A 57,671-nucleotide genomic window follows, 5' to 3' on the forward strand; every position below is an offset into this window, starting at 1 on the left:
AACCGCTGCATCGGTTACTGGTTTATCCTGCCCCATCACCACAACAGGAAGCATGATCATCACATAAAAAATTATTACCCTTTTCATGATGCCACAGTATTTTTAAATTTTACTGACTGGACCATTTCAAATACCTCCGCCTGAATCTTCAGCATGTTTTCTTTCAGAATCGCATCCTTATTGCCATTGAAGTTGTAAAAAATGGGCGTAGGCTGATATTGTGATTTTTCTCTGTTGATTGCATCTACATCCATTTCTATTCGACAATTGAAGGAAGAGTGATTCACCGAAAGCTGCTCCTGATCCTTTTTCTCATAAGCCAGCTTAGCCACTATTTCTCCGGTTTTCAGGTCCGCAATCTTGGAGGCCGGAATAGTATTTTCCATGAACTCATTTTGTGAATAAGTAGCCTTATGGCGGTCGATACTCACTCCATTCCTGACTTGCTCGTCTTGCCAAAAAGCTTCTCCAGCCACTCCAAAGTCTGTTTGTTTTGATGAGGCTGAAATAATATTGGCCGGAACACTCTGAATACTAGCAGCGGTCTGTTTCCCGAACATCTTTCCAACTGAGAAGATCCTGAAAGGCCAATAGGACCGCTACCATATTTTCCCGGGCGGTGGCAATCAAAGTGTCTAATTGGTAAATGAAAAAAGTAGCCAGCTCATCCACTACCAAGGAAACTGGAAGATTTCCTTTTTTCATTCAATGCCCTGGTCAATCGGTTTCATGATCACTGAATAGCAGGCGAGTTCACATTCATCAGTCCGGATGATTAGCCAAGACCAATATGGTGGATCATTCGGGTCTGAAATCTTTAGATTAATATCATCCCCGAAAAAACCACAAGGTTTCTTTTACTCGCCAGTCTGGAGAGGTTAATCTTAAGCGTACCACCTGACCGTCTAACTGCTGATAAGTCTTATTCCTATGCGCGTCATAAATGGGCTAATCAGACTATGAATTTCATATTCAGTGCTCAGGGCATTGAAAATTTGCTCATAACTCAAAGTAAAAAAGAGTAAGACGTGTGCCATAGTGGAGTACTTTCCTCCCTCATACCTGCTAAAAAAGTAGATCACAGCCCCTAACAGGTTAATCGCTGATTGATTAAAAAACTGCGATGCTCCTCTTGCTGAGACTCTGATTTTGCAAGGCGCTCACTATCGCATCAGCCGCCTCCTGAGCAGCTGGCAATGAATAGATATACTTTGGTGATAAAGGGTTTACCCTTCGGCTCTTCTCCACATCCTTGAAGTGATCACATGGAACTTATGATTTTTTAGTATCCCTCGTTTTTTATTAAGCAGATAATGATAATAAGTCACCTCTGCTAAACGGGAAATTTAAAATCATACACCAACATGGAAAATCCTTTGGCTAACAACGTTTTGATGTAATTCAGGATGATGGAAAAAGTTCTTTCCGGAACCGGGGTTTCCGATCAAAAAGACGGTTCGGAAAACATCAGTAATATTCATCCAACCCATTCTTCTTTTCCCTTGTGGAAATAAGACATCCGGTAACTCACAGATCTATTATTGTCCAAAAGATTTTCATTTTGCGGGAAAGTTTCATTCTCTTCATTGAACTGATCCGTGGCCAGCTTATTCTTAATTCGCTTGGAAAGGTTATCCAGTGAGGTATGCACAACAAGGCACCAATGATACTTTGAACCAAATACACTAGCCAATCATAACGTATTGGATACATAAAAAGCACTAAAGCGCCAAAAAAGACGACCAGTCCCAAAAAGAAGGGAATTCGGATTTGGGTATTGGGATTGATCGTCAGATTCTTTCTCGCTTTGGTTCCTATACTCACTATTCCGATCACGAAGAAAGTCAGGAACTTCGAATAAATCGCATTCTCATAAATCCCGAACCTGCTAATACGCATCAGTAGGTTTCCCGACCATTCCGGAATATATTCCACAGGCAAGAAAAAGACCAGCCATTCCAAAAGAATGGTCACATAGATTACTCCCTGTAACATGGAGTAGAGCTTTTGAAGTTCTTTACTTTCTTCCATTTGAGTAATAATTATGATGATTACATTCCTCTTCCCAGGATTTGGGAAATATCAGTCTTGGCTGTACTCGAAGAACCTGAGCATTTTGATAATCGACCGTTCCAGATCCTTGTAGGCACTTTCTACCTTGGTGCTTTGTTGGTTCTTTTGAAATCTTTCAATGCTTGAATCAATGTATAATATCCCTGCTTCAAACCTACTAACAACCTCTTTTTCTAGAAGGTAGGGGTGCGCTGATCGCTTTGATACTCCTTTGGTATTGCTGGATTTTTTCCTTTGCCTCGACAGGATTTGAAAGTCAAATTTGCTCACATACCTTTTGAAAGAATCATCGACTACTGAAAAATTCACCTTACCAAAGGCAGTGTCTACATTTGAAAAATTCACTTCATAACCATCCTTAAGTTCCTGGTCCAATTTCTCACAATAGCTCGCTTTTCACCCGTGGAATACCCGCTCAAAATAGTTTTCATTTCTAAATCTTTGTGCAGCCTTTGAATCGCATGCAGATCTAATCTTTCTTGCAAGCGAATCATTTCCCTATTTATTGCTTCTGCCGAAATTGAATTTGATCACATTAACCCCCTTTTGATGAAGCTGATGGTCTTTAACGGCCTGAATAAAATCATAAGGTCTTTCCGCCTTAGAAGTAATCCCCCAGACTTCCATTGAATTACCCGCATTGAAGTAGTTCCGTCCTACATCAATAAGACCGAGGCTGAATTTTCAAGCACCTTTTGAGAAATACTTTCTCTTTCAATCCGTTCTATTTCAGTAAAATCCCCTATCTCCTTAATACTTTTGGGGTTAAATCTTTTTTCTTGAGTAGAAATCCTGAAATCGGAATTATCCAAAAATATTGCACATACCAAAAATTTGGACTATCCTTTGATCTTTCGAGTGTTTCACTCTCTTTTGACAAATTAAAACTACGCATATAATCCTCCAATTTTGTAATAAATTCGAATTTATCATGCACATATAAATCCCTGATTTCCAACCGCCCTTTACTTTCCTGTATCATCACATCAAATTTATCAAAAGAGGTATCAATCCCTTTCAAAATCACTTTATGCCCTGATTTAAGAGCCTCTTGCTGATCGTCTGTTAATTGAACTTTTCCGGTCTTTTGCTGATCTTCCACGGTATCTCTTATCCCTAAATCCTTAAAAAGTCCTTCTATAGCATGATTAATGCGATGGTCTATGATCATATTATCAGCATCGTTAATCACTGATAAGTATTGAAAATCAATTGGTCTGAAACTAGGATACCCTTTTCTGATCCCCTCCCGTCCATGAAATAATCTTCCGGACTTTGAATATACACTCTCCCAAACTCTGTAAGCCTGGACGCAAACTTATTCGGCTCCAAAGGATTAATCTCGCTGAGAATAGTACCTGTTATTTTGGAGATCGAAGAATGTTGTAACTTCACATCCAGTTTTCCCAGGCTGGAATCAACACCTTTGACCCAAACACCCGAACCTGATAATAAAGCTTTTTTCTGAACTTCTGATAAAGCGACATTACCCACCTTTGTAACCCCTTTACACGATCATTTGAACCCTTGAAATTAAATACCGGATCTATTCCGAGTTCATTACGAAGCTTTGGTACTACCGGAAATTCCGGATTGAAATAACTCCTGATGGTATCCTCAATCCTTGCAAATATGTTTTTTCGTTCTTCCATTTGATTAGTTTAAAAAGAGTTAAACATGGTTCCTTTCAGGTAGCTAATTCAATGGTACTTTCAGCCCACCAATCCCCCAACCCTCCAGGTATCATCATCCCAAAAGACCACCTCATTTTTTTGTCGAAGAAAGAGCACAATGCCCTGTTTGGTAGTATAGGAGAATTCAAAGCCTGCCGTAGCACCGGCAATAAATTGGTGAGTATTAGTCCCTAGGCTTGCCCCGGTTCTGAAGCTCAGCATCATATTCCGACTTCGGAATAACACAGGCTTATAGATTATTCCTCCTTTAAAGCTATTGACAATCTCTCTTCTCTCCCTACAGTGGGTTCTCCTTCTTCTGTAGTCGGAGGAATAGTGAAAGTGGTCATCCGGTCACGGTGGGCATAGTCAAAGTTCACCTCCCACATGCGGTAATACTTCTGCCCAAACTCCAGGACATTTCTCCGATCAACATTTCTGGTGATAAAGTCCTCCGGCCATTGAGAAATATTATATCCCTGCTGTGCAAAGCAGGGAAAAGACGCGAGCGTCAGCAATATGATGATCCAGCTTCTCATAGTGTGTCTGCATTAAGTACATCTGAATAGTCTACCCGTAGATTTACCGTCCTGCCGGAAATCTGATTCTCTGAAACCTCGATAGAGAACACCTTTTGATTCGGGAAAGTGAACTTCTCGAACACAAATACATTTCGATACTTCTTTTTGAAGCTCTTGGTATTAAAGAGGGCGAACTCCGGGTGCAGCTCAACCTGTTGAAAGTTAGTTGCCTTCTGTATCTTTTTATCTTCGATCTTAAATCGGATCTGATCAATATCGTATTTGATATTGGTCTTGTTGAATAAGGAGACGTCTACGAAGAAGTAGTTCCCGACCGTATAAATGTTATTTAAACGGGCTTCGAATTTATAATCCTGTGCTTTTACAATGTGGTACTTCGGCTTAGTATTCATCACCTTCATACCAATTTGTTCCAGTTCAGGACGAGCAATCTCAACATTAGGGACAATCAGGTCAATTCCTTCATTACGACCGATTAATAGGTTTTTGGTAGCCAATTTGGGTTGAGTAGGAAAAAGAAGGAACTGCGCCATATAGCTCTCACATATAACAGTGACCACTCCCAACTGATCGTTATTTTCTAAATCTTCAGGCAGTGGTTTCAGCTTCAATACATTTGCTGTTGCCATTTCTCCAGCCAAACGGTCGGTGGAAAAATCAACGGTCTGAATGTTTTCCGAAAAGACCAGGTGAGTGGTCACCTCCGGATTAATGTGCACCATGATCAGTTCACTTCCCTGAAGGTCCTTTTCAGGAATCTCCTGCGCCACGGCTATTGTCGACAGAAGATGGATTAATAATATTAGTAATCTTTTCATCTTATTGCTGTTTAGGATCGATGAGGTATACAATAGTGTTGTACTTCAGGCTGGCCTTATTCTTTTTGACCGCCTTTTGAAAGGCTCTGCTGGTAGTTGAGACCGCACTTTGCCCGATTTTATAGAAGAACTGACCGGAGCTTTCCGGGTCACCTGACATGGTCATTCCCTGTGTTGATTGACTTGCCAACTCTTTGGTAAAATCTCTGAATTGTGATTCCGGCACAAAAAGCCCTTCCATCCCATCATTGTCGTACAGGTTCAGTTTTACCGGGATGGGTTTGCCTTCATGCAGCAGGGAAGAGACCTCTATCTTCACTCGTTGAGAGGAAAAACCTTTGACGGTTCCAAAAAGGTATTGGCCTTTTCTGATCAGTGTTTCCCCAGCGTAAACATCCTCTAAAAGGCGAATTCTGACACGGCTATTGGAGGTCACTTTTAGTCCCTCATCCAGTATCGCGCTGATCATATTGTGCTCATTATTGCTGTTGAGCGTATTGAAATGGCCGCTTACCGTACTTTTACTTTTACTAATCGGTACTATGGCCGCTTCTTTAGCTTTCTCCTCTTCAGCCAAGTGCTTTTGAAACTCCTCCTGCTTTCGCTGATCCGGAGTTTTCATCATCGAATCAATTACCGCCAAACGCTTCTTAAACTCCTCAACCTCATCTTCCTGCCTTGGTGCGGGTGACGCCTTTGGTTGTGGTTTAGTTTTTTTAATGAGGGGCGGATTATTGTTTTCCGGTAGCAGGTATTCCTTTCCATTTTGCTGCACAAAAAGATCTATGCCACGCTTTGGTTGTTTGGATTGTAAGGCTTTTTCTACCTTTTCTTGCATGGTTGGTTGATCATCGAGGCTAAACATCAGGCTGTCTAACTCCTGTGAAGTTAGCTCTTGTTTCAGCTTTTCCTTCCCTTTCCGATTCACATCCAGCCCCCTGATTGCAGTGTGGTCCCTTTCTTTTGGAAGCGGGACTTAAGCGCCTCCATCTTGGTTTCAATCTGCTTTTTGTTGAGATGGGGCTCGGGAATTGTAAAGTCTATCCCCTCAATTACCCTTACTTCTTCTTCCGGCTCTTTCGCCCATGAGACGGTATCTTTCACCAGATAAAAAAAGAAGAATGTGAAAGGATAAAGCAGAGCAGGTATCACATATTTGGGATGTCTCCAGTTAATCTGTCTCATTTTGAATCTCCTTTTCAATTTGTTTCAGTAATAAGGAATCCTCGGTGGTCAGGCTATCTTTTTCCAGTAGTCTGGTTAACTGTGATTCCAGTTTATGCCAGCGGTCGATCTCAGCGAAATCCTGTTGAGTCTGCATCACTTTTTCCTCCAAAGGAGCGAAGTCCGCCCGCACCTTAGGTCGTGTTCGATAATAAATTTCATTCGCAATAAAACTCAATACAAACAGCCCTGCGATTATCAATAGCGTGGCCACTTTATGCTTTTCGGTGTTTCGCTGAAGCCTGTCAAGAAATTCATTAGGCTTCTTATCCTTAGAATATTCGTTTGTTTTCATTGCGCACGGTTTTGTTGAGTAAAGTTTGATACTTGGTGATCATCACCCCGTGCGGATTATTATCCGTCCGGGACCATCTTCAAGCAGACCAGTGGTTACGATTTGCCGGATAATCACACTTGTTTTCCGCTCTATCCGCTGCGTGCCGTAATAGATAAATTCATGGGAAGACGGATTAATCGTGATGGAGTCCGTTTCGATTGTACAGGTGGAAGAAGTGTTAATTACCTGGCCGTATAAGCCCTTTTCCTTAACATTAGTGTATTCAGCGTACACACTCTCGTCGCCCAGATACATTGCCTTTGCAATGTTTCTTTCAATCGTCTTATCATCCGGAGGAAGTGTCCAAAAAAGCAAATGGAACAGGTTTACGTGCGACTGGTACTCAACCACCCGGTTAGCTTCAACTCCTACCTGTTTGGCCAATATGGGAGTGGCTTCGTCCAGAACATAAATGTTCTTTCGTGTCTTGTCCAGCTGGATATTGGTAAACATCAGAATAAGGATCACAATCAAAATGCAGGAGACAAAGCTCCCACCACTTACCCATATGGCCAGTCTAATCTTATTTTCTATCTTTTGTAAAAACATAACTTTTAGTTTTCTGGTGAAGAAGTCAACTTATTCAATGCTGCTCCGGCTTTAACTGCTCCGGAAGAGCCCGCAGTTAATGCCAAATGCCCAGCTCTAATTACATTCCCTAATGCATTACCCAATCCGGAGGTACTGACAATCCAAGTGGAAACAGTCGGAACAGTAAACATCAATAAGGCACCGATGATAAACGACATTGCCGGCAGTGACATTGAAAAATTCATTTGATGCACATAAGAGATATAATGCTCTTCATTGTCTAAGATTTGTTGCAGAGCCGAGATATTAGATCGGTTCGCATAATCCATCATAAACATTGACATCAATGCAATGGTATAAGCCACAAAAGAGTACAAACTCACTGAAATGTATCGGGCTATCCACTGGATATAACTATCCGAAAAGCCCGGTAATATGGACATCGCAAAAGCATAAGGCCCTAACAAACCTAACATCACCAGGAACACCTGTTGAATGATCAGAATCAAATAAAAAGCAATCTGATAAAACGAATGCGCTAAATCAGTCCCTGCATCCCTGGCTGTTTGTTTAAGCAATGAGACAATTAAAATTCCCGCCCCTGAAATCATCTCACCAATACGGCTCAGGTCCACTCCCAATTTCTCAAAAAAGCCCTTCTCCTCCTTTTCTGAGCCCCCGTTTACTTCAAGAGTCCCGTCAGAAGTTTCATCGATAATTCCACACTCAAATCCCGGACTAATTTATGGTCAGCCTTAATGGTTTCAATTTTCCTTTCAAATTGAACTTCACCCAAACGACTCAAGCCATTCAAAGGGCCATCCAAAATGATCAAAAAACTTCCCCAGTTTATAATCACCAAACCAATCGCAAAAGGGCGAAGCAGCGGCATAATCTCCCAGTCACGGTCACCCACAATCATTCCATAGCTTTTAACGGCCATAAAAAGCATCGTGAACACTCCGGCCAGATAACGACCATAACGGGCATGTTCCATTAATTCGGTATAACCGAAAATATTCCTGATTTCCCTTATGAATTTCAGGAATTCCAAATCAAATAATTCTGAAAAGCTGAACATATTATTACTGTTTTGATATGACCTGTTTGGCAAAATCCATCGGGCTTAAGCCAGAGGCTTTAAAATCTCTAACCAACGATTTTACGGCATCCTCAAAGCTGCCATGCATCTTCATGTAGAGCTTGATGGCTTCTTTTTCTACCCGCTCGGTTGAGAAAGTAAAATATTCCTCCGCACTTACTTCCACCCCGTAAACCTCTCCTGAAGAGCCTCTTTTAATGTACACTTCCTTGAAAGGCCCCCGGTCTTTGGTGTTATCCAAATTATTGATGGTGAATATCTTATTCTGCTCGGTTTCATTTAGTCCAAGTACATTGGCTATTTCTTCATAGCTATCTTTGAACTTGGACTGATCAAGCAGGCAAAAGATATCTGAATTCCCAATCACACTCTTTTTCAGGGTTGGAGAAGATATAATATCTTCTAATTCCTGCGTCACCAATACCGCCTCTCCGTACATCTTCCGGCAGGTTTTGTACAGATATTGAATATAACCCACCATCATCGGGCTGGCTATAGCCTTCCAGGCTTCTTCAATGATCAGGGCTTTGGGACCCTTCTTCTTTCTCATTTTTTGGAGAGAGATATCCATAATGATTAAGGTAAGGATAGGAAAAAGCACCGGATGATCTTTGACATTATCGATCTCAAAAACAATGAACTGCTCATCAAAAAGAGAAGAATCCATCGTGTTGTTTAGGAGGAAATCATATTGCCCTCCTTTATAGAAGGTTTTGAGGATATATAGATATTCATGCAAATCAAAATCGACCTGATTCTCTTCTTTGATCTGCTTAATTCGATCGCGGGAAAACTCATAAAAAGTGTTGAAGCACAGCTGATCAATGGTCTTTTCTTCAAAGTATGCCGTAAAATAGTCCCTTAGGGTTTCGGTTAAAATGGAATCCTCCAATTTCTTTAATGTTCCATCCGCCCCTTTCCAGAGAATACCGACCAAACTCACTAAACTCTGAAGCTTTTCTTCTTCTTTTAGATCCTCAGGAGTGATCAAAAAAGGGTTAACCGTGATCGGATTGTCTTCAGAATAAGTAATATAACGGCCTTTATAATAATCGCACAGGCCACTGTAACTGTGCCCCACATCAATCAACATGATATCCATCCCGTATTTATAGAACTGCCGTAGAAGGGCGTTCATAAAAAAGGATTTTCCTGATCCTGATGGTCCCAAAACAAACTTATTCCGGTTCGTGGTACGGCCAGAGGAACGCGGGTATTCATTGGTATCACAAACTACAGGTACTCCCTGACGGTCGGCAAAATAAATTTTGAAGTCAGTTGGGTCGTCCTGTGGCAATCTTTCCTTTGCCATTAAGCAGACCGCAGCATTGGCCGTAGTCAGAAAGCGGTCGTAATGCTTCAGGCTTCCGGCATTGCCGGAGATGTTCGCTTTAAATAGCTCAAACTGGTTATAAGCCGTTTCCGAAGCCTTAACCCCGATGTCTTTTAATTTACTGTCAATATGATTCAAAACGCCCTCCAGTTTAGCCTTGTGCGTTTTCACCAGAATTGAAAAATGGCTGTTAACCAGCGTTAAATTAGAGTTTTCCAACTCCTTTTGAAGCGCCTCAATATCCTGAACAGCATAATCATTAGCAGGGTCAGGAATGCCAATATGCTTTCTCTTCTTTGCCTCTAGCTTGGCTTTCGTCTTACTCCTGTTGACTACCTCAATAATTTGATTGTAGATAATAAGTTCATAATCAGGTACGGAATACAACAAGGACATCAAGTCTACCGGAAAGTCCCTTTCGTTGATGTTTTGGATTCTACAGGCCGAAAGCTGCGCGGGAAGATCAACATTGTCCGTATCGATCAGGCTTCTAACAGCAACTCTTCTGTCTTTGGCCAAGCCTATCCATTTCTCGGTAGCATGAAAATTTTCGATGCTTAAAACGGCTCTGTCAAAAGAAAAAGAAACTTCTCGTAAAACGGTTTGTCTAATCGAATCAGAGAGATAAAGATCTGGTTTAAATCCCGACGCCTTCAACTCCGAATAAACCTTTTGGATCGTCGCTTTGAAATCCTCAAAATTCTTCGGATCGAAACTATACAGTGCACTACGATTTACCTGGTGAGTAATCGTGAGTATAGTCTTGATTTCTGTATACCAGCGGCCTTCGAAATGATTGTGATAGCATTCCGAAAGGAAATCACTCTGAGGCTCCGCCTTATATTGCTTACGAATGAGGATATCCTGCTTTTGGAGAATATCCCCTTCCTTCAGGTTACCAATGATTTTGAGCATGGCAGAATGAAACAGCTCATAGGATTCCGCTGAGGCACAATATTGTTCCACCGTATTGGTGATTTCAAACATCGCTGAAAAATCGCCCTCATCTTGGTAAAAGATCGAATAGCCTTCAAATTGATCCATCCCGATGATGGGCAATTCAAAAGCCTGTTTCTTTAGTTTTGTCATAAGATTTAAGTCTTAAGCTCCGCGGGAGCATGATATGATAGTTCTTATCCTCAGGCTTGGTATGCAGTCCTTTTCGCTGCTTATAAGCAGTATACCCTATCCCTCCGCCCGTCAAAACAATGACCGTAAAGATTCCCGCCATCATACTAAAAGCCCCAACGGCCATTCCAATTACAAAGCCGCCTATTAGTGAGCCTCCAAACCAATAAATGTAGCGTCCCTTAGCAAACTTGAAAACAAGGGGCCGTTGCAGCCCCCTGAAAACCGGATGTCGCTTAAACATCGATTTATATGGAGAAAAAAGCCTTAATCACAGTCCCCACCAAGACCAGGAATAAACAAGAGCCAACCCAACCGGTGACAGCCTTGTTTACATCCTGATCTCCATTGTTCCACTTGTTGTACACCCGGATTCCTCCGATGAATCCTACCACCCCACCAATGGCAAGAATCAGATTTCCAAGTGGTTCAATGTAGGTCAGCAACTCCGTGGTAGCAGCATCGATACCTACAGAGCCCTGAGCAAAAGCAGAGACATTTGCCAACATCGTCAGCATTAAAACGATAAAAGCGGTACCACATTTACGCACTTTGTTTCCAATAGCCCCGAAAATTTGGGCAAAAGATTTCATGACAGTTTTCATAAGAAAATTGTTTTGTTGTGAATAATATGAATGAAAATGTATTCCTCTGAGTGAGGTAGATTAATTTACTTGCCCTAATCCTCGCTAACTTGCCACTTCGAAGACATTCTTTTTATTAAGCTCCTTCATGAACTCATCAGACCGGGCATAATATTCCTCCAGTTCAATGCCTTCATCGTGGATTTTTTTAAAGATCACCTCTTGATCCTCTTCATGCTTTGCTTGGGTTTCCTTCGGTTTAAAGTCTTCCATCTTCACCTGTTCAGGCGGAGCGCTATCCTCAGCGACCAACGCCCCCATGTCAAAGGTTAATCCAGAGGCATCACTATCTAAACTTTGTCGGCGATTTTTCAAGTATTCCATGAATATCACCACCCCAAAATAAATCCCAAAAATTCCGTTCACCAATAAAAAGAAATTACTCCAACTCATAATCGTTATCGTTTAATTGTTAGTGAGTTATTTGTTTTGATTAATCCAAAGTTGAGAAGAATTTTTGAGAACAGGCTGGAACTTTATACCTATTTTTTTGGGACTTTATACCTATTTTTTTACGCAACTTTTTGGCAAAATACGCATAAAATCAGCCTAAAATTAACGTATAAGCACATATTGATATGTTTTTATTTCTATGCGTAAGTTTTTACTAATTTTTTATTGAAGACTAACTTGACTTTTTCATTTGAAAAATTGGGGTTTCCTTTTGCGTTAATTGGTAGGCTTAGGTATTGAAAACATGCAAATCGTGTATCCTCTACGTTTATTGAACTTATTGTGCTAAAATATAAGCTCCTAAATAAGTAGTGAAGAGGACTGAAGGGGGAGAAAAATCAATTTTGGAAAGGAACACAAAACTCATGATCAAAATAAATATTTAATCTTTGGTAAAATTGCACATTTACAATGTAAACCAACCTCCATACAAGCCATTCAAAGGGCTATAAAATCGCCCTAGAAGTACCTAAAGCACTGATTTACATCTAATAACGGTATGAGTAAATTGTCATAATAATTATATTATTCGTATATTAAAGTAAGGAAAGAAACCGGTTCCCCATTCTGATCAAATTGATTTTCAGTCTTTAAAAATCAGCAAATATGAAACCTTACGAAAAGATTACAGATCAAATCATTGATTTGTTGGAGCAGGGCGTATGTCCTTGGAAACACTTCCTAAACTCTCCTTACGTTTTGCAAGCCCCTCAGAATTTCACCTCCAAGAAGGCTTATCAGGGATTCAATAATATGTGGCTTGGATTCTTCCAGAGCTTCAAAGGGTATGAGTCTAACGAATGGGTGACTTTTAAACAGGCTAAAGCGTTTAACGGATCGATCAAAAAAGGATCTAAAGGGGTTCCGGTTATTTACTATGACTGTGTTTTTGTAGATGAAAAAGGTAACAAAACAGACCAGGAAGTTGCAGTTGGAAAAATCCCTTTTATTAAAGTTTACACCGTCTTTAACATGACGCAAACCGAAGGAATTCCATTTAGTAAAATTGAACTGGAAGCCAAAGAAAACAATCCTATTGAATCAGCGGAAGTCATTGTGAATAATATGCCAAATGCCCCTGAAATCAATTTTGGAGGCGCCAGAGCATTTTATAGACCTTCTACTGATGCTGTACATATTCCAAAAATAGAGCACTGTAAAGGACCTGAACAGTATTATGCAACTCTTTTTCACGAACTGGTACATAGCACAGGCCATGAGTCCAGGCTAAACAGAAAAGAGGTGACCGGAGCCGTAAACTTTGGTAGTCAGGTTTACAGCAAAGAGGAATTAACCGCGGAGCTTGGAGCTGCTTTCCTTTGCGATCAGGCGGGTATTTCTGAACATGTCATTGAAAACCAAGCCGCTTATCTAAAAGGATGGCTAAAGGCGCTTAAAAACGATAAAAAGATGATTTTTGAAGCCTCAGCTAAAGCAGGTAAGGCAGCTCAATATATTATCGGGGGATAATCTTTTTTGACAGGGGGAGCCCGCTCCCCCTCCCTTTCTCCTTCCATATTTTCCTACTCAAAATTTTACTGATATGTGTTTCAATGCGAATCAACAAAACATACAATTCGCCTACATTGGTGATGGTTTCAAAGCGCTTACTGGTATTTACAGAAAGTATGTGGCTCTAAATGATAAAAACAAAGTACTTGCATTAAAGGGGAAATCACAGCCCTTTACTCCCCGTGGTGGTATTTCTGAAATCCGCGAGTTTTTAAAAACCGCCCAGCCCGACGACTATCACTTTATAAACTATCAATTTTCCTGTAAGTATAGTCTCTTCTCACTCCAATTATAGGACAGAAGGTCGGTGCTATGGCGGCGGCCATACAGCAAAATCAACCAGCGCAAGCGCTGGTACAATCTCTCCAACCCTCAAATCTTACACTAATGATCAATTCAATTTCACTTATACCCCAAATGCTCGAAGTACTGGATTTTCGAATCATCCTTACTCCTACCATCAGGCAAAAATGTCAATCACTCAACCGGTATGACCAGCTGATCAAATACTATAAAGACCCTTATACAGGAACCATCATCGGGCTATTTGATGAATTCAAATTGCCTTTTATCAGCCCTGTAGATCCAGAGAGCGATTGTGCTTCCCTCCCTTATGTCATTGAAGGAAATATTTTTATCGAATTGTAATTATGAAAAATCTTGAAGTATATTTTATAGATCTGTTTTGCGGAGCTGGTGGAACAAGTTCAGGCGCACACTTAGCAGGAGCTAAAGTTTTAGCTTGTGTAAATCATAATGCTAATGCCATTAAAAGTCACACTTTAAATCATCCTGAAGCTGTGCATTTCACTGAGGATATCCGTGATTTCCGAGTAGTGGAAAACTTTTGGAAATCTCTTTAAACGTTTATCATCTCTAATTCGCAAATCATAGACATAACCCTCTTCATTCTTTTTACAAATGAAGTATAAATCATGCCTTTCTTTTAGAATAGAGATCGCTTCTTTCTCTGATAAATCGTCAATACCTTTATTTGTATTGCAGGAAAACGATAGCATTATCAGTAGTGCACTAATTAGACTCCTTCTCGACATATACTTGATTCTCATATACTTTATTTTCAAAAAATAACGGTGTTAAGATATCCTGCTCAAAGTTTGATGTCATCTCTTTCGGTTTTTCAGCCATCACTCCATACATAAATTTGGAAATACTGCCCTCGACATCTTCCCATTCTAATTTTTTATTAGGAATCTTCTTCGCATGCAATACTTCCACAATTCTTCTGATATCCCCCAAATAAAGGCGTGCCTGTTCCTCATTCAACTCCCTTAACTTACACTCACTCCATTTAGCTTTGGTATAGTCCCCTACTTTCTCCGCATAAGCCACCACCGCATCTCTGATTTCCTTACCAAAATTCAGGATCATCTCCTGATAATGGGTTTGGTAGAGTTCTTTTTCCAAAGGACCTAAAGCGGTTTGGGGAGAAGGATTAAAGGCTACTTGCAGGAAGTTCAGGTCTGTATTTCCTTTGATTTTAAAGTTTTCCCATTGACTGGCGGCTCTTTCTCTTAATAGACCGGAATATTTAATCACTGCCGGATCATTGCCATGATTTCTCAGAATATCACTGGTGGTTGGTCGTTTGGTTGGCGTGGTCTTCTCTTCGGGATTATTAATTTGAGCATTTCTTTGTCGGTCTTTTTCGTCCTCCAAAGCTGCTTTTTCAGCATCTGAGATATAACCTTTAATGATGTCCTGTTCTTCCTTAGTCATTTCCGCCATTACTTCTTTATGGATACCATTGTAGACGGTGGAAATATAAGAGATCGTATTCGTTCCTAATACTTCAAAAACTTCCTCTTCTTTCATGAGAGAGGCATTTCCATAATCATTCCCGATTTTGATTTCTTGCCCTTTGGAAACTCTGAAGTACTGCAGGAACCATTCTTTAATATCATTGACGGGCTGTACAATATGCTGCCACTCCAGCCTTACATAAACGGAGGCTGACATATTCACCGCGGTTTTTGCTGGGACTTTATCTTTAAAGGCATCCCTGATTTTATCGGGGATACTGTTGAGTTTATCCTCTATTGTTCCGGTACCGGAAAAAATCCAGTCAATTTTTTGCCCTCTTTCCGCCAGGCTTCGGACAAAGTCATTGTTGGAAGGAATCGCCATGGTCATGGAAATATTAATATATTCCCCTTCATTATCCCGGTTACCATTGAAAATGATTTCCTGAGCGGTTAAATCCAGCGTAACGAGTCCATCAAACAAATCTACCGTCACGAAATATTCTCTTTCCCGTTCCGTTTCGTTGGCCTCTGTAGCTTCTTGTTCGTTGGCCAAAAGGTTTTTCCATCCCTTACGTTTGTCGGCCTGAGACTCCGGTGTTTCTATGCCCTGGTATTTTGTTTTCTGAACAGCTCCTCCGGCCATTCCGGCTTCAATGGAGGCTACATTATTCACCCCCGCCTCCCCGGAAAGGGAATAGTCGGTTAATTGTTTATGGGTATACCCTTTTTGTAATTCCTTCCAAAATTCATCACTCTGTTTCCCTGCCCAAAAGTTTTCTCCCAATTTTAGCACATCTAGGAATTCAGCGGAATTAGCATCCACTAACAGGTGAACGATGGATTTTGCGAAATAAGCCAGAAAGTGATTGGGTGAATGATATCCTCCATTCAAACTATTAAAATGTTTGGGATTCATACTTTTCCCACCAGCCACATTTACCCCTGCGCTGGCCACGCTTTGATTTCCCACACCGGCATGGAAGCCTAGCTGTGTCTTCATGGTTACCCCAAAGGCCCGGTCGTCTCCGGACTGCATACTTAATACTCCGCCCATGGATATGCCGATATAAAACATGGCGTAAACATTACCGGTAAGCTTCATGGAAACGGCCAATTTCATTTGATAAGTTCTGGTATTATCATCACGAATTTGGTCCATGGTCACCTCCCGGATATAGCCTACAATATCCAAAAAAGTTTCTGCCTGGAAAGGGGCTACCTGATAAGTTCCCTTTTCTGCCTTTACTAATTCATAAGCGTCCTCTCGTGGATTATACAATTGGTACAATTCCCCAATTAAAGGAACATAACTTTCCGGAAGGTGAATGTGATCTCCCGGTTGCAATTGCATTTGTCTGCCAAAGGAATCTTCAAAGGTGCCGTTGGCAGGGTTCACCATGGTCCACAAATTGGCTTTGAGTAGCATATCCGTAGTGGTACGGCAGCGATTGGCGATTCCGGAAAGCGTGTCTCCCCGGGTGGCGACGTAACTGAATTGTACCTGATCCGCCTCATTGGCTCTAAAACCCAATATTTCCCCTAAAGCATGAGGATTTGGAGCGTTAGTACCGGCCAGTAATGGAGGGCGTTTCTGCTTCTCATAGATTTGATCCAGACGCTGAGAAGGTGTTCCGATATATTCATGAGCGACCCATTTTTGAAGAAAATGACTGGGCAGCAATGGGGCGATATCCTGATAATCGAATAGTTTTTCAATATCCGTTTCAAAGAAGGAATTATTGATGGTATGATACAGGTTCAGAAAGTGCTCCGCAGCTAATGGGTTACGCTCCAGTTTTTCCAGCTGGCTGGTAATATTTTTCTTTAAACTTTTTATTCTAATCAATCCGCTAAAGGCATTACCACCTCCTCCCAATCCGGCAGTCATAGGGTTGTAGGAATAATCCCTAAATTGATAGTAACTATTAATCTCTGCGTTGATGGTTCTAACAATGCCTTCATAATCAAAGTCCGGAAGGTCGGATTGATTATTAGAAGTTTTATAACCCAATAAGTCTCTTTCTCCGGGCATATGCTTGATCAGGAAAGCGGATAACTCTTGTTGATATTGCTCAAAAAACACCCTTTTAAGCTTTTCCATGCTTGGAGGATGATCAAACACCTGGTTCAGCTGATCATTTACCCGATCACTGTCATTACCTTTAAAGAAGTAAACGATAGTGTCCAGGTGTTGAAGCGGCTGCACTTTTAGTACTTCCACAAAAGTTCTAAAATCCCCCAGCCTTCTTGCTCTTTTTCTTCTGCTAACTGTTGAATTCTTTTTTGGAAAGCATAGCTTTTCGGATTTTCTATATTGGCAGATTCAAACAAAACCTTAGCCATTTCACTATAATCCAAATCCCTCGGCACATCTCGCATGTAGGCATTGAGCACCAGTTCAGCTTCTTTTTGCTTTTTATAAACTTCCTCAGCTCCTCTTTCCTGCTGCGCCAATTTCACTACATCCTCAATAGCCACATAATCATCTGGTATAAAAACACCATCAAAAAGCGCTACTTCCCCGGTAAATAGGTTGGGCTTTTGAAAATACAAATTTCCATAGATACCAATCATTGGCTGGGCATCCAATAACTGGTTTTGGAGTACAGTTAAAAGCAGATCGGCATATCCTGAACTATCACGACTTCCAAAACCACGTTTTTGGATATTAACCTTGGTCTCTTCTCCAGCCATCGCAGTCGTTAAAAAGACAAAGCCTTTTTTTACATTGTCATCTGCAATTTCAGAAACAAGTTGAATTTGAGCAGGCTGGGGAGCCAGGTATACGCGTTGAATATCCGGCAAATATTGCTCTTGCGCTACAGCGATTTTATCCGGAACTGCTTCTAGTTGCGGAACAGCTGTGGCGAATGAAAAATCATTGGATTGTTCCTCGTAACTGGTCTCCTTTTTTTCTTCAAGTGAATAACTCATACATGTTATATTGTAGCTGAAAAAGTATTGAGGTCATATAAAAAATGCTGCACCCATTGCTCCGGCATATGCATAGGGGCTAATAACCAGTGCATTCCCCTGGCGGAAGCCCCTATTTTGATTATTCCTTTTGAGACAAGAAAGCTCCTTTGAATGATTTGTATAATTTCCACCTCCGGTAGAAGACTATAAGCTTTCATTAATTCTACAAAACTTAAAGCCGTAGGCAATTTATAATGTTGGAAGGGAGGAAGACCAGGGAGGAAGTAAAGATCAGTGCTTATTTCACTATAAAATCCGGCATGAAGATGAGGCGCCAGGCCTAATAGTAACAAAAATCTTTCCTCTAAGGAAGGTTTGTTCTCTTTTAGCCAAAGTACATATGCACTATCTTCTTCTAAAAATGGTCGCTCCAGCTTTTTAAAAGCGTTTGGATCAATCAGGTCGTGATTTTTCGAATAGAGTATCAGGTTTCTTAATTCATTTATATCTCTATTGATGTCTTTTATTTTCATGCCTTTTTTTCGTGAAACTATGTCATTTTTGAGGCTTCAAATATAATATTTTCGAGTTGACCTGCTATGGTTTGGACGTGATATATCGAAAATTATTGCATGTTACTGTTGTCAATTAAATGGTTTGACAGAAAAACCTTATATCAGAAAAGGACGCCCATTGCCTAAGAGATATACCCGAAAGTGGTGTTTGAGAGTTGAAAAAGCATGAGGAGAAAACAAGCATGCCCAAATCTGGACTATGAAAAGATCAGTAAATACAGGATTAATAAGTTGATGGTAAGTTATTTCGGGTGGATTGTTAAATATGGCGGTGAATAACTCGGGTTAATTATTGCCTTCAATATAACATTTAAGCCGGATTATTCACGCTTAAATTCCTGTCTAGCCGCAAGGCGGGAAAAATGAAGCAAACGTTCCCTATTTCATTTTTTTTCAAGGAATCAGAGGAAGGAGGAGAACGCATGCTTTCCGAAATTTGGGCTATTAATAAATCACTCCACACAACTTTATTGATCTGAAATTAAGTGGCTTAAGTGCATCTGCTGAATTATGCAGTGAATAATTCTGCTAAAAAGGCTACATCGATATCCGGGATTTTCGACTGCCTGATTTTAAGCCCATTCTTAGGCAGTGTCAATATCAGTCCGGGGGAAAATGATCCAATACCCATTCCAAAAATGATAATTTTAAAATATGAAGTATAAATTTTTGAATAAATATTAATAATTTCAATCAATACGTTAGAACGTCCTATTGTGTGCCTGTACTTCAAATCGAACTATTATGATGATCTATTTTCGTATTAAAAGGTTTTTGAGGCCCTTGGGTCTTACATTTTTATTGGTTTCCTTCACCTGTATTTATGCCCATGGTCAACAGCATCCAAAGGTGAAAAGTCTTTTGCAACTGTCGGATGGACAGTATTTTGCTGATCGGGACAGTGCCTATCTTGATCCCTACTATGGTCTAAAAAAATTGATCTATGGAAATAAGCGATTTGCCGAAAACAAAAGCATAAAACCCCGACAAACTGATGCAGATTTGAAGAATAATGAATTAGGCCAAAAACCCTTTGCCACGATTATCGGCTGTGCGGATAGTAGGGTGCCTAATGAAATTATTTTCGATCAGGGGGTGGGAGATTTATTCATTACCCGTACTGCGGGACAGGTGATGGCCGAGGCCTCTTATGGCACGATTGAATATGCGACCGAATTTTTAAATACCCGACTCATCGTGGTGTTGGGGCATGAGTCCTGTGGTGCTGTGCAGGCGGCGATGAAGTTACCTCCAAACCCTCCGGGGCATATTGTTACCTTGATTAACGCTATTAAGCCCGCCTCCATTTATGCCAAAACCAATGCCGATACGGATGCGAAAGCCCTGGATTTAGCGATTAGAAAAAATGTACTGGAGCAGGTGGCATTACTTAGAAACCTAGAACCGGTGCTGAGCCGTCAGTTTGCCAGTGGTGATGTGCTGATCGTGGGTGCCATATATAATTTGCATACTGGTAGTGTAGAATTTATTGAAGAAACGGTGACCAGTTTGCCTAAATTTTCTGAAAAAGAGATGGCCCAAAAATAGGCCCTGAGGGTTAAGTATGATCATGCTGGTACAAAGCCATATTGTATCAGCTTTTTTAAGAAAATTAGGGCCATGAGAAAATTAATTTGCACCATATTATTATTTTTCATTTCAATTGCTGCTTTGCCACAATCGGTTGATGAAAATCAGTTAGGGGCCTGGTATATGTATTTCGTCAATAAAAAATTTGAGAATAGTCGATTTGGAATACAGGGAGACTATCAGTTTCGTTTCTGGGATATCGCCTCTGATTTAGAGCAAATTCTGCTGAGAACCGGTGTGACCTATACCCCCAAAAATGCGAGCATCATGTTCACCCTGGGTTATGCTAACATCACCACCGGGACCTTTGGAGAAAGCAATGATACTTTTAATGAGAACCGGATGTATCAGGAAGCGCTCTTTGGGCAGAAGATCGGAAGCCGTTTTTTGTTAACCCACCGTTTTCGATATGAACAAAGGTGGGTGCAGGGGCAGGATTTCCGAACCCGCTACCGTTACAATATCTTTGTTAATATTCCCCTGAATAGTCAGGAGCTCAAGAAAAATACTATTTACATCGCTCTTTATAATGAGATTTTTATCAACGGTGAAAGGAATATCGGTAATGATCGTACGGTAGAATTTTTCGACCGGAATCGTACTTATACCGGGCTGGGATACAACCTATTGGATAATCTACGGCTGCAGGCGGGCTGGATGAAGCAAACCACCGTCAACTGGAGTAAAGGGCAATTGCAATTTAGTTTACACCATCAATTTTAATCCCTCACAAAGAAAGGAACAATCCTTATTCCTCTCGATCATCAGCCTATAAAAGGCGGCAATGGATCATGGAAGGATGGTTTTGATCGCGTACTTATTGATCAACAGATCGGAATGAGTATTCGCTAATGTCACAAAGGATTAGTAAGTATTATTTTCTTTTTTGGATGTTGTACCATTGGTTATTTGATAATAAATCGATGCTTTAATGCGCTTTATTTCATCTTTTTGGGTTTTCACATTGTTCAGCAGGGAAAGGGTGGTCATGAGTTCAATATTGTTGGGCGCGTTACCGGTGATGGAAATATAATTATTGCGAATGGTGGTCAGTCGTGTAGGCGTAGCGATATGAAGAAACTCCCCTATCGTTTGAATATTTCTACTGAACAGGGCTTTTAATATAGGGTTCAGTTCGGTTATTGCGCATCGAATCCCTATTTCGGACAATACTTTTGGGGTGTTCTCAAAAGTTAAAACATCCGATTCATCATAGCTTGCCGTTTCCTGATTGTGAATTAGTTCCTCATAGAGCAAATTAAAATGCTCATCAATAACAGATACTTCCCGGCTCAGGATCTGAAATCTTTGTTTGGCAGAAAAATGAGGCCGGGTTTCCGGTTTATAGGAAAGCACATGTTCCAGTTCGCTCCACAGATCCTGCGCCAATGTTCGAACCTGAATTTCAAATACCGGGCGCTGGTCTTCGGGAAGGGCGCTATTTTTTAGTCGCACCATATAATGAATGGACCGGTACCCGCTTTCTTTTTGTTTGCTTTCAATATGGGACAGGCCGAGTCTCATCAGCATGGCCGGTTCGAAGAATGCTTCCGGTGGAGTATTGGGGTCGATTTCGAAAAAACCGGAATTTCTCAGTTCTTTATCGATTAAGGATAGCTGGGAGGAGAAATAGACAATAATCCTGACCCCGATGGTGTCGTGCATATTTTTAAGGCTTTCCTCGGACAGCTTGTCCGGGAAGTATTGAGGCTTTCGGAAAATCTTTTCGATGACTTTTTCCGGATGTTTTATCCGGAAAAGGCTCTGCCGGATCGGGGAAGGAGTAGCAATGCCTTTACCGGTCATGTATTGGTTCCAGAATTCCGGCTTTTCCATCTTTTGCAGGCAGGCCCTGATCTCCTTCATTGTAGGCTCCAAGACCTTTTCTTCGTAGGCTTTGTACTTATCGAGGAAGATATTTAATTCATTAGATAGTTCCATATGCTATTCCTTTTACTTGGTGAAAGAACGCCATTTTCATCGGTAAAGTGCATCTATAAGTATTGTAAAATAGGTCTTTAAGCCGAATTATTCACCACTAGCTTTAGTGAAACGCTTTAACCGAATGATGATCAATCTGTTGCATTCGAGTCGACTGCTTTTTTTAATCGCCCCAATTGGGGCAAGCTGGCTTTCTCCTCATTCCTCTGCTTCGTTGCTAAAGCAGGAATGCAGCAAGAAAAAGGCAGGAATAATTCAGGCTAAATACCAAAACGGAGCATCGCCGGTACTTTCCCGCAGACGGGCAAAACACCTGTCTCGACATAAAAAAAAACATCATCAAAACAGTCTTATGATCTGATTTGATGGTGTTTGAAGATGGCGTCCTGTTCTATATATATAAGAGGGATTAATTGAAGCACTCCTGTTTGGAGGATGTTTACCAGCACACCATCCGGCTGCAAATTCGAGTGAGGGGAAGGGATGTTGGATAATGCCTTCACCATTGATGTTATTCCCTCAAACTATTCGGATATCGCTGCTGCAATAATCAAATTTTCGCTGTGAATTTTGGCTTTCAAACCCGCTCTTAATCGGTAAGTCACTAAGGTTTTTTAAAATACCTTATAATCTATTGTTATTCAGGATTGTATCCTCTTGTTTTTTACCATGGTAAAGGGATCACCGGTGCAATCTGGAATCTCACCTGATGATCTGCACCAAACTGTTCCGGACTGGCGGCATAATACCAGTATTGTACAGAGAATTTTATAGGAAGCTTTCCAAATACCAGGGTTTTCGCAACCCCGGTTCCTACGGGAATAGTCAGGCGGTTTCCAGCCGAAGCATTATGATTATAGGACCAGGTGGGTTGCGCCTGAATTTGCCAGGCTTTTTTCAGGTTTACCGTATAGAAATATTGACCGCCGGTGATGCTCAATCTACCCCCATTGGCCTGACTGACAAAGAGGTCGTGACTACTGACATAAGCCATTTCCTGCGAGTGCATATCGGATAGTCCCCAGGAATGGTTGGCCAACAGTCCCACAAAACCCCATTTGGTGGTTTTTCCCACGAACAATTCCGGACCCAGTGCCCATTGCTTAATGCCCAGCGCTTCATCGGTGGCCGTTGGAATGGAGCCGGCCATCCCCAGAATAGTCACCATTTTATTGGACCAGGTTTTACCCAGGGCAATATCAAAGGAAATGTCTCCCAATTCCACGCCCGCATTGTCAAAGCCCATTCCATTACTCACCGGCTGTTTGATGATGATGGGAATTAAAGGACGGAAAAACAGGTTCATTCCATCTCCCAGCTTATAGGGAAGACTGGGCTGGAAGTTAATTTTGAAAGCCGATTGTGCATTGGCATCAGGCAGGCTTCCGCGGTAGGTGATATAGTCTATAGGAAAAGATAAAAAACCTATAGTAGCATTAGGGTCTGCCAGTTTTTTAGCCACATTATCAGCGCTTACATTTCCTTCATCGGCATCATGACTTTGAGCAAATGAATGAAAACCGTTGAGTAAGATGCTACATAAGATGACTAATAATCTTAATTTTTTTGGGCCATTTACATTAAATATCAATGACATTTGTGCTTATTATTTTTGTTATTTTACATTTGATTTGGTCACAGTGGTCATCGGTAAAGTGTGGTTGCTGAATAGTTTAATTGTTAATAAAATCAGGGAAGGGGTTAATCGCTATTGTTATGCAACATCATCCAATTGGGCACATGAAGGTCCCAATGAATGGCACAGGCTCTTACGATAAAGGTGGTAGAGCCACAACAAAATGCTAAAAGTTCAGTGTGCTCGGGAAAATACTGGAGCAAGCCCAAATATGCCACAGCTCCAATGGTCAGGGGAACCGCATAGAGTTCCTTTTTCATCAATAGATTCGGGGCTCCGGCCAGTACATCCCGTATCAATCCGCCACCAATAGCGGTGAGGACGCCCATTAATACCGGCCCGAAGGGCATTGCAAAATCCAATAATCTCGCTTTGTCTGCTCCCTGAATCACGAATAATGAAATACCAATCCCGTCCAGATAAAGCATTAAGGAATAGATGTATTTTCTTTCCATCAATTGATTACCGTAGAAGGCGATCAGGCTGGCAAGGATGGAGACCCAAATGTAGTTCAGGTCTGTGGCCCAAAAGACCGGCACTCCCAAAAGCAAGTCACGGATAGTTCCTCCGCCCACCGCGGTGATCACCCCCATCACGCATGCCCCAAAGAGGTCTATCCCTTTGGGAATCACCGCTAGTACTGCCGTTACCGCAAAGGCCACTACCCCTGCCATGCCTAAATAATAATAAAAGATCGTCGCATCCATGATTTACCGGATTAATCGTTATAATGCTGAGGCAACGCACGCATTTATGACATAAATTCAAAAGCGGTGGCGGGTTGTAGCCGGTCGGTTACATCGCCCTGCATTTTTAAATTCTTCCCGGTAGCTAGTTTGCGCACCCCACTGCCAGGACTGAAATCAATCCTTTTCAGATCCAGTTCGATCATGCCCCCCATCAAAGGATTTTCAAAATAATATACTAAATCCTGATGGTCGAGTACGCTTCTCCATACCGTCATGGAAATGTTGGGATGATCCGGATCTTCCAGTCCCAGGGGAGTGCTGATTGCCCGGACTTGAGACCATACTGAAGCGAGTGCCAATGGTTTTGTTTTATATTGAGGGGAGGCGCTCAGGTTAAAACTTGCCCGGGCAAAACGGTCCGCAGCATTGATGGTTCCCGGGAGGAATTTCGTGCCCCCGACCGTCTTCCAATAGGCGTCAATGGCCAGCTGTTGGTCGAAGGTAGGAGAGTTCGTCATCACGGTGTAATCTTTGCTGTGCGAGATCACAATTTTGCCTTCAATGAATTCAAAGATGGCAGAGTCGCCCGATGGGTCGGAAACAGACAGGTGCATGGAGGCCTGACGTCCATTTGGTAACACCGGTGATACGACCGTGAAAGGGTCTTCTGCCTGGGCTTTGACTGCCTCCTGTACCGTAGCAAAGTTATCCAGTACATATTGCGCCCAGGCGCCTACAGAAATGGTCGGCTTCCCTCTTTCATCCTCATTTCCATAATCTGATTCGGCCAGGTAAAGCGTGTTGACCACCAGGCCTTTTTCATTGAAACCTTCGTTAGTACCGGCTTCATAACCCGAAACAATTAATGATCCGTAACGGCTTGTCCACTCGATAGGGTTTTTTCCCGCGCCTCCATTTTGCTGGTAGCCTCTGGGGAAAACATAAAAGGAAACGGGAATGGCTGGGTCATTCCAGTCCATTGTTCTTCCCACCATATAAGATTCGTAACCGGTTTTATACAAGATTCTGGTACACATAATTTTTTGTATTTGATTGTTTAAAAGAGCAGCGGAAAAGTGCTTTTCTCTTGTTGACATTACAAAGATGAGGAAATCCAAGGCCGATCAATTGCATAAAAAATCAGTTGATTTGCACGATCTGAAAAAAATGTCAGCGGCGTTAGGAGCATTCAAAAGTTCCCGGGAGCGCTGTTGATCCTTTGCTCGGATTGTTTGTTTCGGTTTTCCCTTTTATCCGCCCCTCCTCATTGGGGTATTTCGGATAAAGGGGATTGATGTCGGGGCGCTGTTTATTCGCCAGGAATATTATTCCTCAAAAAGGCCACTGGTGGCGATACGTCTGGCGTAGCGGGTAGAGGAACGGTCGTTACTGGTAGAGTAAATGACAATCACCAAATCTCTGGAGGGAGAAACATACAGACACTGATTCTGGAATCCGGCCTTGTACAGGTCTCCGTCTTCCCAAACGGCATCCCATTGGCGGGCATTACTCACCATCTGATCATCTCCCAGGTGATCCATGATATTCGGACCATAGCCCTTGCGGTAAAATTCATTGGAACGGGTTCCTTTTTGGATGCGCTCCAGGATTTTTGGCGTCACCACTCTTTCATTCGAGACCTTGTCCCAGCTGGGGGTATAGAGCATGCCGAAGCGGGCAAAGTCAGAAATCCTGCTGGAGATCATGCCATGGCCAATCGCATAGCCATCAGGGGTAGTGTGTACCAATAGCGGAGATTCCACATACATTTTAGACCAGATATGCTGATCCACGTATTCCGACCATCTGACGTCCATTACCGATTCGCCCAAGAGTACCAGTGCCTGTGTGGCCACGGAGGCGTAGTCAAATTGTGTTCCGGGCTCGTAATCCTTTTTAGCATCTTGTAAAACCCCCACCATCGTCTCCATTTTTCCATCGCTTTCCATGCCGAATTCCGCGGCCAACATACGATTGGCAATGGAGCCCGGGCCATAACTAACGCCCTCAATTTCTTCCTGAATATTGAGCCCCGTCGTCATATCCATCACGTCCACCACCCTGATGTTTTCCCAGGCGGTGCCTTTGAAAGCCGCTACATATTTTCCGATCGGATCATTTTCATTGATCTTGCCTTCATCGATCAATAATTCAATCACTAAGCCAGGAATGGTCTTGGCACAGGACATCCAGATGTGGTTATCGGTAGGGTTCATGCCGGGATAACTTTCATAAACCACCTCTCCCTTGTGCACCACCAAATAGCCTTGTGTACGGTTTTTGGGATGAGCCATGAATTCATCCAAACTAATGGTTCCGAATTCATCCGTTGGGGCTTCAATTTTTCCTATTTCAGGAATAATGGCCTTGGGGAAAGGTTGTGCCGGAAGCCTGTTGGGCAATACTGCCGTAGCCGGAAAGGCTTCTGCCGGTCTCAGGTTAACCCATGCCGAGGCATCGCCACCGGATAGCCATTCTCCCAGATTTGCCTCATTTTTAAATTGCTTAGATTCTTCCTGAGTAAAAGACTTTTTGTATTTCGATATGGGTTGAAGCTCCTGCGCCATAATGGGTTTAATTTGAATAGATAAAATGAATAGTAAGCCTGTTATTTTTAGTCTGTTCAACATGACTTTAATTTTTTGATACTGAATGATTATTGTGAGATAGGATGGCCGGAAACGGATTTCACAATAGCGCGGGCCATCGCTTCTTCCTGATTATCGCCATCACTGGTGCTGAACCAGGCTACGACCATATCATTTTGAGGAGAAATATAAACCCCCTGGCCACCAACGCCTGCTTTAAATAAATCTCCGTCTGACAGGACGGCATCCCACTGATATCGGTTTGAGATTTTTCCCGCATCATCATAGAAAGAGATGGTGTTTTTCTTACCGATCCAGCCCTTATCGTACATGTTCACATAAGTACGATCATAGATCTTTTCCATTATCGCATCGGAGATGATCTTTTCCCCGGCAATTTGTTCACAGCTTGGGGTGAAGACCATTCCCCAACGAGCTAAATCTCTGAGGGTAGCATTAATGCCCAGAAAACCGAGGGTGTTGCCGGAAGGACTCTCCAGATAATAAGTATCATGCTCCATCCCTGCTTTACTCCAAATTTTTTCACTGTAGAGCTCGTTCAGCGGCTTATCCGCAATACGTTCCACTATGCGATTCATCACAAAGGTATTGATGGAATTGTATTCAAATTTTTGATGTCCGGGAGTTTTTCTTTGCATATCTCTCAATACATCCACCCAGCTTTCGTTTCTTTCTCTTACATCAGGTACTAATCCTACCGCGGAAGTGGCGGCCCAACGGTACCAGATTTGGTCCGGATCGGTTCGGGAGTTTTGGATTTCTTCATCATGCTCCGTCCCATTCAGGCCGGTGGCCATGTCCATCGCCTCTACCACCTTTACCGTATCCCAGACAGCACCTTCGAGCTCTGGCAGGTAATGGGATACAGGAAGGTTAAGGTCTACTTTTCCCTCTTGCTCCAGCATCGCCATCATGGTTGAACCCGTCACCTTGGATACCGAATACCAAATGTGTTTGTCCTCGGGGCGCATGGTCTTGTAGCGCTCATAGATGATTTTACCCTCTTTAACGACCACCATGGCATCAATGGGCTTGGTGCTGAAATGCTCATTGACCGATATCATTCCGGCTTTCTTATTCCGGTACTGAATCTCCCCAATGGACTGATCGACCGCATAAGGCAATGGGCTTGGCTGTCCTTTTCGACTTACCTGAGCGGTAGGATAATATTTGGACATATTGATCCAGGCATATTCACTGTATTTATTCGGAAATTGAATCTGAACTTTGTTTTCTGCCTGGTTTAAAAATTCACTCACCTCCAGCACCTCCTGAAAGGACCGGTTAGACCGGAGGTCTTTCGGGTCAGCCAGAATAATGCCTTTTTCGGAATCCGATGATGGCGTAGCTTGTGGTGCGATTATATCAGATGAATTTTTCATCATATTTATATTTTTTAAAGCGTTATTTTAATATTTGATTTTACTTTCCAGCCACCCTTTTCGCCACCGCTCTCATGAAGCCGGGCATTTTATCAGATCTTTCGTTGGGAGAAGTAGCAAAGACAAAGGCGCAGAAATCCCTGTCGGCATCCACATAAATGCCCTGGTGCATATTGCCGTGCTTGAACATGGCACCATCCGCCCATACCTGATCCCATTGGGTAGCATTTCTTTCGCCTAAATCACCTGTCCATTCCAGGCTGTATTGCTCTTCTTCACTGCCCTGATAGGCTTTAGGGTCTCCCAATGTTCTGATGCGTTCCAGGATTTCAGGTGTAATCACCCGTTCGCTGGATACCACATGCCAGCTTGGCGTGTACATCATGGCATATTTCAAGGCATCTTCCAGGGTGGTATTGACCGTTCCTCCCCCAACAGCGACACCATCGCCGGTGTTTCCCACCATAAAAGGATGACCTACCCCGATTTTGGACCAGATTTTTGCATTGAATACATCTTTAAATGAATGTCCGGTGACTTCCTGAATGGCTAAAGTCAGTGCCTGAGTGACTGCCGTGGAGTATCTGAACCGATCCCCCGGTTTCTCCCCCTCAATAGGTTTTACCGTCCTCAAAATGCCTAACCAATTGCTTTTAGGGTCACGGGAGAATAAGGAGCCAAAGAATTGTTCAATCCAGCTATGGGGATCAGAGAAAGCAGCCGTAGTTTCCTCCAGATCCAGGCCGGTAGCCATATTCAGGGCATCTTTCATGGAAACTTCATCCCATGCTGTTCCTTTTAAATCTGTCGCATAAAAGGACACCGGTTTTTCAAGGTCAATCAATCCTTCACTCTCCAGGAGGATACAAAGGGTACCCACTGTCGTTTTGGAAGTAGACATCCAGATGTGGTAGTCATTGGGATTCATGCCCGGATAGGCTTCAAAAATAACTTTCCCCTGATGTGCCATCATTACGCCCTGCACCCGGTTGTAGTCATCCGCCAGATACTCTTCCAGCGTTGGGGTCTGTGATCCGTCTTGTAGTTGAAAGGAGGTATTCCCCAGCTCAGGATTAATCGCTCTTGGGATATGTCTTTCGGTATGGGTGGGCATCGCCATATCCACATTGACAAACTCATTAAGGTGCATATTGACGTAGACGCCATCATCTCCGGCAGATTGCCAGTTAGGAACGGAGAAGCGGTCTTTAATGGTTTTTATTTCTTTCCAGCTAAGCGGTGATTTCGCTTTTGATAATGGTGTCGTTTGTGTGCTGATACCGCTGGTAAAGATTTTGTTTTCCGGCTTTTTAGACATGATCGTTAATTTTTGTTTTCAGTTTTGGTGTGTTCCATAAAGGAAGGTTCGGGTCCGCCTGAAGCGCTACATCTTTGCCCTCCCTTATTGTACATTACAAATATCGGGGGTTCCTTCGGTAAACCTTTGCACAGAAAAACAAGGGATTTACACGATCTCACAAAATCGTCAAAAAAGGCCATGAATGAAGGTATGAGCCCCTTTGGGAGCTGAGGGTTTATTAAGTATGTTATGGAATGTATTGATACGCTTCTTTATAGGAATGTTGCTTATTTGATAATGATTATGCAGTGGAACATTCGATCATTTCGTTTGCTTCAACTAAATCAGGGGTAGTTATATTACATCCTGAAGAGTTTTCCTATATTCAGTAATTGCTTATGCCTTATACTTTGTAAATCTCTGAAAATAGTCATCTATGCCAGTAACTTTTCCAAAGGATCCCAATGATCCGATTATTGTGGAGTTCAATGAAATTAGCTCTGCAGATAATAATCAACAATTAGCAGAAGAAATAGGCGGCAGTTGGGATGGTCATCATTTACAAGTAAAAAATGAATATTTCGATCTGGATGTCCGCCACTTTTTTTTTCTGGAGCAATTGACCGTTGAAATTTGTGAGTTGCATTTACACAAGAACACCCATTTCATTCAAAATCTAGAAAAGAATCGCGACCATATTTGTATCAGGGTGGGCTTTTCCGGTTTGATCATCAATCTTTCGGAAGAAAAATCCTTTCAGAGCAATGGGATATTTGTTTATAATACCAATCAGGATTTTAATGTGGAGTTCCCTGCAGGCGCCACCATTCGTTGGGTAGGTCTGAAATTCCCCAAGGAGCTTATTTCCCGGATCTTTACGCATGAAAAACCACACAAGCTTAAAGCATTAGCAGAGGAGACTACCCCATGGGTACATTATTTTTCACTGGATGCCGAGATGGAGGAATACATTAAAGCTATTTTTGAGCAGGGAAGGTCAAGTAATGGCCGTGAGGCGACCCCGCTTTCCCGGTCCATCGATATTATCGGGGCGGTAAAGGAAAAACTGGAAATGGATGATCCTATGCAGGTGCATGAACGCATTCACCCCGAAGACCTTCAGAAGATTATCACCATCAAAGATCAGATGCTTTCCAATCTAGATCAAATCCCCAGGCTGGAGGATTACAGTTCGGAGCATGGGATGAGCATTACCAAGATGAACAATCTTTTTAAGCGTGTTTTTAAGTTGCCTTTTTTGAAATTTTATAATACCCAAAAAACCGAGGAGGTCAGAAGAAAAATACAACACACTAATCTTTCTCTGACGGAAATCGCGGATGAATTGGGTTTCAGTCATGTCGGGCATATGAGTAGGGTGTTTAAAAAACAATATGGTTTTCCACCTTCGGCGTTGAGGCGAATTTCGGCGGTTTAAATGATTGTTTTTTGAGTTTAATTGAATATGGTATTCACCAATGAAAAGGGATCCATGAACACAAAACGAGAAATGCTGTCAAGCCAATGATCCATGCTTCCATCCTCCTTTATAGCGTGTTTAAAAGCACGCCATCCGGCTGCAAATTCGAATGATTGGAAGCGATTTTGGGTAATTTCTCAACAATAGCGATACTATTCTCTCAAAATAATCGGGTATCGCTGCTGCATCGCTGCTGCCATCATTAAATTTTCGCTATGGATTTTGGCTTTTAAACATGCGCTTAGCCGCAAGGCGGGAAAGAGAAAAGCAACGCCCTGTATCGTTTTTTGCTTCAAGGAGGCAGAGAAGGTTAGCCTACCCCAATTTGAGCGAGTCGAAAATCCGTAAAATCAATCTTCATCAACGGAAATGAAGTCCTCTTAGCGAGGGTTACTGAACCTGGTCTTGAATAATTCGGATAAATCGTCCATATCCGCCTTCTGAGCTTCTTTGTCTTTGTTATGGGGTAATAGTCCTCCGTTCCTTTAATCGCCTCAAATACCCTTGTTGTCGGCTTATTTCATGCAGGGTGCAGGTGTTGACCCAGCCCGGATATCCATAACCCGTTTTTGGCGTGTTTTCAGCTTCATCGCTTGATTGCGGTATTTAACATAATGCATTTGGAGAAAAATATTTAACATTAGCTACAATCCAATAGAAATGATCCTCTAACATGATCACGTTTTCAAAAAATCTTTTTACGACAAAAATTGGGACTGACATAACTGTTGTTTTATTGTTTTAAATGTTTTCCTGTTTTCGGGGGTTCGGGGGCGTTGAATATCAGGGAGTTACAAGCCCATAAAGGGAGTAATTTGCCTATATTAAGGGAGAAATGTACTCCATTAAGGGAGTAATTTACGGTTTTAAAGGGAGTAATTTGCCTATATTAAGGGAGTAAATTACGCCAGCAATGGGAGTACATTTCTCCCTGTATTGCTCCTATCGATAATTACACCATGTTTATCTAAAGCACTGATAATCAAAAAATTGCACTATAAAGGGAGTAAATCACGGTTTTCTATGTTTTGATAAAGGGAGAAATGTACTATATTGAGGTTCATTTTTAGGGTATACATTTGATTCGTAAGTACGTAAATCACTCCCTTTATTGGAAAACGCTTATATTTTTATGGCTGAGGTTAATTTAGAGTATTCCATTGTGAAGTCCAACCGGCTGGTGGAGTCCAGAAACCATTTCTCTGTGGTACAGCAAAGGATATTGGCGGTTGCTTTTTCTTTATTACAGCCAGACCAGGAAAAGTTTGAGTGGATTGAAATTCCGGTAAAATCTCTTTTTACCGGTAAGATTGGGAAATCGCAATACAATTTGGTTAAGAAGGCAGTAAGTGAGATGACGGAGCTGACGGTTTACGTTACTGGTGATAATGGCTACTGGCGGAAGGTGTCGCTATTGGAAGCTTCGGGTTATGATGCTGACCGTACGGTAAAAGTTCGGTTTATTGAAAATGCCCGGGATTTGTTAATGGGTTTTTCCGGGGAGTATACAAAGTACCTTTTGGGAAATGTGTGGTCATTTGATTCTTCCTATAGTTTTAATGTTTATGAACTTTGCAAGCAATATCAAAAGGTTGGAAAGCGTACGGTTTCTATTATTTTTCTGCGGGAGCGATTAGGTTTAATTAAGCATAAGCCGGGCACAAGGGGCAATTCCATGATGCTTTCAGAGGAGGAATTGATGAAAATGGATACAAAATATCCAGCCTTTAAGGATTTTGAAAAATACGTATTACAGGCTGCTCAGCGTGATATTAATACGCAAAGTGATCTGCACATTGCATATGAAAAACATAAAAAAGGACGATCGATTGTATCTCTGACCTTTGAGATTAAAGCGAATCCAAAATACCAAAGACCGAAAATTGAATCATTACCAAAGGGTGCCGTTCGTGAATATGGTCATCAGGATGAGAAAGAAGTCTATGTGGATGAATATATCGCCAAGCAGAAATCGGTAAAGAATAAATCGGCTTACCGAAAAAAATTAATGAATGATCCTGAATTTGAGGATCAGTTCCAGAGCTTACAAAAGCAGAAAAAGCAAGCAGAGAAAGCAGCGCAACAAAAGGCGGGAGAACAGGAACTGGCCCTTCAAATAGAAGAGTGGAAAGCTGAATTTAATCAATTATATAAATCGGTTCGCCTCCCCTACTGCCAAATGGCCAATGAGAATAGTGAGCTTATTTCTGAATTCAGAAGCTGGTACCAGGAACACGGATCGGTTACCGATAAGCGGGGCATACTGGAGCGGATCGATGCGCATGAGATGAAATCCAGTGATTGGCTGAAATTCGGGACCTTCATGATTGAGCGAATAGGGACCGAGGAAGAGAAAAAGTATTTTCTGAAAGCCAATCCTCAGGCCTTTTTAGAAATGAAGCGGTCTCAGTGGGATGCGCAATATGGGGTGAAAATTACGCCTGCAAAACCTGTATTTAATGGTTTTGATGAGTAAAACAGGATTTTTGGGAGTATAAATAGCCTGAATTCTGCTTGAACTAATAGAAGGGAGAAAGGTTGGAGTACATTTCTCCCTTCTTTTTATTTTCTGCTTTAAGCCGAATTATTCACCGCCAAATGTAGTGGGTCGGCTGAAAGATTTCAATTCGCTTTAGGTAGCTTTGCAATTTTTATTAGCCCAAATTTGAGCTAGCTTGCTTCCTCCTCATTCCTCTGCTTCCTCTGCTTCCTTGGGGAAAAATGAAACAGGAAAAATTCCTTCATTTTTTCCGCCTTACAGCTAAACGAGGATTTAACCCGAATTATTCACCGCAAAATTCACTACTAAACGAAAGTAGTTATTTTCAGCTTGTTATGGTTTTTTTCTTTGATTTATAATAGCCCAAATTTGGGCAAGCTTGCTTTCTCCTCATTCATCTGTTTCGTTGGAAAAAACTCGAAATAGAAAACTATTCCTTCATTTTTTCCGCCTAACAGCTAAACGAGGATTTAAGCATGAATAATTCGGGTTAAGCATAAGTAATCCGGCTTAAACATGCGCTAAAGCTCAGCCTCCAATTGCTCAATCTGATTTTTGAGTTCCTGAATCAATTGTTGCTTTTGATGCTGATCCTTCATTTTCTTTATGCGATCAAAAAGGACTGCCGCACTTTTTTGATGTTTTTCTAAAGGACTTAATGCTACTTTTGGGGCAGGCGTTTCTTTTTGAAGACTCCCCTCTTTTGCTATTTGGATGACCTGACTTTTGTTGAATAGTGGTTTTTCATCATTCAAACCTAAGATCGCTTCATATTGGTCCGGCTGTTCTTTTTTGATCAGCTCCACTCCCGTGTAGAAATCCAGATTATTAAACAGACTCTTCTGTGATATCCCATACTTATTAGAAAATACCCCTACGAGTGAACCGTCATTATTGGACTGCCGCTCCTTGGCCAGCTTGTAGTCCCGCCCGATCAGATAATCCTTATGAAGCTTACTGATATTTCTCCTTCCTACCTGCTTGCTATTCATATAGCGGAAGGCATCTTCCAGACTATCAATTTCCTCAATTTTGATGATGGGGAGTAAATCGATCTTTAATTCCTCCGCAATTTTTTTTCGGTGATGCCCATCCACCAAAATATAAGTATCCTCATTTTCCCAAACCGAAAGCGGGTCTACCACTCCCCTGTTTTCAATATCTGCTCTTAAGGCGGCATAAGAATCCGGCGCCAGTGGTTCAATGTATCTTTCAATGAATCGATTCGTCGTCAGGGCAGTTGTTTTGAGCATTTTGTAATGTAATTGCTCGCTATTTTTAGCCTGCACATCCTGATGATTTTTTAAAATCTGCTCATTGGCTTTAAAAGTGGTGGATCGTTGTCGCTTAGCCATTTTGGATGCGGTTTAATAATTCAGTAGTGAGTTCCATAAAATCTGATTTGGCATTTTTAATCGGCTCCAATTGGGTTTTAGGGAAATCGGCAATTTCCCCCTCATTGAACTTATTCAAAAATACCGTGGGGTCGTAGCGGTAAGTAAATGCCTTTTGAATACCTACCGAATCCCGGATGATGGATTCAAAAACATAAATCCCTTCCCTTTCTGCTCCAAGGGCATAGTTCTCGATTTGTTCCATTTGGTTTTTACCCGGCTTGGTACGATTGAAAAACGCACCACCGATTTTTAAAAGTGGGTTGTCTTTTTTGCGTTCCTTCAAATAAGAAACCGACCTGGACAAACCATCAAAACTAAACAGGGAGGCTTCCACCGGAAGGAATACCCATTCCGCAGCACCCAAGGGTGCCTCTGAGAAAAGGCCATACATATCCGGACGCATGTCCATCAGAATGTAATCGTACTCAAAGCGGATTTTATTGACAATGTTTTTGAAGGACTCCAGCTTCTGCTTGGTGGTCAGCTTTTCACTGGTCTCCAGATTATTTAGCTTTCCGTAGGAAGGCAAAATATAGAGTTGCTCGGAAATATCATGGAGTTGAACGATGCAGTCTCTGATTAATTCTCCTTGCGTATCTTCCAGGGCATCCATTATTTCCATAGGGAAAGCCTGTTTATCGATATTCCAAAGGGAGGTCGAATTGCCCTGATAATCACAATCCATCACCAGTACTTTTTTACCCTGATCGGTCAATACACCGGCAATACTATTACAACAAGTCGTCTTACCCACTCCCCCTTTTTGGTTCCAAAAAGCCAGAATTTTAGCCGCATCCTGTACCAGTTCAATTAACTGTTCTTCGGTTAATCCAAACCAATCTTTCAGTACAGGGAAAAGTTTATTGAAATGGCCATTATTAAAGTCTGCCTTCCCTTCCAAAACGCGGTTAAGTTGTGTTCTGGAAACCCCCGTTTCTTCCGAAATGGCAGAGATGTTTAAAAGTTTTTTCTGCTTAATGATCCATTTGGCCAATCCTTGGTTAAGGGCATCTTGTTTGTTAAATTCCATAGTGTAAAAAGTACATGATTGACACAAAAATGGTTCATATTAGGAAGAAAACAAATTTAATAAGCCTTTTTTGAGTCAAAAATGATTCTTTTGATTGAAAAAGTGTAATTCAGGGCTTGATTTGGGGGTTGATGTAAAATTGTGTCATTTATCGAATGTCAGAGATTGTTTATATCCAATTGAATCAAATTTGATTCTTTGGTGTAAAACTTACATGATGTAAAATTATCCTATCTTTGTCAGGTGAACGGATCCTGATTTCGATTTTCTTTGCGATGCTTTTTACCAGGCATTGTTGGTGTCAATATTTTGGGATTAATAAAAAGCGGAAGACAGCTGAAATGGGAGAAGTTTAATTCCTTATAGTTTTTAATCGAAGGGTTTCCTGAATAGCAGGACCTGTTTTTATAATGATTTAATATGGATAATTTGGATGAGCTCAATCGGTATCTTAAAAAGTATGCCGATCAGCAGAACATAAAAGCCCGTTCTGATTTTGAAGGCTATTCTGCATTGGAAATGCAGATTTTATTACGTGGTTGTTTTCAGGAGCGTAGTTTAATAAAGTTAGGGCAATTAGACAGGGAGGAGTTGGAGACTATTCCCTTATTACAATTAGTGAAACAATTGCTGATCTCGGTGCAACAGCTGGGGGAGATGAAACTAACGCCAAAAGGTAATTTGCCGGTGAAGGTGGTCAAAGACCTGTATACGACTGAATTTTTTGAGAGTCAAGTTATAGAGCACGGCTTGGTAAAGCTATCCAAGGAGGAGGCTTTTTATCCGATTCATTTGTCCAGAATATTAGCAGAAGTAGCGGGCATTACTAAAAAGCGAAAAGGGAAATTGAGCCTGACGAAAAAAGGGGAGAAGTTATTGAAGGACGATCAGCAACTGCTGGAATGTATATTTAAAAGTTATTGCCTGGACTTTAACTGGGCATATGGTGATGGGCATGAAGTAGAGGAGACTGGGCAATTGGGATTTGCTTTTTCATGTTTTCTGTTGCAAAAATACGGTGATCAATACCGGCCGTCGGAATTTTATGGAGAGCGGTATTTTCAGGCATTCCCATCCTTATTAACCAGCAGGAAAGATGCTTGCTTATTCGTTTATGATTATAGGACTTTTGAGCGAATGGGGGAGTATTTTGGTTTGGTAACCTTAAAAGGGGAGTTTAAAGTCATAAGGAATAATTATGAGGTGAAGCCGACACCACTATTTCGAAAATTCATTAAAATCACTCCGCCGAGGGGATAAAAAAAAGTCCGGGAACCAACCGGACTTACAATACTAATACCAAACTATAACCTTATGAACCACTATGATTATACAAATTCAAATAGGGACGTTGCAAAAAGGAAGGATGCCTAACCAAGGTTGATTAAGCATCCATTCACCCAACATCAACCTATGCTAAGTATTTTGCAAAGGTTGTGCCAGACAACAGGGGATAATGATTGAATTTAAATAATGGCGTTATTTTTTTTCTTGGACCCTGATTTGCCATGAAATGCCATAATATCAATGGTTATTCACGATGCAGAATGCTGGTTTTAAAACGTCATTCGCTATAAAAATTTGAGTATTGCAACCGTGAACCTGGCAGCGCTATGGTTCAACCATTATCCAAAATCATTTCCAATAATTTGAATTTGCAGCCGGATGGTGCGCTTTTAAACACGCGCTAAAGGCACTTATTTTTTCACCAGTTCAAATTGTATGGTCTCATCAGCCTTTTTCATATAATTTAAAATGGCTTCTTTACTCTCTGGGCGATACAATCTGATAAGAATTGTCCAGTCTTCCACGACGTCAATATTGTTTTTTTCTTCCGGACAATTGAAATGAAAGGTGTAACTACCGTCTTCATTAGGTTCCGCTCTTCGGTTGTTAAGTGCAAAATTGTCAGTGGCGATCCAGCCTTCTTTATTATAGGTAGTGACTGAAAAGAATCCGCCTTTGTCAAATTGAATGGGAGGAACCGGTATCGTGATGGCCGCGCATTTTCCGGATTGAATCTCTTTAGTGGGTTGAATAGTATTCAGATATGCTGCATGCTCAACGGGTAAGCCAAAAATTCCCACCGCTGAGGCGATCAGGAATTGAAGTGAATCTACCTCATCCTTTGTTCCAAAATAGAATTCTGCTTGCGTAGCCTCTGCCATTCGGGCTTTCAGACGAGCTCGGGTTTCGTCCAAAGAGTGATTGTCAAAGCCCTTGGCCTGATAAGCCTTATTGGAATTCGCTAAAATCTGAACATTATCTTGGTGTTGGTGTGCCTCTGCGTATCCCAGTGAATCCATCGTCCTGACGCCTGTTCGCATATTGAGAAATAAGTGATTGCCCAGGGCGACATCTTTTGAAGTAAAGGTTTTGGATTCTCCCGGATATACGAGGCCGACCGTATATTGATTTTCGTCAATCACCTGAATGACGGAATAGACATCCCAATCAGGATTGATCAAAGTCGCCCCTTTAGAAATGTCGACTACCGCATGGGAGTACATGACGTCCTGATTTTCGCGCACCACAAATTGATGATCCTTATCAGACATTTGCCGGGAATGCCGGAAGGTGTTTACTGCATAATCTTTGGAATGATTGGTCATATATAGGTCAGTCTCTGCGATGGTGAAGTTGGTTTCGTCCACCATGATTTTACCTGTGGCATCAATCGCCTTCATGTAGGAGGGCTTGGACTTTACCTCTTTTTTGCCGTCGTTACAACTGAACAGTAGCAGGAGGCCTGCGATAAGAAGGGGGAATTTCATATACAATAAATTAGTTTTTCATGAATTGAATATTGATGCCGGAGAATAGTTGAAATTGAGGCTGACTTCCTGCGGTGAGCATAGAGTATTGAGGCTCTATAAAAAGATTGAATACGGTATGCTCCACTTTTATGACCTTACCAATACCTAATCCAATGGGTAAATGGTAAGCGTCATTTTCAATATCAAATACCCAAATTGGCGCACCACGGAGATAGGTTCCTTTGCCTAATTGCCAAATATAAAATGGTTGAAAAGCGGCTATTTGCGCTCGTTTATCATTTTCTTTGCCCCCAACAGAGGTTTGCCAGGTGATCAGACTGCCGAATTGAATCTGAGGAGACTGCGCAAAAAAAGTGACAAAAGCCAGACCTGTTTGCCACTGGCCAACACCAATTTCAGATTGTGTTGCTGTGGGTGCAGCAACCAAAGGACCTATACCCATTGTTGTTTTTGCATTAGAAATAAAATTGTAGGAGATGAAAGCGTTTACATCCCCCAGGCCACTAATGGTATTGACCAGACCAACAGTATCTGGTGAGCCTATTGAGCTTAAGGGGGCAGATACGCGAAGTAATAATTTCCCATCTGCAAGCGGCTTGGCAAAACGGATCCATGTGGTGTTCAAATAGGATGCTGCGGGTGCATCGGAGAGTTTGGAGACATAATAATTGTGAATATTAAGCGCAGTCATATCCGCCAAAGGGTTATTGGCCTGAGTGGCTGCCTTTGCTTTATCGTCCTCAATATTTGTTTTTTGTGCCTGAAGGTTAAAAGCACTGAAACAGATCATCACTAAAAAACAAAGGTTTTTCATAAAGGAGTTCGTTGAATTTTATTTTTTAGTGATCTCAGGTAAGGTAAAGTCCCCATTAAGGACTGATGCTCCTGGTTGATATATCCGGAATAAAATATTCCAACCTTCGGGTGCATCCAGTCGATTGGGTACTTTTCCACAAACCTCTTCCGATCCATAGTGTACCGTGAAAGTACCATCTTTATTGAGTTGGACATTGGAATTATTCAGCAGGCAATTTTCGGTTTTAATATACCCATCTTCCCCATAAACAGTAATCGACCAAAAACCTTTGTTTTCAGGTACTTTATAGGTGGCTGTGTAGCATTCCGTAGCCGTGGTTGTGGTGGGTTTGTAATTTAAATAGGTCGCGGCTTCTTCCGGCAATAAGCCCCAGGCCGCTGCTGCTGCGATATGTCTTGTTTTCTCATTGACTTCCCCTCTTTTTCCCATCATGCCTTCCCAGCTCGCATAATTGGCGCTTTCCCGGTTATAAATTGCTCTTAAAGAGTCTAATGATTTCAAATCCCATCGGAAATCAGGGAATGCCTGTCCGGATCTGGACTTCACCATAAATTGATCTTGCAGCTTATTGAGCATGTTGATTTCTTCCTGGTCATTTGCATCCAGGACTTGAAGCCGAATGATGAGGTAAAGGAAATCAGTATCTCCCTGGATGCTGTATTGTCCGGCTTCATAGATTAAATCTTGTACATAATGGTCATTGTCGATAATGAAAATGGAGGCATAACGGTCATCGGGCATTTCAGGAAATGTAATGTCTAATCCTTTTCGTGCATCAAACACCCCACCGGAGTAGAGCACGTCTCTATTCATTCGGATCACGGTTTGCTGATCCAATGGAGTGGGTTGCCGGAAGTGGAAAAACTGGTTGCTTTGTCCTGCATTTTTGATCATTTCTACAAAAGCACGATCTGTTTCTGCGCGAATAAAAGTGGCCGGGCTTACGCTTACGGGGGTATTGGAAGTAACGGCCTTTTCCTGATGCTTTTGTTTATTTTGATTGCAGCCCCATAGCGACAGGAGGGTTATTAGAAAAATTATTGGTCTCTTCTTATTCATATTGACGTATGACTAAAATGGAAATTTGGTGATCAGTTCCTTTGCTTAGATCGTGTTCAAAATCACTTCGTCCGCAGCAAATTCGAATTACCGGAAGCGATTTTGCAGCCGAATGCTTTTAACATACTCTAACAGTCGATTAACACGATAATGTTTGCAAGGTTAAATTTTGGCTAAAAATTGTAAGCCCTCTTGGGTATAGGGGTGGGGGAGTGCTATTCAACAAGGATATGAAAAGGGGCGGATTTCCATATGGCTAAAAAAAAGTACCCGCCGGAGCGGGTATCAAAAAGATGATCAATTATGACATTCTGTTGAATTTCTGTATGCAATAGGATAACAGGCAGGAATACAAATAGATATTGGAATCTATGAAAGAAACTTACATTTAAATCCGAAATGGTGATTTTTGCGACAACATCAGGCTTTATCTTTGGGGAAATAAAGATTTTCCTTACTATTCAATATAGTAGTTTCGAGGGAGCGATGGCTCCCTTTATTTTTTGGAGCATGTTCAAACCCACTTCATCCGAAGTAAATTCGAATTACCGGAAGCGATTTTGGGTAATTTCTCAACAATAGCACTGCCCCTTTCTCCAAATTATCGGGTATGACTTCCGTAATCCTTCAGGTTTTCGTTACGAACTTTGGTTTTTAAAATACGCGCTTAAGCCGAATGGTGTACCGGCAGGTTTAACCCGAATTATTCACCGCTCAATTCCCTAAACCAGCCACAGGCGCTTTCCTTCAGCTTGTTAATTGTGTTTTTCTTTGGTTTTAAATAGCCCAAATTTTGGTAAGCCTGCTCTCTCTTCCACTCTCTGCTTCCCTGAAAAAAACGAAACCGGAGGACCGGTTCCTTCCTTTTGCTGTCTGGCCGTTAGGAGGATTGAAGTATGCATGATATGGCTTGAAAAGTGGTGAGAACGACTCCTAAAAGCCTATATACGGAGGATTTACAGGATATCAGCGTCTATTTTTTTGATAGAAATATGCAAGTTGATGAGAGAGTGGTGCAAGTCTTTTGGCTCATAGTATCAGATCTTTGTAGGGTAAATTCATCAATGGTGAAGTCTAGGCGCGTGAAGTGTACGATAGTATGTTGAAGAATTTAAGATGAACGAGGTCTATTTAAAACATCTATTAAATTAAATCCTAAAATGAAAAGAATTTGGTTTGTCCAATTTATTTTGGTGTTAGCGAGCTGTCAGGAGCCGATTGATCCGGTGATTACTTCGGTTCAAAACACGAAACAGTTATTACAAAGCCATATATGGACATTGGAAGATTTTGACATACGCACCACCAATGAGGAGATTCCGGCGCCCATTTTATTCGGGGCAACGGAAAATCATGCGCTATGGCCCGGGCTATCTTCAGACGAAAGTCAGGATGACCCAATGTCGGTTATCTTCACTCCCGATCGGAAAGTGATTGCCTCGCAAGGGCCACATGATGCTTTGGGGGATAGTGTTTCTTCTTATTTCGTCATCAATGATCATTTGATACGATTAAGTAGCCAGGCGGTTAGCATCAATTATGAGTACCTTTATTCCGCTCAGGAAAAGGAATTCCAATTCTATACGGATGCGGATGGGGTCATGAAATTGGTACACGAGACCAATCAAAAGTTTATCAGTGCGGTCACGGAGCAGACGCCCCAAAAGGTGGGAGATATCATCGCCGCGCTGGTCTATAATAATGAGACGATTCAGCAGTTAATCAACAAGCTTGTGGTACAGGCTTTAGCCGGTGAATTATCATTTTTGAATGAGTTTGATCCTGAACAAGTAGCCCAGGAATTGGCAGGCAAGATCATACAATTATTGCAGCAAATCGATTGGGAGCAGGAACTGACGGACATTTTGAAGCCGGAGTTTGAAAAACTGAATCAGATTGATCCGGAAGAAGCCACTCAGGTAGTGGCGCAGGCCTTAGCGCAATATCTTCAGCAGGCATTATCAGAGGAAAACCTGTATGAGGGCATTCTTCCGCTAGTGCTGGAATTGAAGCAGCATCCGGAGGAGGGAGCCGCTACGATTGCTAAGCTGGTGAATGAAATTTTCCTTGACTTTTTTGATCAGGAGCATATCAGTCCGATCATTTCGGAGGCCTGGCTGAAATTCAGCGCCCTTGATCCACAGCAGGTGAATCAGCTGGCGGTGGAGCTGACACGTTTGTTGGAAGCGGCATTTATTAATGAAGCGGAATTGACGCAATTATGCTTACCCTTCATTCAAAAAATTGAGGATACCTCGCTTTTTGAAATGGGCGAGCTGGCTGCAGCCACTACAGACGCACTCAGGGGCTTGATTGATCAACTTAATCAACAATTTCCGGATTTAAACCTGGATCCTGATTACGAAACCATGGAAGGCATCATAAAGGCCGCTTTTATCACCGCCAAACCGATCATCGGGCTCTCCGGTGTGGAAACGGTAGCGCAGGAAGTCGCTCAATTAATTTTAACGCAGGTGCTGACCACTGATTTTCTTCAGCAAAGCATCATGGCAGCGCTGGAGTCCTTACAAAAGCTCGACCCTCAAAATGTAGGGGCTACCCTCGGGCAGTGGATTGCACAACTGGCCCTCGAGGTATCTCCGGCCTTATTATCGGAAGTACAACAAGTCGTTTCACCGATACTCGCCCAGCTCGATGCTGAAGGTATTGCTTCGGTCATCGCAGCATCTCTAAGTGAACTGGTCTCGGAGCACCTGAGTCCGGCACAGCTGGAGCCGCTGGTTTTCCCATTGCTGGAAGCGATTTCAAATGTGAATGCCGAAGCACTGGCCCGCTTATTTGCACAATCAATACTGGAGCTGGACGCAATTAAAGACCTGATCACCGAGGAGAAATTAGTGGCGATTTTGCTCCCTGTTTTGGAGTCGGTAGCGGCCATTAATCCGGAAGAGTTGGCGCAAAGCATTATTGATGCGGTGGTTGCTACGGGTATTTTTGATTCGGTGCTGACCGAGGAAAGAGCGAGTGCCCTCATTGCCATTCTGTGGTATAACAGCCTGTGGGAGCAGGTGACTGTGGCCAATAATTTTGAATCAGTAACCATTAAACTTGCTCACCCCTAATCATGAAAAAGTCATTATTATTCGTTCTGTTTCTCCAAATAGTCGCCTTTTCGGCTATTGGTCAGGTATCCAATTTGTCCATTGATGATGATTATCAGCACTATCGGGATAGCCTGAAAACCACGGAATATCCCTGGCATTTACCCATTATGGGGGCCAAAGTCAGAAAAATGGGCTTCGATATTCCTTATCCTAATGGGTTTATGTTTAGCTACGGCCATTCCAGTCAGGATATCTTTATCAATAATCTGGAAGTGGGCTTCCATCCCGATCAGATGGTGGGGGTAGATGAGTTGGCGCGTTTTCAATCCATTCAGTCCAATGTGAATGCTTTCGTATTGAAATATGACTTCTGGCTCTTTCCTTTTTTGAATTTCTTTGGCCTGGCCGGTCATATTAATTCCACGACCAATGTGCATTTGGCCCTGCCTTTTGATCTGAAATTTCAGACGAATAATCAGGGAAATACACTTGGCTGGGGAATGGTGGCTGCCGGAGGGATTGGGCCCTTGGTGGTTTCCGGTAATTTAGTAAATACCTGGACCTGGGTTCCGAGCCTGGACCGACCGTCCAACACCATGGTGGTAGATGGAAGGATCGGTTATATGATGCGCTTTCCGCATAAGCCGCAACGAAACCTGGTCTTCCTGGTCGGGGTGGAGTATATGCGATTGAACCCCCAAAGTGAAGGGGATGTGAATTTAGAAAAGCTGTTGGGCATTTCTCCGCAGATGAAGCAGGATGCCGGGCAGCAACTGGATCAGTGGTACGACGGGCTTAGTAATGTGGAGCAAGGATTAGTCGAAGGGGTGTATAACGGATTATCCGGCTGGCTGAACAGTAGCGATCCCATTACGATGGATTACCGGTTCAGGAAAGGCTTGCATCACCCGATGTCCATGACCGCAGGGGTGAATTTCCAATATAGTCACCGCTGGTCCTATAATCTGATGAGTACTTTCCTTGGGAGTAGAAAGCAGGTTGTTTTTAGTCTGAATTATCGATTCGGAATCAAGGGAAATAATGTGATGAGTGGATTCACGTTTTAGTGCGTGTCAGCGTGTGTTTAAAAGCCAAAATTCGCAGCAAAAATTTGATGATTGCAGAAGCGGTACCCGATTATTCTGAGAGGATAGCATCGCTATTGTTGTGAAATTATCCAAAATCACTTCCAACAATGTGAGTTTGCAGTCGGATGGTGTGCGGTTTTATTCATGCGCTAAGCATACCTGATTGGGCTTAAGCCGCTTTTGAAAGTAATTCAGTATATATTTTCTGATTTGCCAGAATCAGTCAACTGATTAAAATTTTTATGCAAATGCTTCCTTTTTTGATTCCTCATCTTTGTGATGTTGATGGGAAGTTCATCAAGTAAGTGTCTTATAAATTATAAACCATATCAATAATGAAATTAAAGTTATCACTCATTGCCCTGTCTGTTGTGGTAATACAAAGTTGTCAACAAGCTCAAAACCTGCAGCAGGAAGAGGTGAGCACGTCTACATCTCAGGAAGTGAGCAATGGTTATGAAACATTACCTAATGCTTCTACTCTTACACTTGCCGAACATAAGCAGTTGCTGGAAGAAGGTTATCCAATTGAACGCGTAAGAAGAGCGAAAGCCCTATTTTCCGCACGCCACTTTACAGTAGATGCAATGGATGATTTAGCTACAGCGGAGGATGATGCCCTGTACTATTTTAATTTTATGGATGAGTTTATGCCCAGTGCTAAAGTGCAGGCATCTCCAAACAAGTTTGACCTGGCTCGTGATTTAAATCCGGCATTGGCCGAGGTAAGCTATAAAGATTTGGAAGGTAAGGCGCGTCCTACTTTTCAGGAATATATCAATGATCCTAAGTCCAGATTACAGGCGGCCATAATCATCAAAAAAGGTAAGGTCGTATTTGAAACTTATCCGGGCATGCGTCCAGAGGACAAACACGTGTGGATGTCAGTATCTAAACCGTTAGCCGGAGTAGCTATATTAGATTTGATTGACAAAGGACAAGTAGATCCTAATGCACCCATCACTCAATATGTACCACGTCTGCAAGGCAGTGCCTGGGATGGTGTACCGGTAAAAGCCGTCCTGACCATGACGACCGGTTTGAATGCTGCCGATATCAGCGGAAATATGTTTAAGGCCGGTACTATGGAGCAGCGTTATTATCAGGCTTCTTTTGGTGACCTTTACAATGGCAAGAAAGAAGACTGGATACAAGTAATCCGGGAGTCCAAGAAAATTGCGGAGCCTTATACATTGTACCAATATGCGAGTATGAATACGCAGGTGTTGAGTATCGCTGTTGAGAATATTACCGGAAAGAAATTTGTAGATTATTTATATGAACGTTTCTTCGAATATGCGGGTACTGGCGAGTTTGTTGCCAACTTGTTCCCGGACGGTAGTATTCACGCTGCTACAGCGATGAACTCTACTTTGGAAGACTTGGCGCGATATGGTTTGCTATTTACCCCTACTTTTGAGCAAATCACCGGTAAAGAAGTGGTTTCCCCAAGATTGATCGAATATATGTTTGAAAATAAAGTTCCTATGGAGGTTTTCAAAAATAGTGCAGTCGGTAAGATGGGAGAAATGATCATGGGCGAGCAAGTGATTTGTGGTAGTGGTAGCCAGTTTGATTTCCTTTGGGAAGATGGCGCCTTTGCGAAGCTGGGGCACAATGGTCAGGGGATTTATGTAGACCCTGCGCGTGAAGTAGTTGGAGTGTATTTTAGCGCCTCTACAGAGCTTAATTATCCTGTAGCCTATATGCGTGCGGCAGCTACTGCCCTGGATTAAAAACGGAATTCTTCATCCTAGTAATATTTTTCCCCCGAAAGGCGATTACGTCTTCGGGGGATTTTTTTGTTTAGAGCAAGAACCATCAATAACCCACCGCTTTTTTGGGTCAGTTAGATCAATAAATCATTCCTCAGTAAATTCGGAAGATTGGAGGCTGCGTTTTGATCTTTTTTCGAAAAAAAGAGGAAGCTGCTCTGGCAATAATCAAATTTTCGCTGCGAATAATTCGGCTTTTGGAGTTGAATGGCTCCTATTTCTTTACTCTTTCTTTACCCTTTGATAGAATCAGTTAACTACTTGCCATTTGTATGCAATTAAAAGAAAGTAGGATATACCATCTTTGTAATGTCGAAAGATAATAAGGTTTTTATCTGCTTCATAGCAAGATGAAAATTTTCAATTATCATTTCAAAAAGAAAGAAAATTAATATAAAAAATAATCATTATGTCTAGAATTCTTGAAGGAATCAAAGTAATTGAGGTAGCCTCTATGGCGGCTGCTCCATCAGCAACGGTAATGTTAGCGGACTTAGGTGCGGAAGTAATCAAGATAGAGCCACCACAAGGGGACCTTTGGCGATATGGAAACAAAGTGGCAGGTATGCCGGCAAGTGATATTCCTTACACTACTTTTATTCAAAACCGCAGCAAAAAATCGGTTGCTTTGGACCTAAAGAAGCCTGAAGCACAGGATATTTTGAATAAGTTGGTTGAAACAGCGGATGTTTTCCTTACGAACTCTCCACGTGCGGTACAAAAACACCTGGGACACACCTATGAGGACATCAAGGCGATTAATCCAAAAATCGTTTATGCCTGGATTAACGGATTCGGTGTTGCCGGACCGGATAAAGATGCTCCTGGTTTCGACATGACCGCCTGGTATGCCCGTACCGGTATGATGGAAGAATTGAGACCAAAGGATGCCAGCCCGGTGCCATTACCGGTAGGAGTAGGGGACTTGGGTACTGCCAGCACGCTTTTTGGCGCGGTAATGACAGGTCTGTTCCACCGCCAGCGTACCGGAGAGGGTGTTAAAGTATCTACCTCCCTGATGAACAACGGTATTTGGGCCAACTCCAGTATGATGCAGGCGGCCTTGGTAGGTGCACCAGCGATGCAAAAATTCCACCGTACAGAATGGCCTAACCCGGTATCGGGAGGGGTATTCAAAACCAAGGATGATCGTTACATTATCATTGTGGAACTGAACCCTAAAAATATCGGTAACTTACGCGACGCTTTTGGTGCTGATCACCTGAAAGGCGATGAGCGTTTTGCGACCCCACAAGCTCGTGGTGTGAATCACCAGGCACTATTTGATGAGATGCAAAAAATCGTGGGTACTTATGATTTGGCTACTGTCCGGGAAAGACTGAAAAGTTTTGGTGTAAACTTCAGTGTGGTACAAACAACGGAAGAATGTACGCGTGATGAGCACATGATTGCCAATGGTTGTTTCCCTGAAGTAGCAGGTACTGAGGGTATTCGTACCGTTGACAGCCCGATTCAGGTTGAAGGTATTGCTAAAGTACAGCCACAAAATCCTCCAAAAGTAGGCGGAAACACTGTGGAAGAATTAAGCGCTTTAGGTTTCAGTCAGGATACGATTGAAGGTTTGGCCGCTGCGGGCGCTATCGGTATCTCTAAATAAAAATTGGGAGTACTAAGAGTGTCTTAAAAAGCACACCATCCGGCTGCAAATCAGCATTTTTCGTCGGGTGGTTTTCAACATGTTTCCAGCATAAAGATAAAGTATAGTCCATCAATTTGAGCGCCGGGGTTTATTGGATATCCCCGGCGTTTTTTCTATGTCCAGAGGGGAGATCGCTGTTCTTATGCTGTCCGTCTTTTTGCCTGAAAAGATCCGTCTAATTAACTGTAAATCAATTGAAAAATGGTGGTTGTGGGCCTGCTGTCGGGGAGTAACTTCCTTGGCTACACCTTTTTTCTTCATTTGACAAAATGAGTTAACTCATTACCATTTATATGCAATAGTTAAGCATAAAAAACGGCCATATTTGTATTGTCAATAAGGGAAATAATCAACACAGAATATATTTAATCAGTAAAATTATGAGTGATAACGCAAAGTTTTTCGAAGATTACAACATTGGGGATTTCGAAATTGAGAAAACAGATTCTCGTACCATTACCGAAGCAGATATCGTCTTCCATTCCATGCACTCCGGTGACTGGATGCCACACCATAATGATGAAGAGTGGTGTAAGACCCAACCCTTCAAGCACCGTATAGCCCATGGTAACTTATCATTTTGTATCGGTACTGGTTTGATCGTAATGTCTTCTGATCGTAACCCGAACTGCATGTCTTATGGTTATGAAAAGCTTCGCTTTCCTCATCCGGTATATGCAGGAGATACATTAACAGCTTCCGTGAAAGTGCTGGACAAGAAAGATCATCCTAAACACAAGACTCACGGTTTAATGACCCATGCAGAGACGGTAACCAACCAAAGAGGAGAGGTGGTGTGTTATGCAGAGCATATCTTCTTTACCGTAAGAAGGACTCCTAAAGCATAATTTAGGTTTAAAAACGCTCTAAAAGAGAAAGGATTATCGGACGGTGACCGGAAACTCACTCTACTTTTTAGCAGTCCGATATTCACCCACAACCTCATCATTTTAAATTAATTTTCGGTGGAACAGATTCAATTACAGCGTAACGCATGGGCTCAATTTGGAGGAATGTCCGTCACCAGTATCCTCGACCGTTGGGTTGAAATACAGGCAGACAAAACCTTCCTGATCTGGCAACCTTTTGAGGGGCCGGGCCGGTCCTGGACTTATGGACAATTGGCGCAGGCGGCACAGCAGTTTGCCTTCGGTTTAAATCAACGTCAGGTGAAATCCGGCGACTTTGTGTTGATCCATATGGATAACTGTCCGGAATTTATCATCGCCTGGTTGGCCTGCGCTTACATTGGGGCCATTCCGGTAACCATCAATACCCGGTCGGTGGCGCAAAATGTGACTTATTTCGCTGAAGTGATGCAGCCGGTAATGGCGATTACTTCCGAGCTTTATGCCCCTATGATCCATCGGGCATGTTCGGCTTCTTTGCCGTTGGTCATCACCGGGAACGTCTCTGAAAAGCTACCGAAAGACAGGCTGATCACGCTTTTTGACGCGATTTACCAACAAGGAACACTACCGAAAATTCCGGATATTCCGGAGCGGGATTTCGCCGTTCAGTTTACCTCCGGCACCACTTCCCGCCCAAAACCGATCATGTGGACCAATGGTAATGCCTTGTGGAGCGGTAAATCCATGTCCACTAATATGCGCTTACGTCGTGAGGACAGAACATTGCTTTTCCTACCGCTTTTCCATGCCAATGCGCAAATTACTTTGCTGTCCAGTCTTTGGTCCGGAGGATCGGTGGTCTTGCAACCCAAATTTTCCACCTCTCGATTTTGGAATACCGTCGTTCAACACCAGGCGACCTGGGTGTCGGCCATTCCATTTGTGTATAAAGCATTAAAAGATCAGGCCGTACCGGCGCAGCATCCGCTTCGTTTTATGATGGGGCTGGAGCGATCTCCGGAAATAGAAAAAGCCTTTGGTATACAAACCATGGCACTTTGGGCCATGACCGAAACCCTTTCAGCCTGCATTGTTACAGATGCAGACCAGCCTGGCCCGGCGGGTACTATCGGACGTCCTTCGCCATTTTACCAGGTCGAAATACGACGGGAGGATGGATCTCTGGCCGGTCCCGGAGAAGAAGGCCGATTATATATTCGGGGAGAAAGAGGCCTGACGTTATTCAAAGAATATTATAAGCATCCGGAAATCACCGCTGCGGCATTTGATGCAAGTGGTGCCCTCGACACCGGGGATGTGGTTCGGATGGATGAGCAAGGGTGGTTGTTTTATGTCACCCGCGCTAAAGATATGTTGCGCGTAGGAGGGGAAAACGTTGCAGCACTGGAGATTGAGAATAGCATCAATAGTACGGGATTAGTACAGGAATACGCCGTAGTAGGGCAGGCACACAGCATGTTAGGCGAAGTGCCGGTAGCTTTCATTTCCCTAAACGAAAAAGGGAAAGCACTGGAGGAAGAGGCAGTGAAAGCCCGCATTACGCAAGCTTGCCAACAGCAACTGGCGGACTTCAAAGTACCCAAAGCTATTCACATTATCGAGCACTTTCCACACTCCACCCTGGACCGGATTGCAAAAAATAAATTGCGCGAGCAGCTGCCGGAGATGGTAGCTGAACAGCCTAAAAAAATAAGTAATAAATAAATAATTCCAATAGAAATAAACATTCGATTATCATGAAAGATTTCAAATACGTCCTTACCGAGCAAAAGGAAAATGTAGGTATTGTTACCTTTAATCGTCCTGAAGCACTTAATGCACTTAATGAACAATTGGCAGAGGAAGTGACAGATGCCCTGAAGGCATTTGATGCGGATGACAGCATTGGCTGTATGGTACTGGCAGGTGGAGATAAAGCATTTTGTGCCGGAGCAGACCTGAAGTGGATTGCCTCGCAGAATTTCGAAAGTGCTTTCAATACCAATCTGGCCGCTTATATGGATCAGGTAGCGAACCTTCGCAAGCCGGTGATTGCCGCTGTTCGCGGATTTGCCTTTGGTGGGGGAACTGAAATTTCTCTGATGTGCGATATGATCATCGCTGATACGACGGCTAAATTTGCCCTTCCTGAAGTAACCCTGGGGGTTATCCCCGGTGCTGGTGGACCTGCTCGCTTAACTCGTGCTGTAGGAAAAGCCAAGGCGATGTACTATATCCTGACTGGTGAAGCCATGGATGCTGTAGAAGCAGAGCGCATCGGACTTATTACGAAAGTGGTTGAAGATGGCCAACAGTTGGAAGCGGCTTTAAAACTAGCGCGCAGAATTGCCAACAACCCACGTCTATCCGTGATGGCAGGGAAAGAATCCGTGAACCAACAAGCGGAGGTGCCTTTGATCCCTGGATTGAAATTGGAGCGTCGCTTATTCCACGGATTGTTCAGCACCCCGGATCAAAAAGAAGCCATGACAGCTTTTGCTGAAAAACGCAAGCCAAGCTTTAAGCAATATTAATCCGAATGCTGTGCTTTTAAACACACTCTTAACCTTTTGTCGCCAGTTCTTTCTCAGAGCTGGTGACTTTTTATAGGTAGCCATTTAGCCCGGATTATTTATGCTCTTAGGGGCGTTCGAAAACCGTCATTTGTAGCAGGATGGCTGGTTATAAACAAGTTTTTAAACAGGCGCATTAAAAAGCACACTTCAACACCATAGACGAAATACCCGAAATCCAATCGCTAACGGTTGTAAAATACTGGATTATGTTTACATTTGAAACACATGAGAATTGTTGCTCAAAATCACATGATTTTTTAACTCGTAAACCTGCTATGTCGGATAAAGCCTCAGTAACCACCATCAAGTTCAACGATATAGACACCAAGGAAAATTTATCAGCACTCGCCCATCAATATCAAGGCGAATGGGATGGGAAAACTTTGCACATTGATCATGAGCAATTCAAGTTGGATATTCACTGTTTTTCCTATATGAGAATGGTCTCTATTGATCTCTGTGAGGCTTCTGTTTATCAGCCAGTAACATTTGTTCAGGCTCCTGAAAGTGAGGAGGATTTCATTTATATCCGCTTGGGCTTCTCTGGTACGATCGTAAATGCACCCTTGCCGGACGAGTTTCACAGTAATGGGATCTTTATTTATAATTCCAGCCAACATTTTGAAGTGGATTTCCCTGCAGGGGTAAATGACCGATGGATTGTTATTAAATTTCCGAAACGATTATACTATGAGTTTTTTGAGCGGGAAGAAACTAAACTTAAGCAGATTTTAGATGACACTGAACCATGGTTTCACTATCTACCCCTTAATGCTGAGATTGAAGAATATATCAAAATAATCTTTCAGAATGGAGTGAGTCCACATGGGCGTAAGATTGCGCCGTTTTCTAAAGCGCTGGATACGATCAGTGCCATTACGGAGCAATTGGAGGCTGAAGAGCCAGGTAATATTCAAAAGCGTATCCACCCAACAGATTTGCGGATTATTATTTCTATAAAGGATCAGATCTTAGGTAGTCTCGACAATCTTCCTAAACTGGATGACCTTAGCGAAGAGCATGGTATGAGCGTCTCGAAGATTCACCGACTGTTTAAGCACGTCTTCAAAATGCCTGTACTCAAATTCTATAATCAGCAGAAGGTAGAATTGCTCCGCCAGAAAATCCAACATACCGATGATAGCCTGACCAATATTGCGGCAGATTTAGGTTTTAGTCATGTCGCACATATGAGCCGGGTATTCAAAAAGCATTATGGCTACGCCCCATCAGCGCTGCGCAGGGCTTAGAGCGTGATTGGAATTCATATTTGATGATTGCCATCGAGGGTGCTGTTTTAAGCCGAATTATTCACCATCATATTTATTAACTGATCGCAAGTAATTTAATTTCAGCTCATTATAATTTATTTTCTTTGATTTATAATCGCCCAAATTTGGGCAAGCTTGCTTTCTCCTCATTCAGCGGCTGCTTTGAGAAAACACGAAATAATGAAAATCCACTTCTGTTTTCCCGTCTGGCAGTTCATTGAGGATGGAAGCATGCCTCATTCGGTCTAAATGTGTACCTTGAGTAAGGATATCGGCGGATTATTGAATCCAAGCCAATGGAGTTATCCCCTATTTTATGTGCCTTCACCTACTTGTTACCTTTATCCGGCAATGAACTTCCAAATGATGATTCAGGTAAAAATACAATTTGACAATTTTGTGCAAGTTATTGGAAATAATATGCAAAGCTGCTCAGGTAAAAATGTAGACATTTGTATCATCAGCAGAACGATAATCCACTGAAACATTAATGAAGGATAGGTGCCGTAATTGGAGCTATAAAAATTAGCGCATGCGATCATTACTATCCACCACCTACTGAATGACCATAGTAAAATAGAACAGGAAAGAAATTCGGACTGGCGAGCCCAAAAGGGCAGCCCGGATAAGCATTGATAACATTAATATTGAAAATGAAGAAATACTTTACATCTCTAGTCTTGACGCTGATAGCGTGTAGCTGGGCATCCTTTACGGTGTTGGCACAGGAAGCAGACTCTACCGCTGCCCCGATCAATGAAAACGAAAAAATTGCAAAGGAATTGGTTAACCCCAATACGACTTTGGGGCTAATGGCTTTTCCTATAGATTATGTCCATTACAAAGGAACGGCCCCTGGAGCCTCTTCCCAAAATGGCTTGGTGATCAACTTTCAACCCAGCCTACCGATTCCACTTTCTAAAAGTGTGAACTTATTCGTACGTCCTTTAATTCCCTTGCATATCAGCCAGCCCACTATGGGGGAGCAAGGTTTTAGTCAGCAGGGGGTTAACCTGGGGAATATCAGTGCCGATGTGGCTGTGGGAAAAACCTGGCCATCCAAGTTTATCTCTATTCTCGGGGTGTTTGGTAGCTTTCCTACTGCTACTGTAGAAGCACTGAAGGCACCTCATATTACCCTGGGACCTGAATTAATGCTTGCCCAACTTACCGACTGGGGAGGTATTGGTTTATTAGTGAATCATTCCTGGAGTGTGAATTCACCGGGTGGGGTAGACGCACCATTGTCTCCGGAATATATGTGGGCGACTAATAATGGTACTGAAGCATCCAGTGTGACGGCCGGTCAGTACTTCTATGTCGTGAATTTAAGAAATGCCTGGCAAATTACCGGGCAGCCAACCTGGGCCTTCAACCACAAAGCTTCTAAAGGTAATCGACTATCCTTACCGTTAGGAACAGGTGTGAGTAAAGTGACGAAATTCGGAAAATTACCTGTTAAGATATCCCTGCAGTATTGGTACTATGTCGCCTCTCCGGACATGTTTGGTGCCCAGCACCAGGTGCGTCTGCAAATTGCTCCGGTTATTCCATTGCCTTGGTAAAGACATCGTCTTATAACTTATTATAAAAAGAAATACTTTCTATAAAAATTCCTCTATCATGAACAAAAACATCGCTTTATTTTTCCTTTGTCTGCTTAGCGCTAGTCTGGGAACTGCGCAAGATCAGGATTTAAAAAACTTTACCTCCATGCAGATGAAAGGGGTAAAACAAATTGATATCGAAGTGGATTTGGATGGTGCCGCAGAAAGACTGTCAAAAGCCATTCAGTTCAAAACCATCTCGAATCAGGATCGTAATGATTTCGATACCGCTGCCTTCAATGCCTATCATGAATTTATTGTAGCAGCTTATCCCAATGTGCACAAAACCCTGAAAAGGGAGTTGATCGGAGATCCCCGACCGTATAGTTTGCTGTACACCTGGGAGGGATCCGATCCTGATCTGGAGCCGGCGCTTTTCTATGCACACCAGGATGTAGTGCCGGTGCCGGCAGATTCCCGTGACCAGTGGAAAGAAGATCCTTTCTCCGGGGCGATTAAAGATGGTTACATTTGGGGACGTGGCTCACTGGACGATAAAAACCAGATACATGCGATACTGGAAGCCGCGGAAATGAGAATTAAAGAAGGATGGCAGCCTAAAAGAACGCTTTACTTTGTATTTGGTCAGGATGAAGAAGTAGGTGGAGCCGAAGGCGCTAAAAAAGTAGCAGATGTATTAGAGGCGCGCGGAATAGAAAGATTTGCTTATGTGATGGATGAGTCCGCACCACTTACGCCGGGTATTTTTCCGGGGATTAAGGATAACACTGCATTGATAGGGATTGCACAAAAAGGATTCATCAGCCTGCAGCTAAGTATTGATGGCATTGGTGGACACTCCTCCATGCCGCCGGAAGAATCTAATATCGGCATCTTGGCCACCGCCATCACCAAGCTGGAAGATGCACAGTTTCCTTATCAAATTCACCCGGCAGTGCGTCACCAGTACCGCTATATGGGACCTGAGCTAGACGTGGAGAAACAGCCTTTATATGCTGCAGTGGCCTTTGGTAAGGATGAAGAAATTACGCCACTGGAAGAGGAATTTATCGAGGTCATGTCAACCAATGAAGTGACCAGGGCTATGTTGCACACCACCATTGCCACCACCATGTTTAATGCCGGTGTGAAGGATAACGTTTTACCTGCTACAGCCACTGCCGTAGTGAACTTCCGTCCAATGCCGGGCGACAGCCCGGAGGTGATCATTGAGCACGTGAAAAAAGCCATTGGGGATGATCGCATTGAGATCAAAGACATCTCGGCTTCTACTCCGGCCACCAATATTGCCAATCCGGACAGTGAAGGTTATAAAATGCTGGAAAAAACGATTCGTCAGATTTGGGGGAACGACTTGATTGTCTCGCCGTTCTTCGTGATTGGAGGTTCAGACTCCAAGCACTTCCAGGCCAGAGATTTCGCACCGGATGTATTCACCATCACCGCCATTCAGCTGGAGAATACAGAGGAGTTTAAAGGTTTCCATGGCGTGAACGAACGTATTTTGAAGAAAGAATATGCCAAATCCATAGGCTTCTTCTATCAAATTATGGGAAATCTTCAGGGAAATCTGTAAGCGGTTATTATAAACACCTTCCGGCCGGACCTCCGGAGGTATTGTTACAATCTATACACCTGTTTGGAAAGCCCGTGTACCTTCATCAGAAGGTGCCGGGCTTTTTTTGCATGCATGATTTATCACGATTAGGAAAGGGAAAGCTTGCGTAAGTCTGAAGGAGGAAAGCCATAATGCTTTTTAAATACCCTGCTCATATGTGCCATATGGGCAAAACCCATCTCTTCGGCAATCTGGGTGAGGCTGTCGGGGCTGTGAAGAATTTTTTGGTGTACTTTCTCAATTTTCCGTGTATTATAAAATTTCAACAGGGGCAGTTTGAAAACATTTTTGAAAAGGCGATTCAGCTTAGAGACACTGATTCCATGCTCAATGCTCAGGTCCTCCAGTCTGGGCGCGGTATTCATATTGGAAAGAATCTGATTTTTAATGATAATCACCCTCTTCAAATCTTCAGGATGGATCCGGTGATCAGCATGCCCATGGTCCTCCTGATCAAACTTCTCCTTGATTACTCCCATAATGTCCAGGGCTTTCGAGAACGGTACTACATGGCGTCCTTCAGAACGTGTGCCATGATCAAAGATCTGCTTCACATAGGCTTCGATCTCCGCATCCAGAGGGAAATAGTAAATCCATGGGTTGGGATCCTCAATGCGTTTTTTGAACTCAAACTGCTGGCGCTTGGTAAACGCACTTCCCATATGGACCGGAAACTTAATGACGATCCATCGGCTCTTGACCCCCGGGGGATATTCAATCTCAAAATGTTGATTGGAGCTATAAATAAACACCCCGTGATTCTCAAACTCATTTTCCTTTCCCAAATCCACGATCAGCCCGGAAAAGCCTACCCGTACGTAAACGTACTGCTGGTCTTTGGGAGGTGCCTGAATAAAGTTGACCTGGTGAAAAGTTTCCATCGTGCACAGATCAATATGGATATCGTTTAAGAATTGAAAATAATGCACCTGAATATTAAAATATGGGTGATCAATTGCCAGGATATTCCCATCCCAGGAACCGCCGAATTTTTGAGTGAGGGCCTCAAAATTTTTATAGGAGGCTATGGATTTAAATTCAATTTTTGGGGTGTCGGTCGAGTCCATGGTTAAGTTTTCGCTATTTATTGTATGCTTTAGGGGAGTATTTTAGGTGGATCGCTTCCACTGGCTTCTGTCTTTTAAAGAGGCGTTCATCCGAATAATGCACTATCATATTTAGTGATTATTATCAAGTAGATCAAATGTAGTGAGTGAAAGTTGGTTTTCAGGATTTTCAATCGCCCAGATGGTTTGGATCCCATCTGTTCTTCATTCAGTTGCTTGCCTGGAGAAATTCCAAATCGACCACTATTCCTTCATTTTTCTTTTCCCGCCTTGCGGCTAAATGAGGATTGAAGCTTGA

The 57,671-nt window shown here is 42.5% G+C and carries 53 protein-coding genes; 19 read left to right on the forward strand and 34 right to left on the reverse strand.

Translation table 11 applies throughout. The annotated features are described in order from the left end of the window. Positions 1 to 83 precede the first annotated feature (83 nt). The 18 genes from AAA970_RS24690 to AAA970_RS24775 all read right to left on the reverse strand — a co-directional run bounded on the left by AAA970_RS24690 (position 84) and on the right by AAA970_RS24775 (position 11,798). Complete coding sequence (locus tag AAA970_RS24690; RefSeq protein ID WP_338239575.1) at positions 84 to 560, reverse strand: hypothetical protein; 477 nt, start codon at positions 558 to 560, stop codon at positions 84 to 86. Next, positions 535 to 705 carry a hypothetical protein gene (locus AAA970_RS24695; protein ID WP_338239576.1) on the reverse strand — a complete coding sequence of 57 codons (171 nt, stop codon included), beginning with the start codon at positions 703 to 705 and terminating at the stop codon, positions 535 to 537. The genes AAA970_RS24690 and AAA970_RS24695 overlap by 26 nt, the downstream gene beginning before the upstream one ends. Before the next feature lie 822 nt (positions 706 to 1,527). Beyond that, positions 1,528 to 2,031 carry a YWFCY domain-containing protein gene (locus AAA970_RS24700; protein ID WP_338239577.1) on the reverse strand — a complete coding sequence of 168 codons (504 nt, stop codon included), beginning with the start codon at positions 2,029 to 2,031 and terminating at the stop codon, positions 1,528 to 1,530. A gap of 51 nt (positions 2,032 to 2,082) precedes the next feature. Then, positions 2,083 to 2,448 (reverse strand): hypothetical protein, encoded by a 366-nt coding sequence (locus AAA970_RS24705; protein WP_338239578.1) that lies wholly within the window; start codon positions 2,446 to 2,448, stop codon positions 2,083 to 2,085. 367 nt (positions 2,449 to 2,815) lie between these two features. Beyond that, positions 2,816 to 3,265: a hypothetical protein gene (locus AAA970_RS24710; RefSeq protein ID WP_338239579.1), complete on the reverse strand. Its 450-nt coding sequence runs from the start codon at positions 3,263 to 3,265 to the stop codon at positions 2,816 to 2,818. A gap of 199 nt (positions 3,266 to 3,464) precedes the next feature. Then, the gene (locus tag AAA970_RS24715) at positions 3,465 to 3,725 is read right to left on the reverse strand and encodes a hypothetical protein (protein WP_338239580.1); all 261 of its coding nucleotides are present in this window, start codon (positions 3,723 to 3,725) and stop codon (positions 3,465 to 3,467) included. Between the two features lie 60 nt (positions 3,726 to 3,785). Then, a complete protein-coding gene (locus AAA970_RS24720; protein WP_338239581.1) occupies positions 3,786 to 3,992 on the reverse strand; it encodes a hypothetical protein in 207 nt (68 codons plus the stop codon). 11 nt (positions 3,993 to 4,003) lie between these two features. Next, positions 4,004 to 4,285: a hypothetical protein gene (locus AAA970_RS24725; protein WP_338239582.1), complete on the reverse strand. Its 282-nt coding sequence runs from the start codon at positions 4,283 to 4,285 to the stop codon at positions 4,004 to 4,006. Next, complete coding sequence (traN, locus tag AAA970_RS24730; protein ID WP_338239583.1) at positions 4,282 to 5,106, reverse strand: conjugative transposon protein TraN; 825 nt, start codon at positions 5,104 to 5,106, stop codon at positions 4,282 to 4,284. The genes AAA970_RS24725 and traN overlap by 4 nt, the downstream gene beginning before the upstream one ends. 1 nt (position 5,107) lies before the next feature. Next, entirely contained in the window at positions 5,108 to 6,034 is a 927-nt protein-coding gene (locus AAA970_RS24735; protein WP_338239584.1) for a conjugative transposon protein TraM, read from the reverse strand. Further along, complete coding sequence (locus tag AAA970_RS24740; protein WP_338239585.1) at positions 6,031 to 6,291, reverse strand: hypothetical protein; 261 nt, start codon at positions 6,289 to 6,291, stop codon at positions 6,031 to 6,033. The genes AAA970_RS24735 and AAA970_RS24740 overlap by 4 nt, the downstream gene beginning before the upstream one ends. Next, positions 6,278 to 6,625, reverse strand: coding sequence for a hypothetical protein (locus tag AAA970_RS24745; protein ID WP_338239586.1), 348 nt, complete (start codon positions 6,623 to 6,625; stop codon positions 6,278 to 6,280). Before AAA970_RS24745 ends, AAA970_RS24740 begins: the two co-directional genes overlap by 14 nt. A 42-nt stretch (positions 6,626 to 6,667) precedes the next feature. Beyond that, positions 6,668 to 7,216 carry a conjugative transposon protein TraK gene (traK, locus tag AAA970_RS24750; protein ID WP_338239588.1) on the reverse strand — a complete coding sequence of 183 codons (549 nt, stop codon included), beginning with the start codon at positions 7,214 to 7,216 and terminating at the stop codon, positions 6,668 to 6,670. Positions 7,217 to 7,221: 5 nt separating this feature from the next. Then, complete coding sequence (locus AAA970_RS24755) at positions 7,222 to 7,941, reverse strand: TraJ family protein (RefSeq protein WP_479531375.1); 720 nt, start codon at positions 7,939 to 7,941, stop codon at positions 7,222 to 7,224. Further along, on the reverse strand, positions 7,881 to 8,279 hold the full coding sequence (locus tag AAA970_RS24760) for a hypothetical protein (RefSeq protein WP_338239591.1): 399 nt from the start codon (positions 8,277 to 8,279) through the stop codon (positions 7,881 to 7,883). The genes AAA970_RS24755 and AAA970_RS24760 overlap by 61 nt, the downstream gene beginning before the upstream one ends. Before the next feature lie 4 nt (positions 8,280 to 8,283). Then, complete coding sequence (locus AAA970_RS24765) at positions 8,284 to 10,722, reverse strand: TraG family conjugative transposon ATPase (RefSeq protein WP_338239592.1); 2,439 nt, start codon at positions 10,720 to 10,722, stop codon at positions 8,284 to 8,286. A 287-nt stretch (positions 10,723 to 11,009) separates the two neighbouring features. After that, on the reverse strand, positions 11,010 to 11,366 hold the full coding sequence (locus AAA970_RS24770; protein ID WP_338239593.1) for a DUF4134 domain-containing protein: 357 nt from the start codon (positions 11,364 to 11,366) through the stop codon (positions 11,010 to 11,012). 84 nt (positions 11,367 to 11,450) lie between these two features. Further along, entirely contained in the window at positions 11,451 to 11,798 is a 348-nt protein-coding gene (locus AAA970_RS24775; RefSeq protein WP_338239594.1) for a hypothetical protein, read from the reverse strand. 666 nt (positions 11,799 to 12,464) lie between these two features. Here AAA970_RS24775 and AAA970_RS24780 point away from each other — a divergent pair. From AAA970_RS24780 to AAA970_RS24795, 4 genes are all read left to right on the forward strand, one after another. Further along, the gene (locus AAA970_RS24780; protein ID WP_338239595.1) at positions 12,465 to 13,328 is read left to right on the forward strand and encodes an ArdC family protein; all 864 of its coding nucleotides are present in this window, start codon (positions 12,465 to 12,467) and stop codon (positions 13,326 to 13,328) included. 73 nt (positions 13,329 to 13,401) lie between these two features. After that, entirely contained in the window at positions 13,402 to 13,665 is a 264-nt protein-coding gene (locus AAA970_RS24785) for a hypothetical protein (RefSeq protein WP_338239596.1), read from the forward strand. 92 nt (positions 13,666 to 13,757) lie between these two features. Beyond that, positions 13,758 to 14,018, forward strand: coding sequence for a hypothetical protein (locus AAA970_RS24790; RefSeq protein WP_338239597.1), 261 nt, complete (start codon positions 13,758 to 13,760; stop codon positions 14,016 to 14,018). A 2-nt stretch (positions 14,019 to 14,020) separates the two neighbouring features. Further along, the gene (locus AAA970_RS24795; RefSeq protein WP_338239598.1) at positions 14,021 to 14,233 is read left to right on the forward strand and encodes a DNA cytosine methyltransferase; all 213 of its coding nucleotides are present in this window, start codon (positions 14,021 to 14,023) and stop codon (positions 14,231 to 14,233) included. A 169-nt stretch (positions 14,234 to 14,402) separates the two neighbouring features. Here AAA970_RS24795 and AAA970_RS24800 read toward each other — a convergent pair whose 3' ends face one another. The 3 genes from AAA970_RS24800 to AAA970_RS24810 are packed head-to-tail and all read right to left on the reverse strand — an operon-like array spanning position 14,403 to position 18,585. Continuing rightward, the gene (locus AAA970_RS24800) at positions 14,403 to 17,357 is read right to left on the reverse strand and encodes a LysM peptidoglycan-binding domain-containing protein (RefSeq protein ID WP_338239599.1); all 2,955 of its coding nucleotides are present in this window, start codon (positions 17,355 to 17,357) and stop codon (positions 14,403 to 14,405) included. Continuing rightward, complete coding sequence (locus AAA970_RS24805; protein ID WP_338239600.1) at positions 17,345 to 18,070, reverse strand: hypothetical protein; 726 nt, start codon at positions 18,068 to 18,070, stop codon at positions 17,345 to 17,347. The genes AAA970_RS24800 and AAA970_RS24805 overlap by 13 nt, the downstream gene beginning before the upstream one ends. Positions 18,071 to 18,075: 5 nt before the next feature. Next, entirely contained in the window at positions 18,076 to 18,585 is a 510-nt protein-coding gene (locus AAA970_RS24810; RefSeq protein WP_338239601.1) for a hypothetical protein, read from the reverse strand. A gap of 786 nt (positions 18,586 to 19,371) precedes the next feature. On the opposite strand from AAA970_RS24810, the gene AAA970_RS24815 reads away from it, so the two are divergent. Both AAA970_RS24815 and AAA970_RS24820 read left to right on the forward strand, forming a co-directional pair. After that, positions 19,372 to 20,175, forward strand: coding sequence for a carbonic anhydrase (locus AAA970_RS24815; RefSeq protein ID WP_338239602.1), 804 nt, complete (start codon positions 19,372 to 19,374; stop codon positions 20,173 to 20,175). Between the two features lie 72 nt (positions 20,176 to 20,247). Then, complete coding sequence (locus AAA970_RS24820) at positions 20,248 to 20,940, forward strand: DUF2490 domain-containing protein (protein WP_338239603.1); 693 nt, start codon at positions 20,248 to 20,250, stop codon at positions 20,938 to 20,940. 141 nt (positions 20,941 to 21,081) lie between these two features. On the opposite strand, the gene AAA970_RS24825 is transcribed toward AAA970_RS24820, so the two are convergent. From AAA970_RS24825 to AAA970_RS24855, 7 genes are all read right to left on the reverse strand, one after another. Next, a complete protein-coding gene (locus tag AAA970_RS24825; RefSeq protein WP_338239604.1) occupies positions 21,082 to 22,158 on the reverse strand; it encodes a GTP pyrophosphokinase in 1,077 nt (358 codons plus the stop codon). Positions 22,159 to 22,822: 664 nt separating this feature from the next. After that, a complete protein-coding gene (locus AAA970_RS24830) occupies positions 22,823 to 23,755 on the reverse strand; it encodes a hypothetical protein (RefSeq protein WP_338239605.1) in 933 nt (310 codons plus the stop codon). A gap of 104 nt (positions 23,756 to 23,859) precedes the next feature. Continuing rightward, entirely contained in the window at positions 23,860 to 24,501 is a 642-nt protein-coding gene (locus tag AAA970_RS24835) for a trimeric intracellular cation channel family protein (protein ID WP_338239606.1), read from the reverse strand. A gap of 44 nt (positions 24,502 to 24,545) precedes the next feature. Beyond that, a complete protein-coding gene (locus AAA970_RS24840; protein ID WP_338239607.1) occupies positions 24,546 to 25,520 on the reverse strand; it encodes a linear amide C-N hydrolase in 975 nt (324 codons plus the stop codon). A 288-nt stretch (positions 25,521 to 25,808) separates the two neighbouring features. Then, positions 25,809 to 27,113 (reverse strand): serine hydrolase domain-containing protein, encoded by a 1,305-nt coding sequence (locus AAA970_RS24845; protein ID WP_338239608.1) that lies wholly within the window; start codon positions 27,111 to 27,113, stop codon positions 25,809 to 25,811. A 26-nt stretch (positions 27,114 to 27,139) separates the two neighbouring features. Further along, complete coding sequence (locus tag AAA970_RS24850; protein WP_338239609.1) at positions 27,140 to 28,477, reverse strand: serine hydrolase domain-containing protein; 1,338 nt, start codon at positions 28,475 to 28,477, stop codon at positions 27,140 to 27,142. 37 nt (positions 28,478 to 28,514) lie between these two features. Then, positions 28,515 to 29,792 (reverse strand): serine hydrolase domain-containing protein, encoded by a 1,278-nt coding sequence (locus AAA970_RS24855; RefSeq protein ID WP_338239610.1) that lies wholly within the window; start codon positions 29,790 to 29,792, stop codon positions 28,515 to 28,517. A 418-nt stretch (positions 29,793 to 30,210) separates the two neighbouring features. Between AAA970_RS24855 and AAA970_RS24860 the strand changes: the two genes are divergently transcribed. Continuing rightward, positions 30,211 to 31,212, forward strand: coding sequence for a helix-turn-helix domain-containing protein (locus AAA970_RS24860; RefSeq protein WP_338239612.1), 1,002 nt, complete (start codon positions 30,211 to 30,213; stop codon positions 31,210 to 31,212). 1,174 nt (positions 31,213 to 32,386) lie between these two features. After that, positions 32,387 to 33,730: a replication initiation protein gene (locus AAA970_RS24865; RefSeq protein WP_338239613.1), complete on the forward strand. Its 1,344-nt coding sequence runs from the start codon at positions 32,387 to 32,389 to the stop codon at positions 33,728 to 33,730. A gap of 545 nt (positions 33,731 to 34,275) precedes the next feature. Here AAA970_RS24865 and AAA970_RS24870 read toward each other — a convergent pair. Continuing rightward, positions 34,276 to 35,109 carry a ParB N-terminal domain-containing protein gene (locus AAA970_RS24870; protein WP_338239614.1) on the reverse strand — a complete coding sequence of 278 codons (834 nt, stop codon included), beginning with the start codon at positions 35,107 to 35,109 and terminating at the stop codon, positions 34,276 to 34,278. Further along, the gene (locus tag AAA970_RS24875; RefSeq protein WP_060690453.1) at positions 35,102 to 36,181 is read right to left on the reverse strand and encodes an AAA family ATPase; all 1,080 of its coding nucleotides are present in this window, start codon (positions 36,179 to 36,181) and stop codon (positions 35,102 to 35,104) included. The genes AAA970_RS24870 and AAA970_RS24875 overlap by 8 nt, the downstream gene beginning before the upstream one ends. Before the next feature lie 420 nt (positions 36,182 to 36,601). Here AAA970_RS24875 and AAA970_RS24880 point away from each other — a divergent pair, with 420 nt between their 5' ends. Beyond that, a complete protein-coding gene (locus AAA970_RS24880) occupies positions 36,602 to 37,441 on the forward strand; it encodes a hypothetical protein (protein ID WP_338239615.1) in 840 nt (279 codons plus the stop codon). Between the two features lie 437 nt (positions 37,442 to 37,878). Here AAA970_RS24880 and AAA970_RS24885 read toward each other — a convergent pair whose 3' ends face one another. From AAA970_RS24885 to AAA970_RS24895, 3 genes are read right to left on the reverse strand one after another with little or no spacing between them, the layout of a single operon-like run. Beyond that, the gene (locus AAA970_RS24885) at positions 37,879 to 38,955 is read right to left on the reverse strand and encodes a DUF1254 domain-containing protein (RefSeq protein ID WP_338239616.1); all 1,077 of its coding nucleotides are present in this window, start codon (positions 38,953 to 38,955) and stop codon (positions 37,879 to 37,881) included. Between the two features lie 10 nt (positions 38,956 to 38,965). Further along, the gene (locus tag AAA970_RS24890; protein ID WP_338239617.1) at positions 38,966 to 39,772 is read right to left on the reverse strand and encodes a hypothetical protein; all 807 of its coding nucleotides are present in this window, start codon (positions 39,770 to 39,772) and stop codon (positions 38,966 to 38,968) included. A gap of 18 nt (positions 39,773 to 39,790) precedes the next feature. After that, positions 39,791 to 40,834 carry a DUF1214 domain-containing protein gene (locus AAA970_RS24895; RefSeq protein ID WP_338239619.1) on the reverse strand — a complete coding sequence of 348 codons (1,044 nt, stop codon included), beginning with the start codon at positions 40,832 to 40,834 and terminating at the stop codon, positions 39,791 to 39,793. Positions 40,835 to 41,994: 1,160 nt separating this feature from the next. Here AAA970_RS24895 and AAA970_RS24900 point away from each other — a divergent pair. From AAA970_RS24900 to AAA970_RS24945, 10 genes are all read left to right on the forward strand, one after another. Then, positions 41,995 to 43,917 (forward strand): HAD family hydrolase, encoded by a 1,923-nt coding sequence (locus AAA970_RS24900; protein ID WP_338239620.1) that lies wholly within the window; start codon positions 41,995 to 41,997, stop codon positions 43,915 to 43,917. Positions 43,918 to 43,919: 2 nt separating this feature from the next. Next, positions 43,920 to 44,966 (forward strand): hypothetical protein, encoded by a 1,047-nt coding sequence (locus tag AAA970_RS24905; RefSeq protein WP_338239622.1) that lies wholly within the window; start codon positions 43,920 to 43,922, stop codon positions 44,964 to 44,966. Between the two features lie 356 nt (positions 44,967 to 45,322). Next, positions 45,323 to 46,723: a serine hydrolase domain-containing protein gene (locus AAA970_RS24910; RefSeq protein ID WP_338239623.1), complete on the forward strand. Its 1,401-nt coding sequence runs from the start codon at positions 45,323 to 45,325 to the stop codon at positions 46,721 to 46,723. Positions 46,724 to 47,171: 448 nt separating this feature from the next. Continuing rightward, complete coding sequence (locus AAA970_RS24915; protein WP_338239624.1) at positions 47,172 to 48,380, forward strand: CaiB/BaiF CoA transferase family protein; 1,209 nt, start codon at positions 47,172 to 47,174, stop codon at positions 48,378 to 48,380. Between the two features lie 422 nt (positions 48,381 to 48,802). After that, positions 48,803 to 49,270 carry a MaoC/PaaZ C-terminal domain-containing protein gene (locus tag AAA970_RS24920; RefSeq protein WP_060690459.1) on the forward strand — a complete coding sequence of 156 codons (468 nt, stop codon included), beginning with the start codon at positions 48,803 to 48,805 and terminating at the stop codon, positions 49,268 to 49,270. 117 nt (positions 49,271 to 49,387) lie between these two features. Further along, the gene (locus AAA970_RS24925; protein WP_338239625.1) at positions 49,388 to 50,998 is read left to right on the forward strand and encodes an AMP-binding protein; all 1,611 of its coding nucleotides are present in this window, start codon (positions 49,388 to 49,390) and stop codon (positions 50,996 to 50,998) included. A gap of 32 nt (positions 50,999 to 51,030) precedes the next feature. After that, complete coding sequence (locus AAA970_RS24930; protein ID WP_060690461.1) at positions 51,031 to 51,807, forward strand: enoyl-CoA hydratase-related protein; 777 nt, start codon at positions 51,031 to 51,033, stop codon at positions 51,805 to 51,807. Positions 51,808 to 52,124: 317 nt separating this feature from the next. Continuing rightward, entirely contained in the window at positions 52,125 to 53,099 is a 975-nt protein-coding gene (locus tag AAA970_RS24935) for a helix-turn-helix domain-containing protein (protein ID WP_338239626.1), read from the forward strand. A 674-nt stretch (positions 53,100 to 53,773) separates the two neighbouring features. Then, positions 53,774 to 54,685, forward strand: a complete 912-nt coding sequence (locus AAA970_RS24940; protein WP_338239627.1) for a hypothetical protein — start codon at positions 53,774 to 53,776, stop codon at positions 54,683 to 54,685. Between the two features lie 58 nt (positions 54,686 to 54,743). Beyond that, entirely contained in the window at positions 54,744 to 56,264 is a 1,521-nt protein-coding gene (locus AAA970_RS24945; protein ID WP_338239628.1) for a M20 family peptidase, read from the forward strand. A gap of 128 nt (positions 56,265 to 56,392) precedes the next feature. On the opposite strand, the gene AAA970_RS24950 is transcribed toward AAA970_RS24945, so the two are convergent. After that, a complete protein-coding gene (locus tag AAA970_RS24950) occupies positions 56,393 to 57,373 on the reverse strand; it encodes a helix-turn-helix domain-containing protein (RefSeq protein ID WP_338239629.1) in 981 nt (326 codons plus the stop codon). Between the last annotated feature and the right edge of the window lie 298 nt (positions 57,374 to 57,671).

This window comes from Persicobacter diffluens, assembly GCF_036244895.1.
GTDB classification, from domain to species: Bacteria; Bacteroidota; Bacteroidia; order Cytophagales; family Cyclobacteriaceae; genus Persicobacter; species Persicobacter diffluens.

What these genes read in the sequence shown, in the direction of transcription:
- AAA970_RS24725 (WP_338239582.1), bottom strand. Translation starts at nt 4,285, where the DNA reads ATGAGAAGCTGGATCATCATATTGCTGACGCTCGCGTCTTTTCCCTGC.
- traK (WP_338239588.1), bottom strand. Translation starts at nt 7,216, where the DNA reads ATGTTTTTACAAAAGATAGAAAATAAGATTAGACTGGCCATATGGGTA.
- AAA970_RS24770 (WP_338239593.1), bottom strand. Translation starts at nt 11,366, where the DNA reads ATGAAAACTGTCATGAAATCTTTTGCCCAAATTTTCGGGGCTATTGGA.
- AAA970_RS24880 (WP_338239615.1), top strand. Translation starts at nt 36,602, where the DNA reads ATGGATAATTTGGATGAGCTCAATCGGTATCTTAAAAAGTATGCCGAT.
- AAA970_RS24695 (WP_338239576.1), bottom strand. Translation starts at nt 705, where the DNA reads ATGAAAAAAGGAAATCTTCCAGTTTCCTTGGTAGTGGATGAGCTGGCT.
- AAA970_RS24945 (WP_338239628.1), top strand. Translation starts at nt 54,744, where the DNA reads ATGAACAAAAACATCGCTTTATTTTTCCTTTGTCTGCTTAGCGCTAGT.
- AAA970_RS24915 (WP_338239624.1), top strand. Translation starts at nt 47,172, where the DNA reads ATGTCTAGAATTCTTGAAGGAATCAAAGTAATTGAGGTAGCCTCTATG.
- AAA970_RS24905 (WP_338239622.1), top strand. Translation starts at nt 43,920, where the DNA reads ATGAAAAAGTCATTATTATTCGTTCTGTTTCTCCAAATAGTCGCCTTT.
- AAA970_RS24740 (WP_338239585.1), bottom strand. Translation starts at nt 6,291, where the DNA reads ATGAGACAGATTAACTGGAGACATCCCAAATATGTGATACCTGCTCTG.
- AAA970_RS24855 (WP_338239610.1), bottom strand. Translation starts at nt 29,792, where the DNA reads ATGTCTAAAAAGCCGGAAAACAAAATCTTTACCAGCGGTATCAGCACA.
- AAA970_RS24715 (WP_338239580.1), bottom strand. Translation starts at nt 3,725, where the DNA reads ATGGAAGAACGAAAAAACATATTTGCAAGGATTGAGGATACCATCAGG.
- AAA970_RS24765 (WP_338239592.1), bottom strand. Translation starts at nt 10,722, where the DNA reads ATGACAAAACTAAAGAAACAGGCTTTTGAATTGCCCATCATCGGGATG.
- AAA970_RS24840 (WP_338239607.1), bottom strand. Translation starts at nt 25,520, where the DNA reads ATGTGTACCAGAATCTTGTATAAAACCGGTTACGAATCTTATATGGTG.
- AAA970_RS24950 (WP_338239629.1), bottom strand. Translation starts at nt 57,373, where the DNA reads ATGGACTCGACCGACACCCCAAAAATTGAATTTAAATCCATAGCCTCC.
- AAA970_RS24745 (WP_338239586.1), bottom strand. Translation starts at nt 6,625, where the DNA reads ATGAAAACAAACGAATATTCTAAGGATAAGAAGCCTAATGAATTTCTT.
- AAA970_RS24830 (WP_338239605.1), bottom strand. Translation starts at nt 23,755, where the DNA reads ATGTCATTGATATTTAATGTAAATGGCCCAAAAAAATTAAGATTATTA.
- AAA970_RS24700 (WP_338239577.1), bottom strand. Translation starts at nt 2,031, where the DNA reads ATGGAAGAAAGTAAAGAACTTCAAAAGCTCTACTCCATGTTACAGGGA.
- AAA970_RS24835 (WP_338239606.1), bottom strand. Translation starts at nt 24,501, where the DNA reads ATGGATGCGACGATCTTTTATTATTATTTAGGCATGGCAGGGGTAGTG.
- AAA970_RS24935 (WP_338239626.1), top strand. Translation starts at nt 52,125, where the DNA reads ATGTCGGATAAAGCCTCAGTAACCACCATCAAGTTCAACGATATAGAC.
- AAA970_RS24940 (WP_338239627.1), top strand. Translation starts at nt 53,774, where the DNA reads ATGAAGAAATACTTTACATCTCTAGTCTTGACGCTGATAGCGTGTAGC.
- AAA970_RS24930 (WP_060690461.1), top strand. Translation starts at nt 51,031, where the DNA reads ATGAAAGATTTCAAATACGTCCTTACCGAGCAAAAGGAAAATGTAGGT.
- AAA970_RS24850 (WP_338239609.1), bottom strand. Translation starts at nt 28,477, where the DNA reads ATGATGAAAAATTCATCTGATATAATCGCACCACAAGCTACGCCATCA.
- AAA970_RS24900 (WP_338239620.1), top strand. Translation starts at nt 41,995, where the DNA reads ATGAAAAGAATTTGGTTTGTCCAATTTATTTTGGTGTTAGCGAGCTGT.
- traN (WP_338239583.1), bottom strand. Translation starts at nt 5,106, where the DNA reads ATGAAAAGATTACTAATATTATTAATCCATCTTCTGTCGACAATAGCC.
- AAA970_RS24885 (WP_338239616.1), bottom strand. Translation starts at nt 38,955, where the DNA reads ATGAAATTCCCCCTTCTTATCGCAGGCCTCCTGCTACTGTTCAGTTGT.
- AAA970_RS24865 (WP_338239613.1), top strand. Translation starts at nt 32,387, where the DNA reads ATGGCTGAGGTTAATTTAGAGTATTCCATTGTGAAGTCCAACCGGCTG.
- AAA970_RS24805 (WP_338239600.1), bottom strand. Translation starts at nt 18,070, where the DNA reads ATGAGTTATTCACTTGAAGAAAAAAAGGAGACCAGTTACGAGGAACAA.
- AAA970_RS24760 (WP_338239591.1), bottom strand. Translation starts at nt 8,279, where the DNA reads ATGTTCAGCTTTTCAGAATTATTTGATTTGGAATTCCTGAAATTCATA.
- AAA970_RS24820 (WP_338239603.1), top strand. Translation starts at nt 20,248, where the DNA reads ATGAGAAAATTAATTTGCACCATATTATTATTTTTCATTTCAATTGCT.
- AAA970_RS24815 (WP_338239602.1), top strand. Translation starts at nt 19,372, where the DNA reads ATGATGATCTATTTTCGTATTAAAAGGTTTTTGAGGCCCTTGGGTCTT.
- AAA970_RS24775 (WP_338239594.1), bottom strand. Translation starts at nt 11,798, where the DNA reads ATGAGTTGGAGTAATTTCTTTTTATTGGTGAACGGAATTTTTGGGATT.
- AAA970_RS24690 (WP_338239575.1), bottom strand. Translation starts at nt 560, where the DNA reads ATGTTCGGGAAACAGACCGCTGCTAGTATTCAGAGTGTTCCGGCCAAT.
- AAA970_RS24910 (WP_338239623.1), top strand. Translation starts at nt 45,323, where the DNA reads ATGAAATTAAAGTTATCACTCATTGCCCTGTCTGTTGTGGTAATACAA.
- AAA970_RS24860 (WP_338239612.1), top strand. Translation starts at nt 30,211, where the DNA reads ATGCCAGTAACTTTTCCAAAGGATCCCAATGATCCGATTATTGTGGAG.
- AAA970_RS24895 (WP_338239619.1), bottom strand. Translation starts at nt 40,834, where the DNA reads ATGAATAAGAAGAGACCAATAATTTTTCTAATAACCCTCCTGTCGCTA.
- AAA970_RS24890 (WP_338239617.1), bottom strand. Translation starts at nt 39,772, where the DNA reads ATGAAAAACCTTTGTTTTTTAGTGATGATCTGTTTCAGTGCTTTTAAC.
- AAA970_RS24920 (WP_060690459.1), top strand. Translation starts at nt 48,803, where the DNA reads ATGAGTGATAACGCAAAGTTTTTCGAAGATTACAACATTGGGGATTTC.
- AAA970_RS24825 (WP_338239604.1), bottom strand. Translation starts at nt 22,158, where the DNA reads ATGGAACTATCTAATGAATTAAATATCTTCCTCGATAAGTACAAAGCC.
- AAA970_RS24875 (WP_060690453.1), bottom strand. Translation starts at nt 36,181, where the DNA reads ATGGAATTTAACAAACAAGATGCCCTTAACCAAGGATTGGCCAAATGG.
- AAA970_RS24780 (WP_338239595.1), top strand. Translation starts at nt 12,465, where the DNA reads ATGAAACCTTACGAAAAGATTACAGATCAAATCATTGATTTGTTGGAG.
- AAA970_RS24870 (WP_338239614.1), bottom strand. Translation starts at nt 35,109, where the DNA reads ATGGCTAAGCGACAACGATCCACCACTTTTAAAGCCAATGAGCAGATT.
- AAA970_RS24785 (WP_338239596.1), top strand. Translation starts at nt 13,402, where the DNA reads ATGTGTTTCAATGCGAATCAACAAAACATACAATTCGCCTACATTGGT.
- AAA970_RS24790 (WP_338239597.1), top strand. Translation starts at nt 13,758, where the DNA reads ATGATCAATTCAATTTCACTTATACCCCAAATGCTCGAAGTACTGGAT.
- AAA970_RS24845 (WP_338239608.1), bottom strand. Translation starts at nt 27,113, where the DNA reads ATGTTGAACAGACTAAAAATAACAGGCTTACTATTCATTTTATCTATT.
- AAA970_RS24795 (WP_338239598.1), top strand. Translation starts at nt 14,021, where the DNA reads ATGAAAAATCTTGAAGTATATTTTATAGATCTGTTTTGCGGAGCTGGT.
- AAA970_RS24810 (WP_338239601.1), bottom strand. Translation starts at nt 18,585, where the DNA reads ATGAAAATAAAAGACATCAATAGAGATATAAATGAATTAAGAAACCTG.